Source organism: Cryobacterium algoritolerans, assembly GCF_004402785.1.
In the GTDB taxonomy this organism is placed as follows: Bacteria; Actinomycetota; Actinomycetes; order Actinomycetales; family Microbacteriaceae; genus Cryobacterium; species Cryobacterium algoritolerans.
The window spans coordinates 1-49,736 of sequence record NZ_SOFP01000043.1 but is presented as its reverse complement, the minus strand read 5'-3'; the positions used below and the strand labels follow the sequence as shown (position 1 = coordinate 49,736).

At 68.2% G+C, this 49,736-nt stretch carries 45 protein-coding genes; 40 read left to right on the top strand and 5 right to left on the bottom strand.

Translation table 11 applies throughout. The features are described from left to right. Positions 1–312 precede the first annotated feature (312 nt). The 10 genes from E3O19_RS08030 to dapF all read left to right on the top strand — a co-directional run bounded on the left by E3O19_RS08030 (position 313) and on the right by dapF (position 10,949). The gene (locus tag E3O19_RS08030) at positions 313–3,162 is read left to right on the top strand and encodes an FtsK/SpoIIIE family DNA translocase (RefSeq protein ID WP_134566816.1); all 2,850 of its coding nucleotides are present in this window, start codon (positions 313–315) and stop codon (positions 3,160–3,162) included. Positions 3,163–3,165: 3 nt separating this feature from the next. Further along, a complete protein-coding gene (pgsA, locus tag E3O19_RS08025; RefSeq protein WP_134566815.1) occupies positions 3,166–3,765 on the top strand; it encodes a CDP-diacylglycerol--glycerol-3-phosphate 3-phosphatidyltransferase in 600 nt (199 codons plus the stop codon). Between the two features lie 5 nt (positions 3,766–3,770). Continuing rightward, positions 3,771–4,277, top strand: coding sequence for a CinA family protein (locus tag E3O19_RS08020; RefSeq protein WP_134566814.1), 507 nt, complete (start codon positions 3,771–3,773; stop codon positions 4,275–4,277). Positions 4,278–4,445: 168 nt separating this feature from the next. Continuing rightward, positions 4,446–4,754, top strand: coding sequence for a helix-turn-helix domain-containing protein (locus E3O19_RS08015; RefSeq protein ID WP_134566813.1), 309 nt, complete (start codon positions 4,446–4,448; stop codon positions 4,752–4,754). A 31-nt stretch (positions 4,755–4,785) separates the two neighbouring features. After that, positions 4,786–5,007: a DUF3046 domain-containing protein gene (locus E3O19_RS08010; RefSeq protein WP_134566812.1), complete on the top strand. Its 222-nt coding sequence runs from the start codon at positions 4,786–4,788 to the stop codon at positions 5,005–5,007. 288 nt (positions 5,008–5,295) lie between these two features. Then, positions 5,296–6,426: a recombinase RecA gene (gene recA, locus E3O19_RS08005; protein ID WP_134566811.1), complete on the top strand. Its 1,131-nt coding sequence runs from the start codon at positions 5,296–5,298 to the stop codon at positions 6,424–6,426. Positions 6,427–6,431: 5 nt separating this feature from the next. Then, positions 6,432–7,229 (top strand): regulatory protein RecX, encoded by a 798-nt coding sequence (locus tag E3O19_RS08000; RefSeq protein ID WP_134566810.1) that lies wholly within the window; start codon positions 6,432–6,434, stop codon positions 7,227–7,229. A gap of 227 nt (positions 7,230–7,456) precedes the next feature. Further along, positions 7,457–9,082: a tRNA (N6-isopentenyl adenosine(37)-C2)-methylthiotransferase MiaB gene (gene miaB / locus E3O19_RS07995; RefSeq protein ID WP_134566820.1), complete on the top strand. Its 1,626-nt coding sequence runs from the start codon at positions 7,457–7,459 to the stop codon at positions 9,080–9,082. 4 nt (positions 9,083–9,086) lie between these two features. Continuing rightward, the gene (miaA, locus tag E3O19_RS07990) at positions 9,087–10,058 is read left to right on the top strand and encodes a tRNA (adenosine(37)-N6)-dimethylallyltransferase MiaA (protein ID WP_134566809.1); all 972 of its coding nucleotides are present in this window, start codon (positions 9,087–9,089) and stop codon (positions 10,056–10,058) included. Between the two features lie 9 nt (positions 10,059–10,067). Next, the gene (dapF, locus tag E3O19_RS07985) at positions 10,068–10,949 is read left to right on the top strand and encodes a diaminopimelate epimerase (protein WP_134566808.1); all 882 of its coding nucleotides are present in this window, start codon (positions 10,068–10,070) and stop codon (positions 10,947–10,949) included. Positions 10,950–10,970: 21 nt separating this feature from the next. Here dapF and E3O19_RS07980 read toward each other — a convergent pair whose 3' ends face one another. Beyond that, positions 10,971–11,582, bottom strand: coding sequence for a class I SAM-dependent methyltransferase (locus E3O19_RS07980; RefSeq protein WP_134566807.1), 612 nt, complete (start codon positions 11,580–11,582; stop codon positions 10,971–10,973). Between the two features lie 42 nt (positions 11,583–11,624). Here E3O19_RS07980 and hflX point away from each other — a divergent pair, with 42 nt between their 5' ends. The 3 genes from hflX (at position 11,625) to metE (ending at position 16,752) form a co-directional block, all read left to right on the top strand. Then, positions 11,625–13,163, top strand: coding sequence for a GTPase HflX (gene hflX, locus E3O19_RS07975; protein WP_134566806.1), 1,539 nt, complete (start codon positions 11,625–11,627; stop codon positions 13,161–13,163). Positions 13,164–13,392: 229 nt separating this feature from the next. Then, the gene (locus tag E3O19_RS07970) at positions 13,393–14,358 is read left to right on the top strand and encodes a methylenetetrahydrofolate reductase (RefSeq protein ID WP_134566805.1); all 966 of its coding nucleotides are present in this window, start codon (positions 13,393–13,395) and stop codon (positions 14,356–14,358) included. Between the two features lie 60 nt (positions 14,359–14,418). After that, a complete protein-coding gene (gene metE / locus E3O19_RS07965; protein ID WP_134566804.1) occupies positions 14,419–16,752 on the top strand; it encodes a 5-methyltetrahydropteroyltriglutamate--homocysteine S-methyltransferase in 2,334 nt (777 codons plus the stop codon). A gap of 60 nt (positions 16,753–16,812) precedes the next feature. On the opposite strand, the gene lexA is transcribed toward metE, so the two are convergent. After that, positions 16,813–17,517 (bottom strand): transcriptional repressor LexA, encoded by a 705-nt coding sequence (gene lexA / locus E3O19_RS07960; RefSeq protein WP_134566819.1) that lies wholly within the window; start codon positions 17,515–17,517, stop codon positions 16,813–16,815. Between the two features lie 281 nt (positions 17,518–17,798). Between lexA and E3O19_RS07955 the strand changes: the two genes are divergently transcribed. The 8 genes from E3O19_RS07955 to E3O19_RS07920 are packed head-to-tail and all read left to right on the top strand — an operon-like array spanning position 17,799 to position 27,713. After that, positions 17,799–18,251 carry a LysM peptidoglycan-binding domain-containing protein gene (locus tag E3O19_RS07955; protein ID WP_338145087.1) on the top strand — a complete coding sequence of 151 codons (453 nt, stop codon included), beginning with the start codon at positions 17,799–17,801 and terminating at the stop codon, positions 18,249–18,251. 51 nt (positions 18,252–18,302) lie between these two features. Then, the gene (locus tag E3O19_RS07950) at positions 18,303–19,412 is read left to right on the top strand and encodes a histidinol-phosphate transaminase (RefSeq protein WP_134566803.1); all 1,110 of its coding nucleotides are present in this window, start codon (positions 18,303–18,305) and stop codon (positions 19,410–19,412) included. Further along, complete coding sequence (gene hisB, locus E3O19_RS07945; RefSeq protein ID WP_134566802.1) at positions 19,409–20,032, top strand: imidazoleglycerol-phosphate dehydratase HisB; 624 nt, start codon at positions 19,409–19,411, stop codon at positions 20,030–20,032. Before E3O19_RS07950 ends, hisB begins: the two co-directional genes overlap by 4 nt. After that, complete coding sequence (hisH, locus tag E3O19_RS07940; RefSeq protein ID WP_134566801.1) at positions 20,029–20,661, top strand: imidazole glycerol phosphate synthase subunit HisH; 633 nt, start codon at positions 20,029–20,031, stop codon at positions 20,659–20,661. The genes hisB and hisH overlap by 4 nt, the downstream gene beginning before the upstream one ends. A 57-nt stretch (positions 20,662–20,718) precedes the next feature. Beyond that, entirely contained in the window at positions 20,719–21,465 is a 747-nt protein-coding gene (gene priA, locus E3O19_RS07935; protein WP_134566800.1) for a bifunctional 1-(5-phosphoribosyl)-5-((5-phosphoribosylamino)methylideneamino)imidazole-4-carboxamide isomerase/phosphoribosylanthranilate isomerase PriA, read from the top strand. Continuing rightward, the gene (locus E3O19_RS07930; RefSeq protein ID WP_134566799.1) at positions 21,449–22,243 is read left to right on the top strand and encodes an SseB family protein; all 795 of its coding nucleotides are present in this window, start codon (positions 21,449–21,451) and stop codon (positions 22,241–22,243) included. The genes priA and E3O19_RS07930 overlap by 17 nt, the downstream gene beginning before the upstream one ends. 51 nt (positions 22,244–22,294) lie before the next feature. Beyond that, positions 22,295–26,941: an ATP-dependent helicase gene (locus E3O19_RS07925; RefSeq protein ID WP_134566798.1), complete on the top strand. Its 4,647-nt coding sequence runs from the start codon at positions 22,295–22,297 to the stop codon at positions 26,939–26,941. Then, positions 26,934–27,713, top strand: coding sequence for a DNA-formamidopyrimidine glycosylase family protein (locus E3O19_RS07920; protein ID WP_134566797.1), 780 nt, complete (start codon positions 26,934–26,936; stop codon positions 27,711–27,713). Before E3O19_RS07925 ends, E3O19_RS07920 begins: the two co-directional genes overlap by 8 nt. Before the next feature lie 76 nt (positions 27,714–27,789). Here the strand turns inward: E3O19_RS07920 and E3O19_RS07915 are convergent, their stop codons facing one another. Continuing rightward, entirely contained in the window at positions 27,790–28,137 is a 348-nt protein-coding gene (locus E3O19_RS07915) for a DUF1844 domain-containing protein (RefSeq protein WP_134523172.1), read from the bottom strand. Between the two features lie 289 nt (positions 28,138–28,426). On the opposite strand from E3O19_RS07915, the gene infC reads away from it, so the two are divergent. The 18 genes from infC (at position 28,427) to E3O19_RS07825 (ending at position 46,463) form a co-directional block, all read left to right on the top strand. Then, a complete protein-coding gene (gene infC, locus E3O19_RS07910; RefSeq protein WP_134510514.1) occupies positions 28,427–29,053 on the top strand; it encodes a translation initiation factor IF-3 in 627 nt (208 codons plus the stop codon). After that, positions 29,046–29,240 carry a 50S ribosomal protein L35 gene (rpmI, locus tag E3O19_RS07905; protein WP_134523170.1) on the top strand — a complete coding sequence of 65 codons (195 nt, stop codon included), beginning with the start codon at positions 29,046–29,048 and terminating at the stop codon, positions 29,238–29,240. Before infC ends, rpmI begins: the two co-directional genes overlap by 8 nt. Positions 29,241–29,267: 27 nt before the next feature. After that, positions 29,268–29,654, top strand: a complete 387-nt coding sequence (rplT, locus tag E3O19_RS07900) for a 50S ribosomal protein L20 (protein WP_134566796.1) — start codon at positions 29,268–29,270, stop codon at positions 29,652–29,654. 136 nt (positions 29,655–29,790) lie between these two features. Further along, positions 29,791–30,591, top strand: a complete 801-nt coding sequence (locus E3O19_RS07895) for a TrmH family RNA methyltransferase (RefSeq protein ID WP_134566795.1) — start codon at positions 29,791–29,793, stop codon at positions 30,589–30,591. Positions 30,592–30,660: 69 nt separating this feature from the next. Then, the gene (locus E3O19_RS07890; protein WP_134566794.1) at positions 30,661–31,449 is read left to right on the top strand and encodes an amino acid ABC transporter ATP-binding protein; all 789 of its coding nucleotides are present in this window, start codon (positions 30,661–30,663) and stop codon (positions 31,447–31,449) included. A gap of 55 nt (positions 31,450–31,504) precedes the next feature. Continuing rightward, positions 31,505–32,395 carry a glutamate ABC transporter substrate-binding protein gene (locus E3O19_RS07885; protein ID WP_134566793.1) on the top strand — a complete coding sequence of 297 codons (891 nt, stop codon included), beginning with the start codon at positions 31,505–31,507 and terminating at the stop codon, positions 32,393–32,395. Between the two features lie 105 nt (positions 32,396–32,500). Then, positions 32,501–33,148, top strand: a complete 648-nt coding sequence (locus tag E3O19_RS07880) for an amino acid ABC transporter permease (protein ID WP_134566792.1) — start codon at positions 32,501–32,503, stop codon at positions 33,146–33,148. Continuing rightward, entirely contained in the window at positions 33,145–34,008 is an 864-nt protein-coding gene (locus E3O19_RS07875) for an amino acid ABC transporter permease (RefSeq protein WP_134566791.1), read from the top strand. The genes E3O19_RS07880 and E3O19_RS07875 overlap by 4 nt, the downstream gene beginning before the upstream one ends. A gap of 46 nt (positions 34,009–34,054) precedes the next feature. Further along, a complete protein-coding gene (gene pheS / locus E3O19_RS07870) occupies positions 34,055–35,095 on the top strand; it encodes a phenylalanine--tRNA ligase subunit alpha (RefSeq protein WP_134566790.1) in 1,041 nt (346 codons plus the stop codon). After that, on the top strand, positions 35,095–37,629 hold the full coding sequence (gene pheT, locus E3O19_RS07865) for a phenylalanine--tRNA ligase subunit beta (protein WP_134566788.1): 2,535 nt from the start codon (positions 35,095–35,097) through the stop codon (positions 37,627–37,629). The genes pheS and pheT overlap by 1 nt, the downstream gene beginning before the upstream one ends. A gap of 102 nt (positions 37,630–37,731) precedes the next feature. Beyond that, positions 37,732–38,775, top strand: coding sequence for an N-acetyl-gamma-glutamyl-phosphate reductase (argC, locus tag E3O19_RS07860; protein ID WP_134566786.1), 1,044 nt, complete (start codon positions 37,732–37,734; stop codon positions 38,773–38,775). Next, complete coding sequence (gene argJ, locus E3O19_RS07855; protein ID WP_134566784.1) at positions 38,772–39,944, top strand: bifunctional glutamate N-acetyltransferase/amino-acid acetyltransferase ArgJ; 1,173 nt, start codon at positions 38,772–38,774, stop codon at positions 39,942–39,944. The genes argC and argJ overlap by 4 nt, the downstream gene beginning before the upstream one ends. Beyond that, positions 39,944–40,897 carry an acetylglutamate kinase gene (argB, locus tag E3O19_RS07850; protein WP_134566817.1) on the top strand — a complete coding sequence of 318 codons (954 nt, stop codon included), beginning with the start codon at positions 39,944–39,946 and terminating at the stop codon, positions 40,895–40,897. Before argJ ends, argB begins: the two co-directional genes overlap by 1 nt. 71 nt (positions 40,898–40,968) lie before the next feature. After that, positions 40,969–42,207, top strand: a complete 1,239-nt coding sequence (locus E3O19_RS07845; RefSeq protein ID WP_134566782.1) for an acetylornithine transaminase — start codon at positions 40,969–40,971, stop codon at positions 42,205–42,207. Positions 42,208–42,243: 36 nt separating this feature from the next. After that, on the top strand, positions 42,244–43,176 hold the full coding sequence (gene argF / locus E3O19_RS07840; RefSeq protein WP_134566780.1) for an ornithine carbamoyltransferase: 933 nt from the start codon (positions 42,244–42,246) through the stop codon (positions 43,174–43,176). A gap of 39 nt (positions 43,177–43,215) precedes the next feature. Then, positions 43,216–44,415, top strand: coding sequence for an argininosuccinate synthase (locus tag E3O19_RS07835; RefSeq protein WP_134566778.1), 1,200 nt, complete (start codon positions 43,216–43,218; stop codon positions 44,413–44,415). Between the two features lie 9 nt (positions 44,416–44,424). Next, positions 44,425–45,861: an argininosuccinate lyase gene (gene argH / locus E3O19_RS07830; RefSeq protein ID WP_134566776.1), complete on the top strand. Its 1,437-nt coding sequence runs from the start codon at positions 44,425–44,427 to the stop codon at positions 45,859–45,861. Then, positions 45,858–46,463: a DNA-3-methyladenine glycosylase gene (locus tag E3O19_RS07825; RefSeq protein ID WP_134566774.1), complete on the top strand. Its 606-nt coding sequence runs from the start codon at positions 45,858–45,860 to the stop codon at positions 46,461–46,463. Before argH ends, E3O19_RS07825 begins: the two co-directional genes overlap by 4 nt. A gap of 89 nt (positions 46,464–46,552) precedes the next feature. On the opposite strand, the gene E3O19_RS07820 is transcribed toward E3O19_RS07825, so the two are convergent. Both E3O19_RS07820 and E3O19_RS07815 read right to left on the bottom strand, forming a co-directional pair. Next, complete coding sequence (locus E3O19_RS07820; protein ID WP_134566772.1) at positions 46,553–47,158, bottom strand: hypothetical protein; 606 nt, start codon at positions 47,156–47,158, stop codon at positions 46,553–46,555. Then, the gene (locus E3O19_RS07815) at positions 47,155–47,847 is read right to left on the bottom strand and encodes a sigma factor-like helix-turn-helix DNA-binding protein (protein WP_134566771.1); all 693 of its coding nucleotides are present in this window, start codon (positions 47,845–47,847) and stop codon (positions 47,155–47,157) included. The genes E3O19_RS07820 and E3O19_RS07815 overlap by 4 nt, the downstream gene beginning before the upstream one ends. Before the next feature lie 129 nt (positions 47,848–47,976). Between E3O19_RS07815 and tyrS the strand changes: the two genes are divergently transcribed. Continuing rightward, positions 47,977–49,287 carry a tyrosine--tRNA ligase gene (gene tyrS / locus E3O19_RS07810; protein WP_241981274.1) on the top strand — a complete coding sequence of 437 codons (1,311 nt, stop codon included), beginning with the start codon at positions 47,977–47,979 and terminating at the stop codon, positions 49,285–49,287. The last annotated feature ends 449 nt before the right edge of the window (positions 49,288–49,736 follow it).

Sequence of the window (49,736 nt, the reverse complement as noted above, 5' to 3'; positions counted from 1 at the left end):
GCGCAGCCGGTCCGCGAGCGGGGCGGCGGTGGGCCGGGCCGGGCTCTGGTCGCGGAGGGTGGTGGACATACCGCAATTCTACGGAAACAGGAACACAAATATGAGAGAAAGTCAAAGATGTGGATAACTTAATCGAATCTGAATTCGACAGACTCAATCACCGACGGTGCGTGATTTCGACAGGGTCAAGCACCGACGAGTGCGTGATTTCGACAGCCTCCATCGCCGACCGGTGCGTGATTTCGACGGGCTCGCCCGGCATGTGGGCGTGGGATCACCCCGAATCGCGGGCGCGGCGGTACCGTTGTTTTCATGGCCACGAGCACGAAGTCGACCGGGCGTGCCCGCAGCACGACTGCGCGCGGCACCCCGGCGCGCAAACCAGTCGGGAAGACGGCGAGCCAGAAGACCGTCAAGTTCACAGCCGGCGACCCGGGCCCCGGACTGTTAGCCCGGATCTGGATCGCGCTCGCCCATGTCAGCGGCGGCGCCGCCCGCGCCCTCGGCCCCGAACAACTCTCCAAAGATGAACGCCGCGACGGCCTGCCGTTCTTTCTCGTGCTCCTCGCCATCGCGGGGGCGGTGATCGAGTGGTTCCTGATCAACAGCCCTGTCGCGCAGACCTTCGACGCCTGGACCTTCGGCGGCCTGTTCGGCCGTGTCGCGTTCGCCCTGCCCGTGATCATGCTTCTCTTCGCGGTCTGGCTCTTCCGCAAACCCAGCTCGGTGCACGACAACGGGCGGATCGGCATCGGCCTCTCGCTGCTGCTCGTGTCGGTGTCCGGCCTCTGCCATGTCTTCGGCGGTCAGCCGGCCCCCAGCGACGGCATGGAGGTGCTCGCCCTGTCCGGCGGTGTGATCGGCTGGATGGTCGCCGCCCCGCTGATCTACCTGACCACCACCATCGGCGCCACCATCGTGGTGATCCTGCTGCTGGCCCTGAGCCTCTTCATCATCACAAAGACACCGCCGAACCGGATCGGCGCGCGCAGCCGCGAGCTCTACGCCTGGCTGTTCGGCGCGCAACTCCCCAACGCCGAGGAACGCGCGGCTGCCCGGGAGGCGAAGCTGGAGAAGACCGTGCAGGTAGAACTCGACGGCGTCGACGAAGACACCAACACCCTGCCCTGGTGGCGGCGCAACACCAGCAAGCGTGAGGAAGACCCCGATTTCAGCGGCCCGGTCAGCTCGGATGCGCACCCCGCCGGCGAGGCCGAGCCGCCGGCATCCGACCCGCTGAGCACGCTGCTCGGCGGCGACGGCCGCGGCAGCTTCGACACCGCACTGGAGAGCGCCCAGCCGTCCTCGGGCAGGAACAAGGACCACTACGGCACCGAGGTCCTCGAGGACCTGCTGCGCGCCGAAAACGCCATCAAGCGCTTCACCGGCGAGATCGACGTGCAGCGGGGCTCGGCGACGGGCCTGTACGCGGACGACCCGACCGGACTCACCGAGGTGCTGCCCGGTTTCGACGAGCTCGACTCGGCCGCCCTGGCTCCGCGCCCCGAGGCGGCGGCCCCCGAACCGGCGGCACCGTACCAGCTACCGTCGAACACGACCCTGACCAAGGGCCCGCCGGCGAAGGCACGCTCGGCCGCGAACGACGAGATCGTGAAGTCGATCACCGAGGTGCTCCGCCAGTTCCAGGTCGACGCGAAGGTCACCGGGTTCTCCCGCGGTCCGACCGTGACCCAGTACGAGATCGAACTCGGCCCCGGCGTCAAGGTGGAACGGGTCACCGCGCTGAGCAAGAACCTCTCCTACGCGGTCGCCTCGAATGAGGTGCGCATCCTCTCGCCCATTCCCGGCAAGAGCGCCATCGGCATTGAGATCCCCAACACCGACCGCGAGATCGTCACCCTCGGCGACGTGCTCCGCTCCGGGACCGCGACCAACAGCACCCACCCGATGACCATCGGCGTCGGCAAGGACGTCGGTGGCGGGTTCGTCATCGCCAACCTCGCCAAGATGCCCCACCTCCTCGTCGCCGGTTCCACCGGCTCCGGCAAGTCGAGCTTCGTGAACTCGATGATCACCAGCCTGCTCATGCGCGCCAAGCCCAGCGACGTGCGGATGGTGCTGATCGACCCGAAGCGGGTCGAGCTCGCCGCCTACGCCGGGGTGCCGCACCTGATCACGCCGATCATCACCAGCCCGAAGAAGGCCGCCGAGGCCCTGCAGTGGGTCGTCAAAGAGATGGACATGCGCTACGACGACCTGGCCAGCTTCGGCTTCCGCCACATCGACGACTTCAACAAGGCCGTCGTGAACAACGAGATTGTGCTGCCCGCCGGCAGCGCCCGCACCCTCAAGCCCTACCCCTACCTCCTCGTCGTCGTCGATGAGCTCGCCGACCTGATGATGGTCGCCCCGCGCGACGTCGAGGACTCGATCGTGCGCATCACCCAGCTCGCCCGCGCCTCCGGTATCCACCTCGTCCTGGCCACCCAGCGGCCCAGCGTCGACGTCGTCACCGGGCTGATCAAGGCCAACGTGCCCTCACGGCTCGCCTTCGCCGTGACCAGCGTCACCGACTCCCGGGTCATCCTCGACCAGCCCGGCGCCGACAAGCTGATCGGTCAGGGTGACGCCCTGTTCCTGCCGATGGGGGCGTCCAAGGCGATCCGGGTGCAGGGTGCCTGGGTCAACGAGGCCGAGATCGAACGCGTCGTCAAGCACGTCACTCAACAGGCCCGCCCCGACTACCGGCCGGATGTCTCGATGGTCGCCCCGCGCAAGGAGATCGACTCCGACATCGGCGACGACCTCGAGGTGTTGCTTGCCGCCGCCGAACTCGTGGTGTCGACCCAGTTCGGGTCCACCTCGATGCTGCAGCGGAAGCTGCGGGTCGGCTTCGCGAAGGCCGGACGCCTGATGGACCTGCTCGAGTCCCGCGAGATCGTCGGCCCATCCGAGGGGTCGAAGGCCCGCGACGTGCTCGTCACGGTCGAACAGCTCCCGAGCGTGCTCGCGCTGCTGCGCGGCTCGGACGAGCAGCATCACGCGGCCGCCGCCAACGCGCAGGCCGCCGCCGCACACCAGGCGGACAGCGCCCCCGACTCCCGGTACGCGGGCGACCCGGTCGCGAAGATGTCGGAGGGGTACCCTGAGAAAGAGGCTGCACCCGATGAGGATGCCTGGCAACTGACCGACAGGGAATGACCGATGGCCACACCACTCACGCCTGTCGCGCGCCCCAGCAACTGGAACCTACCCAACCTGATCACGATCGTACGGATCCTGCTTGCCCCGCTGTTCATCTGGCTGCTCCTGGCCGACGCAGGCCGGGATGGCGCCCTCCGCTGGGCCGCCGCCGTGCTGTTCATCATCGCGATCGCCACCGACGGGATCGACGGCGCGATTGCCCGTCGCAACAACCAGGTCACCGACCTCGGCAAGCTGCTCGACCCGATAGCAGACAAGGTGCTCACCGGCGGCGCCCTGGTGTCGCTGTCGATCCTCGGCGAATTATGGTGGTGGGTGAGCATCGTCATCCTCGTTCGCGAGATCGGCATCACGGTCTTCCGCTTCGCCAAGCTGAAGGACAGGGTGATCCCCGCTTCCCGGGGCGGGAAACTCAAGACGGTGCTGCAGTCCGTGGCGATCTCGCTGGCCCTGGTGCCGCTCTGGCTGCTGCTGGGTGACTGGGTTTTCTGGCTGAACTGGACAGTCATGGCCGCCGCTCTGGTCGCGACCGTGGTCACCGGGATCGACTACCTCCTCGCCGCCCGCCGCGAGAACCGCGGCGCCGCAGCCGCGAGTTGACGTCGATGACTGCCTTTCCGGACCGGACGGCCGCCCTGGTCGGGGCGTTGACCGCTGCCGGCCTCACAATCGCCGTTGCCGAGTCGCTCACCGGCGGCCTGCTCGCGGCCGAACTGATCCGGATCCCCGGCGCCTCCTTCTGCGTCAACGGGGGAGTCGTGGCCTACCAGACGGAGCTCAAGCACACCCTGCTCGGCGTGGACACCGAGCTCCTGGCCGAACACGGGCCGGTGCACCCTGAGGTCGCCATCCAGATGGCCTTGGGGGTGCGTACCAGACTGGCGATCGCCGGCCGGGCCGCCGATCTGGGCATCGCGACGACCGGCGTCGCCGGTCCGGACCCGCAGGGCGGGCAGGTCCCCGGCACCGTCTTCCTCGGGCTGTCCCGCGGCGGCGACGGGTGGGCGATTCCGCTCATCCTGGCCGGTGACCGGTCGGCGATCCGGGAACAAACCGTGGCCAGGGCGGTCGAAGCTGTGCACACCCTGATAGCCCGTTCCCGCCCGGAATAGTTCCCACGACACGTCGGTTACACAGAGAAGATTCACAAGAAAAGTCCAGTAGTCGTCGGTAGTCTCAGGGTGTCGGATGAATGTAGTACTGCAGTCCATCCGCCACACCAGACAGCAGACGACCGTAGTTCACAAGCGGTACTTAGAAGGTACAAGAAGGAGGTTCCGATGATTCTCGTAAGACAGGAAATCGGCGATGTGCTTAGGGACTTCCGCCTGCAGAAGGGGCGCACTCTGCGTCAGGTTGCGAGCAAGGCCAGCGTGGCCCTCGGCTACCTGAGCGAGGTCGAGCGAGGTCAGAAGGAAGCGTCCAGTGAAATCCTGGCATCCGTCGCAGACGCGTTGGACACCCCGATCTCGGTCATCATGCGTGAGGTCGGCGATCGTCTCGCGGTCATCGAGGGAATCGATCGTTTTCCGGACACCGTTCCGGACGAACTGGTCGCCAACTTCGACACCGGGTTGATGGTCCGCTGACGAGTACGGCGACGACTCGTGTGGTTTCGGCATGCGCCTGAGTGAATTCCGTCAAGCCCTGAAAGAGGAATTCGGCGAGGGTTACGGTCGGGTACTCACCCGCGACCTCATCCTCACCGCCTTCGGGCGCACCGCCGACCAGGCCCTGGCCGGCGGTGCGTCGGCGCGCGACGTGTGGCTGGCGCTCTGCGCCGAGACGGATGTCCCGAAGAGCCGTTGGTACGGGGCCGGTCTTCCGGCTGCCCGAAAATAGCAACCCCCTGCTTCCGGTCTCCGCAGCCGAGTTTCGACGACACGCCAGCACCGCGAACCAAAATATCGAATGCGTGTTCGTATTTTGATAGGCTCCTCAACAGCGGACGTCGACGACGAATTGTCCCCGTGCGCCACAGTTTCCGACCAGTGTCGGCGGTGCGGCGTACAGTCAGATTTCGTCAGAGACAGACAGCGAATGCCTTGTCGAGAACGGCACCCGGGGTCTTCCCGGACGCCGCGGTCGACAGCCTATAGGCGCCGAAACGCACGACCGAAGGAGTCCACCATGGCATCAGCAGCAGATCGCGAAAAGGCACTCGATACCGCGCTCGCCCAGATCGACCGCCAGTTCGGCAAGGGTTCGGTCATGCGCCTGGGTAGCGACGAGCGGGCCCCGGTCGAGACCATTTCCACCGGCTCCATCGCGCTGGACGTCGCACTGGGCATCGGCGGGCTCCCGCGCGGCCGCATCGTCGAGATCTACGGTCCAGAGTCTTCGGGCAAGACCACGCTGACCCTGCACGCGATCGCCAATGCGCAGAAGGGCGGCGGAATCGCCGCCTTCATCGACGCGGAACACGCACTTGATCCCGAATACGCCAGGAAGCTCGGCGTGGACATCGACGCTCTCCTCGTCTCCCAGCCCGACACCGGCGAGCAGGCGCTCGAGATCGCCGACATGCTCGTGCGAAGCGGGTCGATCGACCTGATCGTCATCGACTCCGTCGCCGCCCTCGTGCCTCGTGCCGAGATCGAGGGCGAGATGGGGGATTCGCACGTCGGGCTCCAAGCCCGCCTGATGTCCCAGGCCCTGCGCAAGCTCACCGGTGGCCTCAGCCAGACCAACACCACCATGATCTTCATCAACCAGCTGCGCGAGAAGATCGGCGTGTTCTTCGGCAGCCCGGAGACTACCGCCGGCGGAAAGGCGCTCAAGTTCTACGCGTCGGTCCGCCTCGACATCCGCCGGATCGAGACCTTGAAGGACGGCACCGAGGCCGTCGGTAACCGCACCAGGGTCAAGGTCGTCAAGAACAAGATGGCGCCGCCGTTCAAGCAGGCCGAATTTGACATCATCTACGGCATCGGGATCTCCCGTGAGGGCAGCCTGATCGACTTCGGCGTGGACCAAGGCATCGTCAAGAAGTCCGGTGCCTGGTACACCTACGACGGCGACCAGCTCGGCCAGGGCAAGGAGAACTCCAGGAACTTCCTGCTCAAGAACCCCGACATGGCCAATGAGATCGAGAAGAAGATCCTCTTCAAGCTCGGTGTGGGCCCCGAGGGTGCCGCAGCGAAGAAGGCCCAGCTCGCGGCCGACGCCGCTGCCGCAGCCGCCGAGGCCGCCGCGGCGAAGGAAGCCGGCGTGGATGCCAAGTCCGGCCCGACGAAGCTCGCCGCCCGTAAGGGGGCCTAGCCGCGATGGTGCACTTCGAACCGGCCGACGAGGTCACCCCGATCAGCGCCGCCCGTGCGAGGAGCAAGGCGCGGGCCGCGGCGAAGGCGCTGTCCGGCGACCCCGTAGTCGAGTCGGGTCCAGTCGCTGCGCCTGACGGGTCACTCGCGCCCGTCACCTACCTCAGGGGGACTGCACCGGCCGGTCCCGGAGGGACCGCGGAGCCAGGGCCGGCAGACGGGTATGGCCCTGTTTCCACGGCAGCCGCAGACGCGGCCGAAGCCGTCGGCGCGGCCGAAGCCGTCGACGCGGTCGAGCGGGAGCATGCGGTCGAGCGGGAGCATGCGGAGCAGCTGCTGCTGCAGCGGCTGCGCGCACGCTCGCTGTCCGCCACGGAGGCCCGCAGCATCCTCGCCGGTACCGAGATCGCCGAACACGAGATCGACGACGTGATCGAACGATTCGCCGAACTCGGCTACATCGACGAGGAAAAGCTGGCCGACCAGATCCTGCACAGCCACCACGAACGCAAAGGTCTCGGCCGGTCCGGGGTCCAGGCCGAGATGCGCCGGCGCGGACTCGACCACGACCTGATCCTCGAAAAGCTCGAGGAGCTCCCCGACGACGAGGCGGAGCGTGCCATCGAACTGGCCTGCAAGCGGGTGCAGCAACTGGGCCGCCTCGACGACCAGACGATCGACCGGAGGCTCACCGGGTTCCTGATGCGCAAGGGATACGCCTCCACCGCGGTGCGCGTGGCTGTGAAGGCCGCCCTGGCATCCCGGTCGGGTTCCGGCGGAGCCTCCCACGTCCGGTTCCGCTAGGTCGGAGTTCCACCCTTCCCGGTCGGGTTGCCTCGAAAAGAGCCGCCAGGCGGGGTGGCCGGGGGGACACCGGTCAGTCTGCCCAGACGGCACCGGTCCGCCCATTCCCGCACTCAGGGTTCGACGCGTAAACTGGGGCCACTATGACGACCCGCAGCACCCCCGCACTCGATTCTTCCAGCGCCATGACGCTGAGTCCACCGTCAGCGAGCACCGAGGACGACCCGATGACCCGGACCCGCATTGTGATCGCTCCGTCCACGGCGGCAAGAGATGCGAACGGCCGGGCCCGAACGTACGAGGTGCGCACCTTCGGCTGCCAGATGAACGTGCACGATTCTGAGCGCCTGAGTGGTTCGCTCGAGGCGGCCGGCTACGTTCTCGCCGACGGCGATGAGGCCGACATCGTCGTACTCAACACCTGTGCGGTGCGCGAGAACGCCGACAACAAGCTCTACGGGAATCTGGGCCAGTTGGCATCGGTCAAGCGCCGCCACGAGGGTATGCAGATCGCCGTCGGTGGTTGCCTCGCCCAGAAGGACAAGGACACGATCCTGGCCAAGGCCCCCTGGGTCGACGTCGTGTTCGGCACCCACAACATGGGATCGCTGCCCGGCCTGCTCGAACGTTCCCGCCACAACGGCGAGGCCCAGCTGGAGATCCTTGAGGCACTGGAAACCTTCCCGTCCAGCCTGCCGACCAAGCGTGACTCCAGCTACAGCGGCTGGGTATCCATTTCGGTCGGCTGCAACAACACCTGTACCTTCTGTATAGTGCCGGCCCTCCGCGGCAAGGAAAAAGACCGTCGACCGGGCGAAATTCTCGCCGAGATCCAGTCGCTCGTCGACGACGGCGCCATCGAGGTCACCCTGCTCGGCCAGAACGTCAACTCCTACGGCGTCGAATTCGGCGACCGCCTCGCGTTCGGCAAGCTGCTGCGCGCCGCCGGCCGAATCGAAGGGCTGGAACGCATCCGGTTCACCAGCCCGCACCCCGCCGCGTTCACCGACGACGTGATCGATGCGATGGCCGAGACCCCGGCGGTGATGCCCCAGCTGCACATGCCCCTGCAGTCCGGCTCTGACCGCATCCTCAAGTCGATGCGTCGCTCCTACCGCTCCGCGAAGTTCCTCGGAATTCTGGACCGGGTGCGGGCACAGATGCCCCATGCGGCCATCAGCACGGACATCATCGTCGGGTTCCCCGGCGAGACCGAGGAGGACTTCCGGGACACCCTCCGCGTGGTCGAACAGGCACGGTTCGCGACCGCGTTCACCTTCCAGTACTCGATCCGGCCGGGCACCCCCGCCGCTACCATGGCCGACCAGGTGCCCAAGGAGGTCGTTCAGGATCGCTACGAACGCCTCGCCGCACTTCAGGAACGCATTTCCTGGGAGGAGAACCAGGCGGTTATCGGCCGAGAGGTGGACCTGCTGGTCGCCAACGGCGAGGGCCGCAAGGATGCCGACACCCATCGACTGAGCGGGCGAGCCCCCGACAGCCGACTGGTTCACTTCGACGTCCCGGCAGGCTCCGAGCTGCCACGGCCCGGCGACATCGTCACCGTGACCGTGACCCAGGCTGCGCCGTTTCACCTGATCGCCGACTCGCTCGACGCCTCCCCGCTACGAATCCGGCGCACCAGGGCCGGCGACGCCTGGGACCGGTTCGAGGCGGAGGCCTGCGGCGTGCCCAGCCATGGCGGCGCGTCCGCTTCGGGTGGCGCGGTCTCCCTCGGGATGCCCACGCTCGGGATGCCGCAGGCCGGACCGCGATCGACCGGGTCAGCCGGCGCGGCGCGCGGCGAGGTCTCGACGAGCCCGATCTACGACGTCACAGACGGGGAGCGCTAACCGGGTGCACGACGTCGACACGGGGACGGGGGCAGGCGCGGGACTTGTGGTGGTGGTCGGGCCGACCGGAACCGGCAAGTCCGAACTCTCCCTCGACCTCGCCGAAGGCCTGGCCGCGCGCGGCCGGTCTGCGGAGATTGTCAACGCGGATGCCATGCAGCTGTACCGCGGCATGGATATCGGCACCGCGAAGCTCTCGATGGCCGAGCGCCGCGGTGTCCCACATCACCTCCTCGACGTGCTGGCGGTGACCGATGAGGCCACTGTCGCCCGCTACCAGGTGGAGGCCAGGGTGGCCATCACCGAGATCATCGGGCGGGGCGCCGTGCCCATCCTCGTTGGCGGCTCCGGCCTCTACGTGTCGGCGGTGATCTTCGACTTCCAGTTCCCCGGCACCGACCCCGTGCTCCGGGCGCGGCTGGAGGCCGACCTGGCAGAGTTCGGCCCCGGCGCCCTCTTCATCCGGTTGAAGGCCGTCGACCCAGCCGCCGCGGCCCGGATCGGCGCGAGCAACGGCCGTCGGCTCGTGCGCGCCCTCGAGGTCGTCGAGTTGACCGGTGCCCCGCACGCCGCGCCCCTGCCCGGCGAACCGGTCTACTGGCGGCCAAGCGTCACGCTCGGGCTGCGCTCGCCCAGGGAGGAGCTCACGCCCCGCCTCGACGCGCGCGTCACCGCGATGTGGGCCGCGGGGTTGCCCGACGAGGTGGAAGCGTTGATCCCAGCGGGCATCGAGACGGGGGCGACCGCCAGTCGGGCCATCGGTTATGCGCAGGCGCTCGGCCAACTGCGCGGCACCCTCACTCAAGCCGAGGCGATCGAACAGACCCAGCAATTCACGCGGCGCTACGCCCGGCGACAGGTCAGCTGGTTCAAACGGTCCGCGGACACGCACTGGATCGAGTCTGCCGCCAACGACCGGGTGCAGCAGGCTCTCGAGCGGATCGACGGTGGAGTGCCGGCGGTGCTGCCCTCCTAAACTGGACCCATGGGACTGGATCTGAATTTCACCAAGGGCCACGGCACGGGCAACGATTTCGTCGTGTTCGCCGACCCCGACGGACTGATCGACCTCACCCCCGATCAGATCCGCGCCGTCTGCGATCGACGCTTCGGCATCGGCGGCGACGGCATCATTCGCGCGGTGCGTTCGCGCAGCCTCGACGCGGGCGCGGCCGCGCTGGCTGAGGACGACCAGGCCGAATGGTTCATGGACTACTGGAACGCGGACGGCACGGTCTCGGAGATGTGCGGCAACGGCATCCGGGTGTACACCCGGTTCCTGGTGGAGCAGGGGCTGGCGATGCTCGCCGGCGGGGAGACCCTCAACATCGGAACCCGCGGGGGTGTGCGGGATGTGCAACGCGGCGGAGCCGGCTACCAGGTCGACCTCGGCCGGTGGAGGCTTGACGGCGGCGAACCACTCGTGCGGGCGAAGAACCTGGCCGTCGCCCGCCCGGGCCTCGGTATCACCGTGGGTAACCCACACGTTGTCGTGGCCCTGGCGGACGATGCCGAACTGGAGAACGCCGACCTCACCTTTGTTCCGCAGCTGGAACCGGAGCCGCCGGCGGGAGCGAACATCGAATTCGTGGTGCCGAACGACCCGCTCGTCGTCGACGGCGTCGGCCGCATCCGGATGCGCGTGCATGAGCGCGGAAGCGGCGAGACCCTGTCCTGCGGCACGGGAGCGGCGGCGGCCGCCCTCGCCACCCGGCACTGGGCCGGAGCAGGGGCACCCAACCAGTGGCGGGTGGAAGTCAGAGGTGGCGTGCTCGGCGTGCGTATGTTCCCGACCGAGGACGGCGAGCACGTGTCACTGTCCGGCCCAGCCGAGCTGGTCTTCGACGGGGTCTTCCGTCTGGGCTAGCAACGCCGGCCGGGCCGCCGGTCAGCCGTGGCGCTTGACGCGCAGTACCCGGAAGCCCTTGCTGATGGCGTGGCGGCTGGTCGCGAACTCGACGGGGAGGTCGCCGTCGAGCCAGCGCTGCAGAGAGTCGGAGCCGAGGTTGCGCTGCACGACGAGCCAGGCATCCGAGTCGGGCTCGAGGCGCGGCAGCCAGGTGTGCAGGAGGTTGTGCAGCTCGCTCTTGCCGACCCGGATCGGCGGGTTCGACCAGATTGTGCGGAAGCTCAGATGCGCCGGCACCTGGTCCGGCAGTACGGCCGTGACATTTGTCAGGCCCAGCTTCTCCGAATTCAACCGCACGAGATCGAGCGCACGCTCGTTCACGTCGACCGCCCAGATGGTGGCGCGGGGCGAGGCGAGGGCCAGATGCAGGCTGATCGGGCCCCAGCCGCAGCCGAGGTCGAGGAAATCGCCTCCCGGCGGCGGAGTCGGAGCGTTGCCGATCAGAACCTGGGTGCCGGTGTCGATGTGGTCGGGGCTGAAGACCGAATTGGCGGTCGTCAGATGCCGATCCTCGCCTCCCAGCGAAACAGTGATCTGCCGAAGTTTCAGGGCGCTGTCGGGTGCCGGGGTGAAGTAGTGGTCTGAGGCCATAGTAGGGAACCTATCGTGCTTCGAGGAACTAAGGTTAACGCAATGATTGAGCCAACCGAGCACGACAACGACGACGATGTGGTAGCACGCGTCCTGGCCAGCGCCGAGAGCAAAGCCGCTGGCTATTCGCTATTCCGGAGCGGCTCCGCCCAGGCGTTGCAGGCCGACTCCTCCACGTCGGAGTCCGACGAAGGCCACGACGGTGCGCAGCAGGACCGTGAGGACCGCAACGCGCTCCGCCGTGTGCCGAGCCTCTCCACTGAGCTCGAGGACGTCACCGAGGTCGAATACCGGCAGCTTCGACTGGAGAACGTCGTACTGATCGGCCTGTACACCCAGGGCACCGTGTCCGACGCGGAGAACTCCATGCGCGAGCTCGCCGCCCTCGCCGAAACGGCGGGCGCGACAGTGCTCGATGGACTGATGCAGCGCCGGGCCAAGCCCGACGCCAGCACGTACCTCGGCAAGGGCAAGGCCGAGGAACTCGCCGGGATCGTCAAGGCGATGGGCGCCGACACCGTGATCGCCGACACCGAACTCGCCCCCAGCCAGCGTCGCTCGCTCGAAGACGTCGTCAAGGTCAAGGTCATCGACCGCACGGCCGTCATCCTCGACATTTTCAGCCAGCACGCCAAGAGCCGGGAGGGCAAGGCGCAGGTCGAACTCGCCCAGCTCGAGTACCTGCTGCCGCGCCTGCGCGGCTGGGGTGACTCGATGTCCCGCCAGGCCGGTGGCCAGGTCGGCGGCGCCGGCGCGGGCATGGGCTCCCGCGGACCCGGTGAGACGAAGATCGAACTGGACCGTCGCCGCATCCACACCCGGATGTCCCGGCTCCGCAAACAGATCCTCGAGATGAAGCCGGCACGTGAGGCCAAGCGGGCCAACCGCAAGCGCAACTCCGTTCCATCCGTCGCCATCGTCGGTTACACCAACGCCGGCAAGTCGAGCCTGCTCAACCGGATCACCCGGGCCGGCGTGCTCGTCGAGAACTCCCTCTTCGCCACCCTCGACGCCACCGTGCGCAAATCGACAACGGTCGACGGACGCCAGTACACCTTCACCGACACGGTCGGCTTCGTGCGCAATCTGCCTCACCAGCTGGTCGAAGCCTTCCGTTCCACCCTCGAAGAGGTGGCCGACGCCGACGTCATCGTGCACGTCGTCGACGGCTCCCACCCCGACCCGGCGAGCCAGTTGTCCACGGTGCGCGAGGTGATCGGCGAGGTCGGTGCCCGGGACATCCCCGAGATCGTCGTCTTCAATAAGAGCGACCTCGTCGGCGAGGACGACCGGCTCGTTCTGCGGGGGCTGTGGCCAACGGGCATCTTCGTGTCCGCCCGCACCGGCGAGGGCCTCGACGAACTCCTCGCGGCCATCTCCGAACTCCTGCCGCGGCCCACAATCGAGCTCAGGCTGCTCATCCCGTACGAACGCGGCGACCTCATCGCGGTGCTGCACGACCAGGGACAGGTCCTCTCGACGGAATACGCCGAAGCCGGAACCGAGGTGAGCGCGCTGGTCACCCCCGACATCCAGGCCCAGTTCGGCCCGTTCATCGTTCGGCCCGCCGTCAGCGCCTGACCTGGATCTCGACCGGGTCACCGGGCCTGCGCGAAACAAAAAGTCACAGTCTGGCGACCCCGGAGCGGGGTTGCTAGAGTCTCATTCAATCGTTGCCGCCGAGGTCCACCTCGGGGGCATGGAGCGACAGCCGAGCCCGGCATCCGCCCGCGAACAACCGCCAGGCCTGCCTGGAGGTCCGCGGCCGCCCGGCCCCCGCCGGTGTGGGCAACTGTCGAATGAGGTGCACATGCAGAAGACATCGGACCCGGCCTGTTCCGGTCGAATCCCATTCTCCTTCGAGCTCTATCCGCCCAAAACGGATGCCGACGCATCCGCTCTCTCGACGACGATCGAACACCTCGCGGCCGTCGGGCCCGACTTCCTCTCGGTCACCTACGGCGCCAACGGTTCATCGCGCCGCTCCTCGCTCGACGTGCTCAGCCGTATCCTCCGCACCACGAACGTCGAGGCCATGGCCCACCTCACCTGCGTCGGCTCCACCCATGACGAGGCAAACCGGCTGATCCGCGAGTTCCTCGACGCGGGAGTGCACAGCTTCCTCGCCCTGCGCGGCGACCCACCTGCGGGAACGAAGGAGGGCGAGGCATTCCTCGGTGACTTCGGTAGCGCGGCCGAACTCGTGCAGCTCATCCACCGGGTGCAGGCCGAGAAGTCACCGTATCGGGAGTCGATCATCCCGGGCATCCCAGCCGCGCGCGCGGTGACGCCCGGGCGAGAGAAGGTGCGCATCGCCGTAGCGGCGTTCCCGAATGGCCACCCACGCTCCCGCTCGTCGGCGCAGGACATCGACACCCTGCTCGCCAAGCAGGCCGCGGGCGCGAACCTCGGCATCACGCAGCTGTTCTTCCACGCCGACCACTACCTCAGCTTTGCCCAGAGGGCCCGGGAGGCCGGCGTACTCTTCCCGATCCTGCCCGGCATCATGCCGGTGACGAGCCCGGCGCGACTGCGCCGCATCATCGAGCTCTCCGGCGAACAGCTTCCCTCCGACCTGTCCATCCGGCTCGAAGTCGAACCGACGAAGGAAGGCCAGCGTGAGATCGGCATCCAGCACGCCGTCGACCTCGCCGGCCGGGTGATCGCCGGCGGGGCGCCCGGCCTGCACCTCTACGCCTTCAACGAGCACGAGACCGTGCTCGAGGTGCTGGCCGCCTGCGGCCTGCTCACCTCTCCGGTCGCGGCGCCCGCATAGGTCTTCCCGGCCTGAGGCCCGCACCATCCGCTGCCCGATCCCACCCGCAAAGGACACCCCATGACCACCACCTCCCCATTCCCCGCCGGCACCATCCTCGGCTACCCGCGAATCGGCCCCCGCCGCCAGCTCAAGAAGGCCGTCGAGTCGTTCTGGGCAGGCACGACCAGCGCCGCAGAGCTCGAGGACACCGCGGCGACTCTGCGCCAGGCCACCAGGGCGCGCCTGGTGGCGCTGGGGCTCGGCGCCGACGACTCCTCCATCCCCGGCTCATTCTCCTTCTACGACCAGGTGCTCGACGCCCTCTGCACGGTCGGAGCCGTCCCCGCCCGGTATGCGTCGTTGGTGGGCGCCGACGGACGCATCGACCTGGCCGGGTACTTCACCCTCGCCCGCGGTGAGGGCGACAACCTGCCCCTGGAGATGACGAAGTGGTTCGACTCCAACTACCACTACCTGGTGCCGGAGATCGGCCCCGAGACGGTCTTCAGCCTCTCCAGTGACCGCATCGTGCGGGAGTTCGTCGAGGCGAAGACGGCCGGTTACCTCACCCGCCCGGTCATCGTCGGTCCGGTCACCTTCCTCCTGCTGAGCAAGGCCAGCGACGAGGCTCCCGCCGGCTTCTCCCCGCTGGACCGCCTCGACGACCTGCTCCCGGTCTACGCCGCACTCCTCCAGCGACTCGACGAGGCCGGCGCCCAGTGGGTTCAGCTCGACGAGCCGGCCCTGGTCAGCGAAAGCATCGATACCGCCCGAACCGAGTCCCTCGCCGCGCTCGGCCGAGCCTATGCCACCCTCGGCCGTCTCGCCGGCCGGCCGGCCATCTTCGTCGCGGCTCCCTATGGCAGCCTCGATGACGCCCTTCCCGTGCTCGCGGGCACACCTGTCGACGCCATTGGGCTCGACCTCGTCCGCGGCGCCCTCCCTCTCGACACCGCCGGCCTGGCCGCCAAGACTCTCGTCGCCGGGGTGATCGACGGCCACAACATCTGGCGCGGCGACCTTGCCCTAGCGCTCGAGAAAGCCGAACGCCTCGCCGGGTTCTCCCCGCGAATAAGCGTGTCCACGTCCACCTCCCTGCTGCACGTCCCGCACGACGTCGACGATGAGGCGGGGCTCGGTGACGACCTCCCCGGCTGGTTGGCCTTCGCCGACCAGAAGGTCGGCCAGGTCGCCACCCTGGCCCGCGGCCTGTCAGAGGGCCGGGCAGCCATCGCGGGCGACCTGGCGGCCGCCTCCGCCGCGCTCGAGTCCCGACGCAACGCCCGTGGTGTTCGAGACGGCAGAGTGCGCGCCCGCGCCGCCGCCCTCACCGAGGCCGACTTCAGCCGTGGCGACTACCCGGCGAGGCTCGCCGCGCAGGATGCCGCCCTTGGCTTGCCCCCGCTGCCCACCACGACCATCGGGTCGTTCCCGCAGACCGGGGACATCCGTCGCGCCAGGGCCAGGCGCCACGCCGGTGAGCTGTCGCACGACGACTACCGCGCGCTGATGAAGGCGGAGATCGCCCGGGTGGTCGCGCTGCAGGAGGAGATCGGACTGGACGTGCTCGTGCACGGCGAACCCGAGCGCAACGACATGGTGCAATACTTCGCCGAGCAGCTCGACGGGTTCCAGGTGACCGAGAACGGCTGGGTGCAATCCTACGGCAGCCGGTGCACGCGGCCGTCGATCCTCTGGGGCGACGTGTCCCGTCCCCGGCCGATCACCGTCGACTGGTCGACCTACACCCAGGGGCTCACCGCGAAACCGGTCAAGGGCATGCTCACCGGACCGGTCACGATCCTTGCCTGGTCGTTCGTGCGCGACGACCAGCCGTTGGCGGAGACCGCGACGCAGGTGGCACTGGCCCTGCGGGACGAGATCCACGACCTCGAAGCGGCCGGCATCGGGCTCGTCCAGGTGGACGAACCCGCGCTGCGCGAACTCCTCCCACTGAAGAAGAAGGACCACGCCGACTACCTCGACTGGTCGGTCGGCTCCTTCCGTCTGGCAACTGCCGGGGTGGCTGACGCCACCCAGATCCACACCCACCTCTGCTATTCGGAGTTCGGCGTGGTGATCGACGCCATCCGTAACCTCGACGCCGACGTCACAAGTATCGAGGCCGCGCGCTCCCGGATGGAGGTCGTCGCCGACATCAAGGCCGGCGGGTTCGACCACGGCATCGGCCCGGGTGTGTACGACATCCACTCGCCAAGGGTGCCGAGCGTCGCCGAGATCACAGCGCTGCTTGACCGGGCGCTCGAATCCATCCCGGAACGACAGGTCTGGGTCAACCCGGATTGCGGCCTGAAGACCCGCGGCTACAAGGAGACCGTCGAATCGCTGCACAACATGGTGGCGGCCACCCGAGCGGTCCGTGCGCGCATCCGTGTGAACATTCCCGGGTAGGTACCGAGACGCGGAACGGCCCTGCCGGAACACCGACAGGGCCGTTCGGGCATCGGGAGATCAGACCGAGCGCAGCACCGCGACGATTTTGCCGAGGATCTCGGCGTGGTCTCCGACAATGGGTTCGAAGTTGGTGTTGCGCGGCAGCAGCCAGATGTGCCCGTCTCGCTGGCGGAAGACCTTCACCGTTGCCTCGCCATCGAGCATGGCCGCAACGATCTCGCCGTTCTCGGCTGTCTTCTGCTGGCGGACGACCACCCAGTCCCCGTCGCAGATGGCGGCGTCGATCATAGACTCGCCGACGACTTTGAGCATGAACAGTTCGCCCTTTCCGACCAGCTGGCGGGGGAGCGGGAAGATCTCGTCGATCATCTGGTCGGCCATGATCGGCACGCCGGCCGCGATCCGGCCGACCAGCGGCACCATGGCCGCATCGCCGACCTGCACGCCCGACTGGTAGCTTTCCGCGCTGCCCGCGGGCACGTCCTCGGGCGGCTGCGGAATTTCGATCAGGACCTCCAGAGCCCGTGGGCGATTCGGGTCGCGCCGGAGGTATCCGCTCAGCTCGAGCTGGTTGAGCTGATGGGTGACGCTCGAGAGCGACGACAGGCCCACCGCGTCACCGATCTCACGCATGCTCGGCGGATAGCCGCGCTGGCTCACCGAGCGCTGGATCACAGCCAGGATGGCGAGCTGTTTCTCGCTGAGGCTCTTGCGCCGCCTGGTGCCGCCCTTGTCGCGGGGACCGCTGCTGTCCTGCGTCACGATGTCGCTCCTCGTCTCGGTGTACCCGGTCTTCTCGGCGGTGGAAGCCGCCACTGTACTGGAATGTCGGTGGTGTCTGGTTGAGTCAATCCAGACAGTCGAAACTGTATCCACATCGAGCCTGATAGACAAACATTCATTCGAGTGTGTCGCGGTATTTTTCGAGAAACAACGGAAATTTCTCTTGATTGTTCGAAGAATCGAATATATATTCGGAACATAGGTTCGCATCCGGCTCTCCCGGCCGAGAGCCGGATGCGTTTTTACACAGGAGGTTCAACATGAGCACCGCTATCGGAATGACTACCGGCGCACGCAACGGGGCACTCGACCTGGGCGTCGCCGTCGGCCAGGTGCGCACGCAGATGCGCACCCAGATGCGAACCGGCCACACCCGGCTGCACCTCACACGGCGCGGTCGAGTCGTGTTCACGACGCTCGCGGCGATTCCCCTCGCCGCCGTCGCCCTCGCCCTGGCCCTCAACGGTGGGATCGCGGCGGCCGAGGGCGCCAACAACGTTGCGACCAACAGCGGTGCTGTCACGGTCGCCGACGTTGCCACCGTCTTCGACTACGTCACGATCCAGTCCGGCCAGTCCCTCTGGCAACTGGCCGAGACCATCGCCCCGACCTCCGACCCGCGAGACGTGATCGCCGAAATCGTGAGCCTGAACCAGCTGCCCTCCGAGAACGTGCAGCCTGGTCAGCGCCTGGCCCTGCCGGTCAGGTTCTGATTTAGTTGCACATCCGGGGAGCACCCGGGTGTCCCCGGTAGCATTGGGGAAGTGACCAGTCTCAACGACCTGCCCCTCCGCGACAATCTGCGCGGACTCACCCCCTACGGTGCTCCCCAGCTGCACGTGCCCGTGGCCCTAAACGTGAATGAGAACACGCATGGGATCCCCGACCCCGTTGCCAGCGACATTGTCGCGGCGATGGCCGAGGCCATCCGCACCATCAACCGCTACCCCGACCGCGAGTTCACCGAGCTGCGGGAGTCGCTCGCCCGCTACCTCGGCCATGGTCTGACCCGGGAGAATATCTGGGCGGCCAACGGCTCGAACGAGGTGTTGCAGCAGGTGCTGCAGGCCTTCGGCGGCCCGGGCCGGTCGGTCCTCGGCTTCGCACCGACGTATTCGATGTATCCCCTGCTCGCCTCCGGCACCGGAACCCGCTGGATTGCCGGCACCCGTGACGCCGATTTCGAGCTCACGCCGGCGACCGCAACAGGCTGGGTCGACAAGGTGGCGCCCGACCTCGTCTTCCTCTGCTCACCGAACAACCCCACTGGCACTCCGCTGTCGCTCGACACGATCGCGGCGGTGTACGACGCGACCGACGGAATCGTCGTCGTCGATGAGGCCTACGCCGAGTTCGGCCCGTCCGACGCTCCGAGCGCGCTCACCCTGCTGCCCGGACGGGAAAGGCTCTTCGTCTCCCGCACCATGAGCAAGGCGTTCGCATTCGCCGGCGCGCGGGTCGGTTACCTTGCCGCCGACCCTGCGGTGACGGATGCCCTCCGCCTGGTGCGTCTGCCGTACCACTTGTCCGCCCTCACCCAGGCCGCCGCGATCGCTGCCCTGGCCCACAGCGCCGAGATGCTCGCCATGGTCGACGATATCCGCGGTCAGCGTGACAGGCTCATCATCGAATTGGCCGCCCTCGGCTACCGCCCCCTGCGCAGCGCAAGCAATTTTGTCTTGTTCGGCGGGGTGGACGACCCCAGGGGCACCTTCGAGGCCCTGTTGGCGGAGGGGATATTGGTGCGCGACGTCGGAATTCGGGGGCACCTGCGCGTCACGGCGGGCACCGAGGCGGAGACGAGCGTCTTCCTCGAGGCGCTGGCCGGGCTCGCGCAGCACTCCGCCGCCGTGCCCAATAAACTGTTGGAATGAGCCTGACTCCCACGACCTCCTCGCCCCGCGTCGCCCACCTTCAGCGGGAGACCAGCGAGTCGAGCATCGACCTGACGCTCAACCTGGACGGCACGGGAGTCTCGGACATCCAGACCTCCGTTCCCTTCTACGACCACCTGCTGACCGCGTTCGCGAAACACTCGCTGACCGACCTCACCGTGCGTGCCCGCGGCGACATCGAGATTGATGTTCACCATACGGTGGAAGACATCGGCATCGTGCTCGGCCAGGCGATCCGCCAGGCGCTCGGCGACAAGTCGGGCATCTCCCGTTACGGCGACGCCCTCGTGCCGCTCGACGAGGCCCTCGTGCAGGCCGTCGTCGACATCTCCGGCCGCCCGTACCTGGTGCACCTCGGCGAGCCGGCCGGCTTCGAATTCCACCTGATCGGCGGCCACTTCACCGGCTCGATGGTGCGCCATGTCTTCGAGGCGATCTCGTTCAACGCCGGCCTGACCGTGCACATCACCGTGCAGGGCGGCCGCGACCCGCACCACATCGCCGAAGCCGAATTCAAAGCGTTCGCGCGAGCGTTCCGCCAGGCGAAGGCTCTGGACCCGCTCGTCTCCGGCATCCCGTCGACGAAGGGTGCGCTGTGAGCCGTGTCGTCGTATTCGACTACGGAACGGGCAACGTGCACTCGGCCGTCAAGGCGCTCGAACTGGCCGGGGCGGAGGTCACGCTGACCGGGGACCGGAAGCTTGCCCTCGAAGCCGACGGACTCGTCGTTCCGGGAGTCGGGGCGTTCAGCGCGGTCATGACCGCCCTCAAGGCCGTGCGTGGCGACGAGATCGTCGACCGCCGGATCGCCGGCGGCCGTCCCGTCCTCGGCATCTGCGTGGGCATGCAGGTGCTCTTCGAACATGGCGTCGAACGCGGCCTGGACACCGAGGGGCTGGGCGAATGGCCCGGTACCGTCACCCGCCTGGAAGCGCCCATCCTCCCGCACATGGGCTGGAACACGGTCAGGCCCGATGAGGACTCGGTGCTGTTTCGGGGCATCGAAGACGAGCGGTTCTACTTCGTGCACTCCTATGCGGCGCAGGAATGGACCCTCGAGGTCATGCCGCCGTTCCCGAGGCCCAGGCTGACCTGGGCCGAACACGGCGTCCCGTTCCTGGCCGCGGTCGAGAACGGTCCGTTGTCAGCCACCCAATTCCACCCGGAGAAGTCCGGGGAGGCAGGCATCCGCCTGCTCTCCAACTGGCTCGGTTCGCTCCGCGACTAGCCGGTGGCGTTGCCTGACCCTGGGTGCCGCGCGCCCCACCCCGATTTGAGGACTCCCATGACTGATCACATCCCCACCCCGCGTCTCGTACTCCTGCCTGCCGTCGACGTGGCGGGGGGCAGGGCCGTGCGCCTGACCCAGGGCGAGGCGGGCACCGAGACCAACTACGGCGACCCGGTCGACGCGGCCCTGGACTGGGCGCGGCAGGGCGCCGAGTGGATCCACCTGGTCGACCTCGACGCGGCGTTCGGCCGTGGCAACAACACCGAGGTGATCCGGAACGTGATCCGTGAGGTCACCGGCGTGAGGATCGAGCTCTCCGGCGGCATCCGCGACGACGCGTCCCTCGAGGCCGCGTTGGGCGCCGGCGTCAGCCGGATCAACCTCGGCACCGCGGCGCTCGAAGACCCCGACTGGGCAGCGCGGGTAATCAACGAACACGGCGACGCCGTCGCGGTCGGCCTGGACGTGCGCGGAACGACCCTTGCGGCACGAGGCTGGACCAAGGACGGCGGCGACCTCTGGCAGGTCCTCGCCCGTCTGGAAGACGTCGGCTGCGCCCGGTACGTCGTCACCGACGTCACCAAGGACGGTACCCTGCAGGGCCCCAATATCGACCTGCTCTGCCAGGTGATGGAACGAACCGACCGCCCGGTCGTGGCGTCAGGCGGAATCTCCAGCCTCGCCGACATCGCCGCGCTGCGTGAGCTCGTCCCGCTCGGCCTCGAAGGAACTATCGTGGGCAAGGCCCTCTACGCAGGGGCCTTCACCCTGGGCGAGGCGCTGGATGTCGCCGGCGCGTAACCTCGGCTCCATCGGCGAACCGGCCGGTCCTGCCGATTCCGCCGGGCAGCCGTGGGCAGGCCGGGAATTCGAGGCGAACACCCACGCCGACGACGACGGGGCGGCCCCTGAGTCGTTGCTCGCCGCCCTCTCGCGCTTCCGGGCCCGCGAGGCAGGGGAGGAGAGCGTCGTCGACGTCCTTCGCACGGCCCGGCTGCTCATCCCGCTCGTGACGGCACTCGGCGACGCCGGCGTCGGCCCGACCGGGCTCGTGATCGACAAGACCCAGGAACTTTCGATCATCACCGTGGCCGGCCCCGACGGCCGCAGCGTGCTGCCCGTCTTCTCTTCAACGGCCGCGATGCGGTCGTGGAACCCGGAGGCCCGTCCCGTGCCGTCCGACGGGGTGCGGGTGGCGCTGGCGGCGGCCCAGGAGGACACCGACCTCGTGGTCCTGGATCCGACCATCGACACCGAATTCGTCATCCGGCGCCCTGCCCTTTGGGCGATCGCCCAGTCGAAACCGTGGACGCCGAGCTATGCCAGCAGGCAGGTGGCGGATGCCTTCGCCGCGTCGATAGCCACCGAGCTCTCGGTGCTCGGCATCAACCTCAGCGCGGGGGACCCGGAGGCCAGGCTGGACGGCCCCGAACTGACGGTCCGGCTGGAACTGGTCGACGGACTCACGCAGGCCGAACTGGACGCCACCCTCGCCCGGCTCGCCGCTCGTTGGTCGGTCAGCGACGTCATCGCCACCCAGGTCGATTCTCTCCGAGTGCAGCTCAGCGGGTCCGCCTAGGCTGCCGGCGGAAAACGGCGCCCTGTCAGTCGTTTCGGGGAGGATGGTGGTATGACCGAGGTGCTTCAACGATTCTCACCGTCCACCCGCGCGTGGTTCGGTGAGGCATTCACGGCGCCCACCCCGGCACAGCAGGGCGCCTGGGACGCCATCTCCCGTGGCTCGCACGCGCTCGTCGTGGCTCCGACCGGCTCGGGCAAGACGCTCGCGGCCTTCCTCTGGGCGATCGACCGGCTGGCTTCCCGGGCGGCCAGGCCCGCCGATCCCGACGTGGCATCCACCACAACCGTGCTCTACATCTCCCCGCTCAAGGCCCTCGGCGTCGACGTCGAACGCAACCTGCGAGCCCCGCTCGTCGGCATCACCCAGGCCGCGCTGCGCCTCGGGCTGGAGCCCCCCCTGGTGAGCGTGGGCGTGCGCTCAGGCGACACCCCGGCCGCCGAGCGCCGCCGTCTCGTCAAGGCGCCCCCCGACATCCTGATCACCACGCCGGAGTCGCTGTTCCTGATGCTGACCTCGGCGGCGCGCGAGTCGCTGCGGGGCATTGACACGGTCATCATCGACGAGGTGCACGCCGTTGCCGCCAGCAAACGCGGGGCACACCTCGCCGTCTCCCTCGAGCGGCTCGACGACCTGCTTGCCCGTCCGGCCCAGCGGATCGGACTGTCCGCCACCGTGCGCCCGGCCTCCGAGGTCGCCCGGTTCCTCGGCGGTGCCGCGGCCGTGGAGATCGTCTCCCCCACTGCGGGGAAGCGGTTCGACCTGCGCGTGGTGGTTCCCGTCGACGACATGAGCCAGGTCGGCCCGGTCGAACCGAGGGAGGGCCAGGCCGCGGCCGCCACGCCACAGACCGGGTCGATCTGGCCGCACGTGGAAGAGGCGATCGTCGATGAGGTGCTGGCGCACTCGTCCTCGATCGTGTTCGCGAACTCCCGGCGTCTGGCCGAACGTCTCACCGCGCGCTTCAACGAGATCTACACCGGACGGTGCCAGGACGCCGAGGCAGGAGATGACGCTGCAGATCAGGCGGGCAATAACCGCACGGCGTCACCGGATGCTCGCCCAGCCGACCGCGGGACGCCTCGCCAGCCGGCGGAGCTGAACGGCGCCAGCGGCCGGAGCGAGGGCGCGGAACCCGTGCTCGCCCGCGCCCACCACGGCTCGGTCAGCCGCGAACAGCGGGCCATGATCGAGGACGACCTCAAGAGCGGACGGCTCCGCTGCGTGGTGGCCACGTCCAGCCTGGAGCTCGGCATCGACATGGGCGCCGTCGACCTGGTCGTTCAGGTCGAATCGCCGCCGTCGGTTGCGAGCGGACTGCAACGGATCGGCCGGGCCGGTCACCAGGTCGGTGAGATCTCCCGCGGCGTGATCTACCCCAAACACCGCGCCGACCTCATCCACTCCGCGGTCGCCGCGGAACGGATGGTCGCCGGCCTGATCGAGTCCCTGTCCGTGCCTGCCAACCCCCTCGATATCCTTGCCCAGCAGACCGTCGCGGTCACGGCGCTCGAGCCGGTGCAGGTGGAGGACTGGTTCGAAACCGTGCGCCGGAGCGCCCCGTTCCACACCCTGCCGCGTTCCGCGTTCGAGGCGACCCTCGACCTGCTCGCCGGGCGCTACCCCTCCGACCAGTTCGCCGAGCTCCGGCCGCGGATCGTCTGGGACCGGGAGGCCGGAACCCTCACCGGACGGCCCGGCGCCCAACGGCTTGCCGTGACCAGCGGGGGCACGATCCCCGACCGCGGCCTCTTCGGCGTGTTCATGGTCGGCGGCGAACAGAGCGCCGGCCGACGGGTAGGCGAACTCGATGAGGAGATGGTCTACGAGTCCCGGGTCGGTGACGTGTTCGCGCTCGGCGCGACAAGCTGGCGCATCCAGGAGATCACCCACGACCGCGTGCTCGTCGTTCCCGCCTTCGGCGAACCCGGCCGGTTGCCGTTCTGGAAGGGCGACGGCCTCGGTCGGCCCGCCGAACTCGGCGAAGCAATCGGAGCCTTCATCCGGGAGGTCTCCGCGCTGCCGGCGGCGGAGGCCAGAACCCGCTGTGCCGCCGGCGGCCTCGACGACCGGGCGATCACCAACCTGCTGTCCTTCCTGGACGACCAGCGCACTGCGACCAGCCATCTGCCGACGGACCGCACCCTCGTCGTCGAACGGTTTCGAGACGAGCTCGGCGACTGGCGCGTCGTGATGCATTCCCCATTCGGCATGAAGGTGCATGCTCCCTGGGCGCTCGCGGTCGCGGCAAGGGTGAGGGAGCGTTACGGGCAGGAAGGCGGCTGCGTGGCCAGCGACGACGGCATCGTGGCACGCATCCCCGACACCGACTCCGAACCTCCGGGCGCCTCCCTCTTCGTTTTCGACCCCGACGAGCTGGAACAACTCGTCACCGACGAGGTGGGCGGTTCCGCCCTGTTCGCCTCCCGGTTCCGGGAGTGCGCCGCCCGGGCGCTCCTCCTCCCGCGCTACAACCCGGGGACCCGATCCCCGCTCTGGCAGCAGCGCCAGAAGGCGTCGCAGCTGCTCGAGGTGGCCCGCGCCTTCCCGACCTTCCCGATCATCCTCGAAACCATCCGGGAGTGCCTGCAGGACGTCTACGACCTCCCGGCGCTGGTCGGCCTGGCCAGGCGGATCAGCGACCGCACGCTGCGCCTGGTGGAGGTGCAGACGGAGACCGCCAGCCCCTTCGCGGGCACGCTCCTGTTCGGTTACGTGGCGGCCTTCATGTACGAGGGGGACTCCCCGCTGGCCGAACGGCGGGCCACCGCCCTCTCGATCGACTCCGGACTGCTCGCCGAGCTGCTCGGCCGGGTCGAACTGCGCGAGCTGCTCGACCCGGCGGTGATCGAGGCGACCGACGAGGAACTGCAACGACTCACCGACGACCGTAAGGCCAGGGGCATCGAGGGAATCGCCGACCTGCTCCGCGGCCTCGGCCCGCTGACCGTCGACGAGGTGGCCGCCCGGCTCGCGCACAGCCAGGAGCCCGCCACCGGGCAGGGACCAGGCGCCGGCACGGGGCTGCTCGAGCTTGCCGCCGCCAGGCGGGTGCTCCAGGTGAGCTACGCCGGGCGGGACTGGTGGGCCGGGATCGAAGACGCCAGCCGGCTGCGGGACGCCCTCGGAGTGCCGGTGCCGCCCGGGGTGCCGGCCGCGTTCACCGAGCCGGTGCCCGACCCACTCGGCGACCTCGTCAGCCGGTATGCCCGCACCCACGGACCGTTCACCACCGCCGACCTGGCCGACCGCTTCGGGTTGGGTCAGGCCGTCGTTCTCGTGTCCCTGCGCCGCCTTGCCGGGGCGCGCCGGGTGGTCGAGGGCGAGTTTCGCCCGCACGGCAACGGACCCGAATGGTGCGACGCCGAGGTGCTCCGGCGGCTGCGCCGGCGCTCGCTCGCCGCGCTCCGGCATGAGGTCGAGCCCGTCGACCAGGTCACGGTCGGGCGGTTCCTTCCGGTCTGGCAACACGTCGGCGGTCGGCTGCGCGGGATCGACGGCGTCGCATCCGTGATCGAAAAGCTCGAGGGGGCGCGGATCCCCGCCTCGGCCTGGGAATCCCTCGTGCTGCCGGCCCGGGTCTCCGATTACCGGCCGGCCATGCTCGACGACCTCACCAACTCGGGTGAGGTGCTCTGGGCGGGGGCAGGTACCCTCGCCGGCAACGACGGCTGGATCAGCCTGCACCTGGCCGAGACCGCACCGCTCACCCTGCCCGCGCCATTCCCGTTCGAGACGAGCCCGCTCCAGCAGGAGATCCTCGCGACGCTCGGCAGCGGGGGAGGGTTCTTCTTCCGCCAGCTCGCGGATGCCGTGGGCAGCCAGGACGACGCGGGACTCATCGCCGCGCTCTGGGACCTGGTCTGGGCCGGCCTCGTCGGCAACGACACCTTCACCCCGGTGCGGGCGCTCATCGCCGGCGGGCACACCGCCCACAGCACCCGACGGCCGGCTCCACGCGCCCGGTTGCACGGTGGGCGCATCCTGGCCAGGCCGAGCCTGCCGCAGCGGGGTGGACCGCCGACCGTGTCCGGCCGTTGGTCGATCGTGCCCGTCGCGGACGACTCGCCGACCCGGCGTGCGCACGCGCTCGGCGAGACCCTGCTCGAACGGTACGGCGTGGTGACCCGCGGTGCCGTGGCCGGTGAGGGGGTGACCGGCGGGTTCGCGCTCGTCTATCGCACCCTGCGCGGCTTCGAGGAGGTCGGCCGGTGCCGGCGCGGCTATTTCATCGAGGGGCTCGGCGCGGCCCAGTTCGCCACGGTCGGCACAATCGATCGGCTGCGTTCGTTCGTCGAACTCGGTCGGGGCGTCGGAGCGCCCGCCGAGCCGGTGGCGGTCACCCTGGCCGCCACCGACCCCGCGAACCCGTATGGCGCCGTTCTGCCCTGGCCGGCCCTGCCGGAGGGCACCGGCCATCGCCCGGGGCGGAAGGCAGGTGCCCTGGTGGTGATCGTCGACGGCGCCCTCGCACTCTACGTCGAGCGCGGCGGCAAATCCGTGCTCGCCTTCTCCGCGAGCGACCCGGTCCTCACCGCTGCCGCGACATCCCTGGCCCGCACGGTCGCCGCCGGCCGTGTCATCAAACTCGGCGTCGAATCCGTCAACGGGGTCTTCGTGATCGGCACCCCGGCCGGGCAGGCTCTGCAGGCCGCGGGGTTCGACGTCACCCCGAGGGGGCTGAAGCTGCGTGCCTGAGGGTGACACCGTCTTCCGTGCCGCCCGCACCCTCGACGTGGCGCTTGCCGGGGCCAGGCTCACCGGGTGCGACCTCCGCGTGCCCCGGTTCGCCACCGTGGACCTCACCGGCGAAACCGTGCACGACGTGGGCAGCCGCGGCAAGCACCTGCTGATGCGGGTGGGGGAGGCCAGCATCCACTCGCACCTGAAGATGGAGGGGACCTGGCAGCTCTACCGGCCGGGGTCCGCCTGGCGCCGACCCGCGTTCCGGGCCCGCGCCGTGCTGGAGACGGCGGACTGGGTGGCCGTGGGCTTTGACCTCGGACTGCTCGAGGTGCTCCCGCTCGCCCAGGAAGCGGCGAGGCTCGACTATCTCGGCCCCGACCTGCTCGGGCCGGACTGGGACGCGGCCGAGGCGGTGTCCCGCATCCGTTCCCGGCCGGAGCGTGCGGTCGCCGTTGCGCTCGCCGACCAGTCCAACCTCGCCGGGCTCGGCAACGAGTACGTCAACGAACTGTGTTTCTTGCGCGGCCTGGTGCCGACCCGGCCGGTCGGTGAGGTGGCGGATGTCCCGGCGCTGGTGGCCCTGGCCCGTCGCCTGATCCTTTTCAACCGCGACCGCACCGAACGGGTCACCACCGGCGACACCCGCCGCGGCGCCCGGAGCTGGGTCTTCTCCCGAGAAGGCCGACCCTGCCGGCGCTGCGGCGGCACGATTCACCGGGGCCGGCTCGGCCGCTCTGACCTCGAACTGCGCGACACGTTCTGGTGCCCGACCTGCCAGACCTAGCCGCCATCTCGCCGCCCTGATCACCGAGAAGGCCGCCGAACCCACGGTTCGGCGGCCTTCCCGGTCTGGCGCGGCGCTAGTTGACCGGGCCGGTGAACTTCTCGCCCGGGCCCTGGCCGATCGGGTCGGGGATCGCCGAGGCCTCTCGGAAGGCGAGCTGCAGCGACCGCAGGCCGTCGCGCAGGCTCCGCGCGTGCATGTCGGAGATGTCCGGAGCGGCGGCGGTGATCAGGCCGGCGAGGGCCGTGATGAGTTTGCGCGCCTCGTCGAGGTCGGTCTGCGTCTCCGGGTCGTCGGCGAGGCCGACCTTGACCGCGGCCGCGCTCATCAGGTGCACGGAGGCGGTCGTGATGATTTCTACCGCGGCCACATCGGCGATATCCCGGGTGGCTTGAAGTGCTTCCTGCTCGTTGCTACTCGTCACTGAATTCCTCTGTTAGACTCGTCCGGGCTCCGAGATGCGAATCTCGGTACGAAAGTGGATAATCTCCCACCCGCGCATACCGCTTCATTCAGGTTACCGGGTTGTTTACACTCCGCCGCCGCGGCACTGGATCCAACACTGGATTCCAGTTCGCGAAGGTAGACAGGGTGTCGTATGTGGCGTTCGAACGAGTGTTGTTCGGGTTCCGGATGCGCGATTTTCCCCTCTTCGTCTGCGGGCGACATCCGTCGTCAGTTGCAGCCACGATGCATGAGAAGAGGAGAGACGCATCAGCGATCCCCGTACAAATGACCGTATTCGCGTCCCCGAAGTCCGTCTCGTTGGTCCCAACGGCGAACAGGTCGGGGTCGTGGCAATCGATGTTGCGCTGCGTCTGGCACAGGAAGCAGATCTCGACCTCGTCGAGGTCGCGCCGACCTCCAAGCCGCCCGTTGCCAAGATCATGGACTACGGCAAGTTCAAGTACGAGGCTGCGCAGAAGGCCAAGGAGGCCAGGCGCAACCAGGCGAACACCATCCTCAAAGAGGTTCGGTTCCGTCTCAAGATTGATAAGCACGACTACGAAACCAAGCGCAAGCGCGCCGAAGGCTTCCTGAAGGCAGGCGACAAGGTCAAGGCCATGATTCTGTTCCGTGGCCGTGAGCAGTCCCGTCCGGACCAGGGTGTACGTCTGCTTCAAAGATTTGCCGAGGATGTCGCAGAGTTCGGTTCCGTGGAATCGACTCCGATGATCGACGGTCGAAACATGGTCATGGTCATTGGACCTCTGAAGAACAAGTCAGAGGCCAAGGCGGAGGCTAACGCACACAAGGCTGCCGACAAGGCAGAAAAAGTTGCCGATAAGGCTGACAAGGTTGCCGACAAGGCAGCGAAACTGGAGGAAAAAGATGCCTAAGATGAAGACCCACTCCGGGACGAAGAAGCGCTTCAAGGTGACCGGTTCCGGCAAGATCATGAAGCAGCAGGCCGGCCTGCGACACAACCTCGAGGTCAAGAGCACCCAGCGCAAGTCTCGCCTCAACCACGACCAGGTGTTGGCCAAGGCCGATATCAAGGTCATCAAGAAGCTTCTCGGTCGCTAGACCCCGTACCCTTAAGGAACTAGAACAATGGCAAGAGTAAAAAGAGCGGTAAACGCTCACAAGAGCCGTCGCGTCATCCTCGAGCGCGCCAAGGGCTACCGCGGCCAGCGCTCGCGTTTGGTCACCAAGGCCAAGGAGCAGCTGACTCACTCCTTCACCTACAGCTACCGTGACCGCCGTGCACGCAAGGGTGACTTCCGTCGCCTGTGGATCCAGCGGATCAACGCTGCGTCCCGCGAAAACGGCCTCACCTACAACCGCCTGATCCAGGGCCTCGCCCTGGCCGGTATCGAGGTCGATCGTCGCATCCTGGCCGAGCTGGCCGTCAACGAGCCCGCCACCTTCGCGGCCATCGTCGAGAGCGCCAAGGCAGCACTGCCCGCCGACACGTCGGCACCGAAGGTCGCCGCGTAGCCTGCACCCCCGGTAACACGCACTCCTCACGGGAGCGGGCCGAGCGCCCGCTCCCGTTTTGCGTGCGGGCGAGCCGAAACCACCGCGGCCCCGCGCGGCTGATGCCGCCGAGCAGTGCGGCCGGTAAGCTGGTCACATGTTAGATAATCCCCGTTCTCCGCGAGTGCGGGCTGTCGCGAAACTGGCGAATCGAGCCGCGCGCTCCGAGACCGGACTGTTCCTGCTTGAGGGTCCGCAGGCCGTCGCCGAGGCCCTGAGCTACCGCCCCGAACTCGTCGTGGAGCTGTATGCCACCCCGACCGCCCTCGAGCGGTACACCGACATCGCCGACACGGCCGTCGAAGCCGGCGTCGACGTGGAATTCGTTACCGAACAGGTGCTCGAGACCATGGCCGACACGGTCACCCCGCAGGGTTTCGTGGCCGTCTGCCACCAGTTCCCCACCTCGGTCAAGGACATTTTCGCCAATGAGCCGCGCCTGATCGCCATTCTCGAGGAGGTGCGTGACCCCGGAAACGCCGGCACCATCATCCGTGCCGCGGATGCAGCGGGCGCCGACGCGGTCATCCTCACCGGCCGCAGCGTCGACCTGTACAACCCCAAGGTCGTGCGCTCGTCGACCGGGTCGATCTTCCATCTCCCGGTCGCCGTGGGGGTCACCCTCGAAGACGTGCGCGACCGTGCGAAAGAGGCCGGCCTGCAATTATTCGCCGCTGATATCAAGGGAACCGACCTTCTGAAGGCGCGCAACGAGGGGCTGCTCCTTGCCCCGACCGCCTGGCTGTTCGGCAACGAGGCGCGCGGGCTCAGTGAGGAAGATCTCGCCAAGGCAGACCGGTCCATTTCGGTGCCGATCTACGGTCACGCCGAATCGATGAACCTCGCCACGGCGGCCTCCGTCTGCCTCTACGAGAGCGCGTTCGCCCAGCGCAGCTGAGCCTCGATCAGCACGGCCTAGCACAGACTTCGTGGTAGGGCCGTCTTTTTTTTACCCTAGGTTGGGGGTATGGAGCCTACAGATTCAGCGCCGGCTACGTCCAACATCACCGTGCGCCGAGGTGAACCGCTGGTCGTCGTGAAAGACGTCAACAAGAATTTCGGTGACCTGCACGTCCTCAAGAACATCAACACGGTCGTCACCCGTGGCGAGGTCGTCGTCGTCATCGGACCCAGCGGGTCGGGCAAGTCCACCCTGTGCCGGGCAATCAACCGGCTCGAGACCATCGATTCGGGCAGCATCACCATCGACGGCCAGGCGCTCCCCGCAGAGGGAAAGGCGCTCGCGCGCCTCCGCGCCGACGTGGGCATGGTCTTCCAGTCGTTCAACCTCTTCGCGCACAAGACGGTGCTCGACAATGTCACCCTCGGACCCATCAAGGTGCGCGGTCTCTCTCGGGCCGCGGCCGAGGAGAAGGCGATGGCCCTGCTCGAGCGCGTCGGTGTGGCGAACCAGGCGCACAAGATGCCCGCGCAGTTGTCCGGTGGCCAGCAGCAGCGGGTTGCCATTGCCCGGGCCCTGGCGATGGACCCCAAGGTCATCCTGCTCGACGAGCCCACGAGCGCCCTCGACCCCGAGATGATCAACGAGGTGCTCGAGGTGATGATCCAACTTGCCAACGACGGCATGACCATGATCGTCGTAACGCACGAGATGGGGTTCGCCCGAAAGGCGGCCAATCGGGTGATCTTCATGGCCGACGGCGAAATCATCGAAGAGACCACCCCGGAACATTTCTTCACCGACCCCCAGACCGACCGGGCAAAAGATTTCCTGTCCAAACTCATCACGCATTGACCTGAACGACAACTTCTGCGGCGGCGAGTTGCCCCGCACCACGAAAGGAATTCACATGCGCAAGAGAATGACTCTCCTCGCCGTGATCGCAGCATCCGCCCTCGCGCTCACGGGCTGTGCGGGCCCCAACCCGGCAGGCGACGGCGCCTCCGATTCCGCAAGCAAATCACCGTTCACGGTGGCCACCGACGTGTCCCTCACCGGCAGCCCCACCTTCGACGCGATGACGAAGCGGGGCACGGTGAAGGTCGGCGTGAAGGAAGACCAGCCCGGCCTCGGCTACTTGGATGCCGCAACCGGCGAACGCAGCGGCTTCGACATCGAAATCGCGAAGTGGATCGCCGCGTCCCTGGGATTCTCGGCGGACAAGATCACCTTCGAGGCAATCCCGAGCGCCAACCGCGAGTCCGCGATCGTCAACGGTGACATCGATTTCTACGTCGGAACCTACTCGATCAACGACAAGCGCAAGGAACAGGTCGGCTTCGCCGGGCCATACTTCGTCACCGGACAGGGCCTGCTGGTCGCCGCCGGCGACAAGAAGATCACGAGCGAGAAGGACCTCGCGGGAACGACGGTGTGCTCTGCGACAGGCTCGACGCCGATCCAGAACATCAAGGCGAACTTCCCCGACACGAAGACCACCGAATTCGACACCTACTCGCAGTGTGTCGAAGCGCTCAAAGACGGTTCGGTCAACGCGGTCACGACGGATGCCGCGATCCTGATCGGCTATGCCGCGCAGGATCCCGACAACCTCAAGGTCGTCGGAAAGCCCTTCACCGTCGAGAAGTACGGCGTAGGCATGCCCAAGAGTGACGACGCACTGCGGACATTCACCAACGACATGTTCACCAAAGGCGGAGACACCTGGACGGCGATCTACAACGAAACGCTCGGGAAGTCAGGCACGAAGGTCGAGCAGCCCAAGGTCGAAGCGTACTAGCAACCAGCAAAGTGGCGTTGCCCGATCCGGGCAGCGGCACTCGAATGCCCGGGGTCACCCTGGGCGAACATCAAACGCACTCGCAGGAGAAGGGAAGATCAGGTCATGGAAACTCTGTTCAACAATCTTGACCTCTTCGCGCTCGGATTCCAGAACACCCTTCTCCTGTTCGCGGTCTCGGCGGTGTTCGCCCTCGGCATCGGCATCGTCGTCGGGGCCATGAGGGTGTCGCCGGTGCCGGTCATGCGCGCGTTCGGAACGCTGTACGTCAACCTGGTCCGGAACACACCGCTGACGCTGCTGATGTTCTTCTTCGCGTTCGGCTATCCGAAACTGCACCTCCTCAAACTGCCGTACACGACTCTCGCCATCATCGCGCTGAGTATCTATACCGCCACGTACGTGGCCGAGGTGCTGCGCTCCGGATTCAACACGGTGCCGACCGGCCAGGCCGAGGCGGCACGGGCAATCGGTCTGCCGTTCGTGCAGACGATGACACTGGTGATCATGCCACAGGCCTTCAGGGCCGTGATCCCGCCGATGATGAGTGTCTTCATTGCGTTGCTGAAGAACACCACGGTCGCCGCGGGGTTCTCGGTCGCGGAGGCGGGCGCGATCCGGGCGAATCTTTCCGAACGAGGCGAGCCCGCCATTCTCGTCCTCCTCTGGGTGGCGCTCTTCTTCGTGATCCTGGTGGGAGTCCTGTCCGTGCTGCAGCGTTACCTTGAGCGCCGATGGAGGGTTCTTCGATGACGAGTGTGCTGTACGACGTCCCGGGTCCCCGCGCGATCCTCCGAAACCGCATCCTCGGCGCGATCACGATCGCGGTGGTCGCAGCCGGCATCACCTTTGTCATCTATCGTCTGGCCGACACCGGGCAGTTCTCCGCCGCGAAGTGGAGAGTCTTCACCTTCCCGCTCGTGCAACAGAACATCGGCCTGGCGACGCTCGCCACGCTGAGCGCGTTCGCTGTGGCCGCAGTGGCCAGCCTGCTCCTGGGGCTGGTGCTCTCGATCGGCCGGCTCTCCGACCACGCCTGGCTCCGAGTGCCGTCCACGATCTTCATCGAACTCTTCCGTGCGGTGCCCGTGCTCATCCTGATGATGATCATGTACTACGGACTGCCCCCGCTCGGAGTGAGCTTCGTCACCCCGTTCGTGGCGGTTGTTACCGGCTTGACGCTCTACAACGGGTCTGTGCTCGCGGAGGTGTTCAGGGCGGGAATCGAATCCCTTCCCGCCGGCCAGAAGGAGGCCGCCTACGCGATCGGCCTGCGAAAGAGCGCCGTCATGTCGCTGATCCTCTTTCCCCAGGCGATCCGGGCGATGATGCCCGTGATCATCTCCCAGCTGGTCGTCGTGCTCAAGGACACCGCACTCGGTTTCATCGTCACTTTCCACGAACTGCTGTACCTTGCGAAGTTCTACGGCGCACAGTTCACCTACGGGTCGCCGATCATCCCGGCAACAATCGTGTTCGGCACCATCTATGTGATCCTCTGCCTCGCCCTCTCAGGCCTGGCGAAGTGGGTCGAAGTGCGCAGCCGACGCAGTCGCAGTGGGGTACGGCCCGTGAATGCGGCGAAGGCCGAGTTGGCGGCGAGCGAGATCTAGCCGACGGGGAAGGCCGGACAGGCACCACGCACTAAACTTGTGCCTTGTGTCTGATCCCACCGAAATCTCCGAAGAGGCCGTGACCGCGGCGCTCACCGCCGCGCTCACCGCCATCTCCACCGCCGCCGACTCCGCCGCACTGCGGGTGGTGCGCACAGAGCACGCCGGCGACGCCTCCCCGTTGGCTCGCCTCAACGCGCTCATGCGCACCGTGCCCAACGATCGGAAGGCCGCCGCCGGCAAGCTGGTCGGCCAGGCCAAGAGCCGAGTCAGTCAGGCCCTCGCCGCCCGTGAGGCCGAGATCGGTGAGGCTGAGGCGCAGGCCCGGCTCGCCGCCGAAACGGTGGACGTGACCGCGGCGGCATCCACCTGGCGGCCGGGGGCACGGCATCCGCTCTCCCTGCTGCAGGAGCGTGTCGCCGACGTGTTCGTGGGCATGGGTTGGGAGGTCGCCGAAGGTCCGGAGCTCGAAAGCGAGTGGTTCAACTTCGATGCCCTCAACTTCGACGAGGACCACCCTGCCCGAGCCATGCAGGACACCTTCTTCGTCGGTCCGCCCGAGGCGCACCTCGTGCTCCGCACCCACACCTCCCCGGTGCAGATGCGCGCCCTCCTCGCCCGCGAACTGCCCGTCTACGTCGTCGCGCCCGGCCGCGTCTTCCGCACCGACGAGCTCGACGCGACCCACACTCCCGTGTTCCACCAGATCGAGGGCATCGCCGTGGACAAGGGTCTCACCATGGCGCACCTGCGCGGCACCCTCGACCACTTCGTCAAGGCCATGTTCGGGCCAGAGGCCAAGGTGCGCCTGCGCCCCAACTACTTCCCGTTCACCGAGCCGAGCGCCGAACTCGACCTCTGGCACCCGACCTTCAAGGACGGTGCGCGCTGGATCGAGTGGGGCGGCTGCGGCATGGTCAACGCCAATGTGCTCCGCTCGGCGGGGATCGACCCCGAGGTGTACTCCGGTTTCGCGTTCGGCGTCGGCGTCGAACGAGCCCTGATGTTCCGAAATGATGTGAAGGATATGCACGACATGGTCGAAGGCGACGTCCGGTTCAGCCAGCAGTACGGGATGACCGTCTGATGCGTGTACCACTGAGCTGGCTCGGCGAATTCGTCGACCTCGAACCCGGCACCACCCCCGAAGACGTGCACGCCGCGCTGGTGCGCGTCGGCCTCGAGGAAGAAGAGATCCACCGCTTCGACCTGACCGGCCCGATCGTCGTCGGTGAGGTGCTCTCGATCGAACCGGAGGCCCAGACCAACGGCAAAACCATCAACTGGTGCCAGGTGCGTGTCTCGACAAGCTCGACAACCGATAAATCGAAGGTCGAGGATATTCGGGGGATCGTCTGCGGCGCCCACAACTTCGTCGTCGGGGACAAGGTCGTCGTGACCCTGCCCGGCGCGGTGCTGCCCGGACCGTTCCCGATCGCGCCGCGTAAGACCTACGGCCACGTCTCCGACGGCATGATCGCCTCGGCCCGCGAGCTTGGCCTCGGCGACGAGCACGACGGCATCCTGCGCCTGGCCGCCCTCGGCCTCGATGCCCCCGTCGGCACGGATGCGATCGCCCTCCTCGGCCTCGACGACACCGCCGTGGAGATCAACGTCACCCCTGACCGCGGCTACGCGTTCTCGATCCGCGGCGTCGCCCGCGAATACGCGCACGCCACCGGGGTGAGCTTCCGCGACCCCGCCCTCGCCGTGGTCCCTGCCCCGTCCTCGGTCGAGTTCGTCGTGACCATCGACGACCAGGCCCCGATCCGCGACCGGATCGGCGCCAGCGTCTTCGTCACCCGTGCCGTGCGCGGCGTCGACCCGACCCGGCCGTCTCCGGCCTGGCTGATCGCCCGGCTGAAACTGGCCGGCATCCGTTCGATCTCGCTGATCGTCGACGTGACCAACTACGTGATGATCGAGCTCGGCCAGCCGATCCACGCGTACGACCTCGACGCGCTGACCGGCGGCATCACCGTGCGCCGTGCGGGCACGGGTGAGAAACTCACCACCCTGGACGAGGTCACCCGCACACTCAATTCGGAAGACCTCCTGATCGCCGACGAATCCGGGCCGATAGGCCTGGCCGGGGTGATGGGTGGGCAGACCACCGAGATCGGGTCGACCACCACCAACGTGCTGGTTGAGGCCGCGAACTTCGACCCGGTGTCGATCGCGCGCACCGCGCGTCGGCACAAACTCCCCAGCGAGGCCTCCCGCAGGTTCGAACGCGGCGTCGACCCTGCCGTCGCCGCCGTCGCCGCGGCCAGGGTCGTGCAGCTGCTGGTCGAACTCGCCGGGGGAGTGGCCGACGACCTCGGCTCCCTGCACGACGCGACCCCGGCCGCCGAGCCGATCTTTCTCCCGACCGGGTTCATCTCCGGCCTGATCGGACTCGCCTACACCCTCGAGGAGGTGCGCACCTCGCTGGCCGAGGTCGGCGCGTCGCTCGAGGAGACCGAGGGCGGACTGAGCGTCAGCGCGCCGAGCTGGCGTCCAGACCTGACCGACAAGTGGACCCTGGCCGAGGAGGTCGCCCGCATCGTCGGCTACGACCGCATCCCCTCGGTGCTGCCCGTCGCGCCGCCCGGGCGCGGCCTCACCCGGACCCAGGCGCTTCGACGCCAGGTCGCGCAGACCCTCGCAGCCGCCGGCCACACCGAGGTGCTCGCCTACCCGTTCGTCGCGGAGAAGGCCAACAACCTGTTCGGCGCCGCGGTCGGCCCGGTCGCGCCGCAGATGCGGGTCGCGAACCCGCTCGACGGCGAGGCGCCGTTCCTGCGCACGTCGATCCTGCCCGGGCTGCTCCAGATCGCACACCGCAACCGATCCCGCGGCCTGACGGACCTGGCCATCTTCGAGCAGGGCCAGGTCTTCCGGCCCGGTGCCGGCGTCGTCTATGGCCGCACCGTCGTGCCGCCCGGCGCCGTGCGTCCCAGCGCCCGCCTCGAGGCCGAACTGAATATGGGTATCCCGCCGCAGCCGTTCTCCGTCGGTGTCGTGCTCACCGGCAACGCCCGCCGGCAGCAGCCGGGCCGCCCGGCCGTGGCTGCCGGCTGGCAGGACGCCCTCGTCGCTGTGCAGCAGGTTGCCCTGGCCACCGGGGTGGCCATCCAGGTCCGGCAGGGCTCTCACCAGGCGATGCACCCCGGGCGCACGGCCGAACTGTTCGTGACGACGGATGCCGGCGTCGTGTCCGTCGGCTTCGCCGGCGAGCTGCTCCCGGCCATCGCCCGCGGTTTCGACCTTCCCGCGGTCGTCGCGGTCGCCGAAATCGACCTCAGCGTGGTCTTCGACCACGCCGACGCCGAACTCCAGGCCACCCCGATCCGCACCATGCCGGCCGCCACGCAGGACCTGTCCCTCGTGGTCGACACCGTCGTCCCCGCGGGGGAGGTGCTCCAGGCCGTGATCGAAGGCTCCGGATCGCTTCTCGACCACGCGGAGCTCGTCGACGACTACCGCGGCGCGGGCATCCCGTCCGGCCGCAAGTCGCTGACCTTCGCCCTGCGGTTCCGGGCCGCCGATCGCACCCTGACTGCGGCAGAGGCCAGCGACGCCAAGCTCGCCGGGGTGGCTGTCGCGGCCGCCCGCTTCGGCGCGACCCTCCGCGAGTAGCCCGGCAACCACCCCGCCGCACCCCGAATCTCCCCTGTCACGCAAGAAAGCTGCGTCGACGCCGATTCTCGGCGGCACGGGGCGGCGCGCTAAGTTTGACGCATGGCTTTTTCGGTGGCGGTTGCGGGCGCGAGCGGCTACGCGGGCGGGGAATTGCTCCGGCTCCTGGCCGCGCATCCCGAATTCGAGGTGCGCACGGTCACCGCGCACAGCAACGCCGGGCAGCGGCTGATTGACGCACAGCCGCACCTGCGTTCCCTCGCCGGGCTCACCCTCGTCGACACGACGGCCGAGACCCTGGCCGGACACGACGTGGTCTTCCTCGCCCTGCCGCACGGGGCATCCGGCGCCCTGACGGCCGGGCTGCCGCCCGAGACGCTCGTCGTCGACTGCGGCGCCGACCACCGGCTGGAGAGCGAGGCCGCCTGGGCTGCGTTCTACGGCGGCGACTACTACGGGGCCTGGGCCTACGGGGTGCCCGAGCTTCCGGTTCCCGGCGGGCAGCAGCGCACCCGGCTCGTCGGTGCGCGCCGGATCGCCGCGCCGGGCTGCAACGCCAGCACGGTCGCCCTGGCGCTGGCGCCGGGGATCCGCTCCGGTGTGATCGAACCGGAAGACCTCGTCGCCGTGCTCGCCGTCGGCCCGTCCGGCGCCGGCAAGAGCCTCAGGCTGCCCAACCTCGCCGCCGAGATCCTCGGTTCGGCCAACCCCTACGCGGTCGGCGGGCTGCACCGGCACATCCCGGAGATCCAGCAGAGCCTGGCCTGGGCCGGGGCCGCGAACCCCACCATCTCGTTCACCCCGGTGATCGTGCCGATGTCCCGCGGCATCCTCTGCACCGCGACGGCCCGGATCGTGCCGGGCACGTCCGACGCTGACGTGCGCGCCGCGTGGCAGAGTGCCTACGCCGACGAACCGTTCGTGCACCTGCTGCCGGAGGGCCGGTTTCCGCGCACCAACGACGTCCTCGGTGCCAACACGGCGCTGATCGGCCTTGCCATCGACCACGCCGTCGGCCGGGTGATCACCGTCACCGCCGTCGACAACCTCGCCAAGGGAACCGCCGGCGCCGCCATCCAGTCCGCCAACATCGCCCTGGGTCTCCCGGAGACCCTCGGGCTGAGCACGAATGGAGTTGCCCCGTGAGCGTCACCGCCCCCGCCGGATTCACCGCAGCCGGAGTCACCGCAGGCCTGAAGAAATCCGGCGGTCTCGACCTCGCCGTGGTGCGGAACCTCGGCCCGCTCACCAGTGCCGCCACCGTCTTCACCACCAACCGCTGCAAGGCGAACCCGGTCATCTGGAGCGAGCAGGTGATGCGCGGCGGAGTGGTCCGTGCGATCGTGCTGAACTCCGGCGGCGCCAACTGCTACACCGGCAGCACCGGCTTCCAGACCACCCACGCCACGGCGGAGGCCGTCGCCGACCGCCTCGAGATCTCCGCCGGCGAGGTGCTCGTCTGCTCCACCGGCCTGATCGGCGAGCAGCTCGACCTGGGCAAGCTCACCGCCGGGATTTGGGATGCCTCCCTCGCCTTGCACGCCGACACCGCGACATCCGCCAACGCCGGACTCGCCGCCGCACAGGCCATCATGACCACCGACACGACGCCCAAGCAGTCCGCGCAGACCGCGCCTGCCGGCTGGACCATCGGCGGCATGGCCAAGGGCGCAGGCATGCTCGCGCCCGGCCTGGCCACCATGCTCGTCGTGCTCACCACCGACGCTGTCCTCGACTCCCTCCAGCTCGACGCGGCCCTCCGCCAGGCCACCCGGGTCACTTTCGACCGGCTCGACTCCGACGGATGCATGTCGACCAACGACACCGTCACCCTCCTCGGCTCCGGGGCGAGCGGGGTGGCCGCCGACCCGGCCGAATTCGCGGCCGCGCTCACCGCCATCTGCCAGGACCTCACCCTGCAGCTGCAGGCCGACGCCGAGGGCTCGGCCCACGACGTCGCGATCGTGGTGCAGGGCGCCAACTCGGAGGCCGACGCCGTCGCCGTTGCCCGGGCCGTGTCCCGCAGCAACCTGTTCAAGACAGCCATCTTCGGCAACGACCCGAACTGGGGCCGGGTGCTCGCCGCGGTCGGCACCACCCAGGCGGTCTTCGACCCCTACGGGATCGACGTCTCGATCAACGGTGTGCAGGTCTGCACGGCGGGGGAGCCCGACCAGCCGCGCGAGCTGGTCGACCTCACCGCGCGGGCGGTCACCGTGCTCATCGACCTGCACGCGGGCGCCGCGACGGCCACGATCTGGACCAACGACCTCACTCACGCCTACGTCGAAGAGAACAGCGCGTACTCGAGTTGATCCCGTCGACCTCCTTCGCCGACGACGGCCCCGCATCCCGCGAAGCCGGCGACGCCCCGGACCGCGAGTCCAACAGCCGGGCCGAGGCGGCCGTCAAGGCAGCGACCCTGATCGAATCCTTGCCCTGGCTCAAGCGGTTCCACGACCAGATCATCGTGGTCAAATTCGGCGGCAACGCCATGGTCAGCGAGGAACTCCAGCGGGCCTTCGCGGAGGACATGGTCTACCTGCGCTATGCCGGCATCCGCCCCGTCGTCGTGCACGGCGGCGGCCCGCAGATCTCCGCCATGCTCGACCGCCTCGGCATCGAGAGTGAGTTCCGCGGCGGCTACCGGGTGACCACACCCGAAGCCATGGACGTCGTGCGGATGGTGCTCACCGGGCAGATCAACCGCGAGCTGGTCAGTCGCATCAACGAACACGGCCCCCTGTCGGCGGGGCTGTCCGGAGAGGACGCCGGGCTCTTCCAGGGGCGTCGCCGCGGCACGGTCATCGATGGTGAAGAGGTCGACCTCGGTCTCGTCGGCGACGTGATCGGCGTCGACCCCGCGGCCGTCCTCGCCCAGCTCACGGCCGGCCGAATCCCGGTGGTGTCCTCGATCGCACCGGACTCGGATGTTCCCGGCCAATCTCTGAACATCAACGCCGACGCCGCCGCGGCGGCCCTGGCCATCGCCCTGAACGCCGCGAAGCTCGTGATCCTCACCGATGTCGCCGGACTCTACAGCGATTGGCCCAACCGGGACTCGCTGGTGTCCGTGATCGACGCCGACACCCTGCGCCGACTGCTGCCAGACCTCGAATCGGGCATGATCCCGAAGATGACCGCCTGCCTCGATGCGGTCGACGGCGGGGTCGCGAAGGCCGCGATCATCGACGGGCGGGTGCCGCACTCGATCCTGCTCGAGGTCTTCACCGGCAGCGGAATCGGAACCGAAGTGGTCCCCGTATGACCGGCCAGGGCAGTCCGAACCCAGGCGCCACCCACCCAGGCCCCACCGACCCAGGGACACCGATTCCAGGCATGACCGCCGCCGACCCGCACCCTCAGACCCAGCAGACCCCGGCCGAGCAGACCCCGGGAACCGAGCACTGGCAGGAACGCTTCGGCGCGGCCATGATGCGCACCCTTGCCACCCCGCTGGCGATGCTCGTCCGCGGGGAGGGCTGCTACGTCTGGGATGAGAAGGGGAAGAAATACCTCGACTTCCTCGCCGGCATCGCCGTGAACTCTCTCGGCCACGCCCATCCCGACCTCATCGCGGCGGTCACCCAGCAGGTCGGCCGCGTCGCCCACGTCTCCAACTACTTCACCTCGCCGCCGCAGCTCGAACTGGCCGAGCGGCTCAAACGCATCACCGGGGCCGGCGAGGCCGGTCGGGTCTATTTCTGCAATTCCGGCGCCGAAGCCAACGAGGCCGCGTTCAAGCTGGCCAGGCTCAACACGGCCGGCGGGAAGCGCAGCCGGATCCTCTCCCTGCACGAATCGTTCCACGGCCGCACCATGGGCGCGCTCGCGCTCTCGGGCAAACCAGCCATGCGAGAGGCGTTCCTGCCAGTGCCCGGCGGGGTCGAACACATCCACAGCACCATCGGAGCACTCGAGGCGGCCATCGACACCACCGTCGCCGCCCTGTTCCTCGAACCGGTCAAGGGCGAGGCCGGCGTGATCGACCTGCCGACCGGTTTCCTCCGCCGCGCCAGGGAACTCTGCACCCGGCACGGCGTGCTCCTCATCATCGACGAGGTTCAGACCGGCGCGGGCCGCACCGGCGCCTGGTTCGCGTTCCAGCACGACGGCATCACACCGGATGCCATCACCATCGCCAAGGGAATCGGCGGTGGCCTGCCGATCGGCGCTCTGGTCACCTACGGTGCAGCCTCTGAGCTCTTCAGCCGCGGCCAGCACGGCTCGACCTACGGCGGCAACCCGCTCGTCACCGCCACCTCAAACGCCGTGCTCGGCGTGATCGAACGTGATGGTCTCGTCGCCAACGCCGCACGGCGCGGCGAGCAGTTGAGGGAGATCCTCGCCCGGTTCGCATCGCCGCACATCACCGAGGTGCGCGGCCGCGGCCTTCTGATCGGGATCGGGCTGGCTGAACCGGTCGCGCTCCCTCTTGCGGCCGCGGCCCTGGCCGAGGGCCTGATCGTGAACGCGGCCAACGAGTCGACCATCCGGCTGGCCCCGCCGCTCATCGTCGGCGACGGCGAACTGGACGATTTCGAGCACCGTTTCGGCCTCGCCCTGGCCAGCCTCTAGAGTTGTTCAATTCCTCAATCCACCGAAAGTGACCCCGTGACCCGCCATTTCCTGCGCGACGACGACCTCTCACCGGCCGAACAGGCCGAGATCCTCGACCTGGCACGGGTGCTCAAGCGAGACCGATTCGCGGTCAAGCCGCTTGCCGGTCCGCAGACCGTCGCCGTGATCTTCGACAAGTCCTCGACCCGCACCAGGGTGTCCTTCGCGGTCGGCATCGCCGACCTCGGCGGCAGTCCGCTCATCATCACCACCGCCAGCAGTCAACTCGGCGGTAAGGAGACCGCCTCCGACACGGCCAGGGTGCTCGAGCGCCAGGTCGCCGCGATCGTCTGGCGCACCTACGGCCAGGCCGGCCTCGAGGAGATGGCCCTCGGCACCACGGTCCCCGTCGTCAACGCGCTCTCCGACGATTTCCACCCCTGCCAGTTGCTCGCCGACCTGCTCACCATCCGCGAACACCGCGGCGACCTTGCAGGTCAGACCCTGGCCTTCCTCGGAGACGGCGCCTGCAACATGGCCCAGTCCTACCTCCTCGCCGGCGCCACCGCCGGCATGCACGTGCGCATCGCCTCGCCGGCCGGCTACACGCCCGACGCGCAGGTGGTACAGGATGCCGCGGCCATCGCCGCGCGCACCGGAGGCTCCGTCACGCTCTTCACCGATCCGGCCGAAGCCGTGGCCGGCGTTGACGTGGTCGTCACCGACACCTGGGTGTCGATGGGCAAGGAAGAGGAGAAGGCAGACCGCCTCGCCACCCTCGGCGCCTACCGCGTCGGCTCCGACCTGCTCGCGCTCGCCCGACCGGACGCCCACTTCCTGCACTGCCTGCCCGCCGACCGCGGCTTCGAAGTGACCGCCGACGTCATCGACGGCCCGCAGAGCATCATCTGGGACGAGGCGGAGAACCGCCTCCACGCCCAGAAGGCCCTTCTCGTCTGGCTCCTCCGCCAGAACGACGCGCACTGACACCGTTAAACTTGAACTGAACAATCTTTAGGGAGAACCATGGCTGAACGTGTTGTGCTCGCATACTCCGGTGGACTTGACACCTCGGTTGGCATCGGCTGGTTGAAGGACGCGACCGGCAAGGAGGTCGTGGCCCTCGCCATCGACGTCGGACAGAGCGGCGAGGACATGGACCTCATCCGCCAGCGCGCCCTGGACTGCGGCGCCGTCGAGGCCATCGTCGTCGACGCGAAGGAAGAGTTCGCCAGCGACTACGTCGTCCCGGCTCTCAAGGCCAACGCCCTCTACCAGAAGCGTTACCCTCTCGTCTCCGCGCTCAGTCGCCCGCTGATCGCCAAGTACCTCGCGTCCACGGCCAAGGAACTCGGCGCGGACAGCGTGGCGCACGGCTGCACCGGCAAGGGCAACGACCAGGTCCGCTTCGAAGCGGCCGTCGCCGCCCTCGCACCGGAGCTCACCTCGCTCGCCCCCGTTCGCGACTTCGCGCTGACCCGCGACAAGGCCATCGAGTACGCGGCGCTGCACAACCTGCCGATCGCGCAGTCGAAGAAGAGCCCGTACTCGATCGACCAGAACGTCTACGGTCGCGCCGTGGAAACCGGCTTCCTCGAAGACCCGTGGAACGCACCGATCGAAGACCTCTACACCTACACGCAGGACCCGTCGATTCCGCGCGAGCCCACCGAGGTCGTCGTCTCCTTCGACCAGGGTGTCCCCGTCGCCATCGACGGCGTCGCCGTCACGCCGCTGCAGGCCATCGAAATGATGAACCTGCTCGCCGGCAACCAGGGCGTCGGCCGCATCGACATCGTCGAGGACCGCCTCGTCGGCATCAAGAGCCGCGAGGTCTACGAGGCCCCCGCCGGCATCGCCCTGATCGCCGCGCACGAAGAGCTCGAGAACATGACCGTCGAGCGCGACCTGGCCCGCTACAAGCGCGGCGTCGAGTCCAAGTGGGCCGAGCTCGTCTACGACGGCCTGTGGTTCTCCGGCCTCAAACGCGCCCTCGATGTCTTCATCGACGAGACGCAGAAGCACGTCACCGGCGACATCCGCCTGAAGCTGCACGCCGGCACCGCCGTCGTCACCGGGCGCAAGTCCGGCGAGAGCCTCTACGACTTCAACCTCGCCACCTACGACACCGGCGACACCTTCGACCAGTCGATGGCCAAGGGCTTCATCGAGCTGTGGTCGCTGCCGAGCAAGATCTCCGCCCGCCGCGACCTCGCCGGCAAGTAGGGGCAACGCGTGGCTGCCGACGAGAACCCGAACCGCGCGGGCAAGGCGGGCGCCCTCTGGGGCGGCCGTTTCGCCGGCGGCCCGTCGCCCGAACTGGCGAAGTTGAGCAAGTCGACCCAGTTCGACTGGCCGCTTGCCCCGTACGACATCCGCGGCTCCAGGGCGCACGCTCGCGCCCTCGCTGCGGCCGGCTACCTCACCGGCGAGGAGCTCACGGCCATGGTCGCCGGCCTCGACGAACTGGCGGATGCCGTCGCCTCCGGCCGGTTCCAGCCTGCCGAGACCGACGAAGACGTTCACTCCTCGCTGGAGCGCGGCCTGATCGACATCGTCGGCGTCGAACTCGGCGGCAAGCTGCGCGCCGGGCGCAGCCGCAACGACCAGGTGGCGACCCTCGTGCGGATGCTGCTGCGGGACAAGGCGGTCACCATCTCCACCCACGTGATCGACCTGATCGACGCGCTCGCGTCGCAGGCCGAGGCGAACGAGCACGCGATCATGCCCGGCCGCACCCATCTGCAGCACGCCCAGCCGGTGCTCCTCGCGCACCACCTGTTCGCGCACTGCTGGCCGCTTGTGCGCGACCTCGAACGCTTCACCGACTGGAACAAGCGGGCCGATTTCTCGCCCTACGGTTCCGGCGCCCTGGCCGGCAACACCCTGGGCCTCGACGCCCGGCTCGTGGCCGCCGCCCTCGGCTTCAGCGCCGTGGTGGAGAACTCGATCGACGGCACCGCGAGCCGCGACCTCGTCGCCGAATTCGCGTTCATCACCGCGCAGATCGGCATCGACCTGTCCCGCCTGGCCGAGGAGATCATCCTCTGGAACACGCGCGAATTCGGTTTCGTCACCCTCGACGACGGCTATTCGACCGGTTCGTCGATCATGCCGCAGAAGAAGAATCCCGACATCGCCGAACTCGCGCGCGGAAAGTCCGGGCGGCTGATCGGCAACCTGACCGGCCTGCTCACCACGCTCAAGGGGCTCCCGCTGGCCTACAACCGGGACCTGCAGGAAGACAAGGAGCCCGTCTTCGACTCGATCGAAACGCTCGAGGTGCTCCTGCCGGCGTTCAGCGGCATGATCGCCACGCTGACCTTCCACACCGACCGGATGGCCGAGCTGGCCCCGGCCGGGTTCTCCCTGGCAACGGATGTCGCCGAGTGGCTGGTCAAGCGGCACGTCAGTTTCCGGGACGCACACGAGATCACCGGTTCGCTGGTCAAGTTCGCCGAGCAGCACGACCTCGACCTGCACGAGGTCGACGACGCGTCCCTGCAGACGATCTCCGCGCACCTCACGCCCGATGTGCGCGAGGTGCTGAGCATCCAGGGCTCGGTCGACCGTCGCGACGGGCAGGCCGGCACCGCGCCCGTGCGGGTCGCCGAGCAGCGCGCCGTGCTGGTGGCGCGGGTGCGCGCGCTCGCCCTCGCCCTCCGGATGTGACCTTCGACCGTCGCCTGCTGGAGCGGCCCGCCGTCGAAGTCGCGCCGCTCCTGCTCGGCGCCGTGATCAGCCGGGCCGGGGTGTCGCTCCGCGTCACCGAGGTGGAGGCCTACCTCGGCGACGGCACCGATCCCGGCTCTCACGCGTTCCGTGGCCGCACTCCGCGCAACGCGGCGATGTTCGGTCCGGCCGGGCACCTGTACGCCTACTTCAGCTACGGCATGCACGTCTGCGCGAACGTCGTCTGCTCGCCGGAGGGCGAGGCCTCCGCGGTGCTCCTGCGGGGCGGGGAGATCGTCGCGGGCGCGGCCGAGGCCCGGCTGCGCCGCAGCACCGCGAAGTCGGACCGGGATCTCGCCCGCGGACCGGCGAGGCTCACGCTCGCGCTCGGCATCAGCCTGGCCGAGAACGGCGCCGACCTCGCCGAGGACCCGTTCGACCTCACCCTGCCGGCCCGCCCGGCCGTGTTCCTGGCCGGGCCGCGCACCGGGGTCAGCGGCGCCGGCGGGGGAGCCGAGTACCCGTGGCGGTTCTGGCTCCCGGACGATGCGTCGGTGTCGCCCTACCGGCGGCATCCGAAACTCGCTCCCGCGACGGGCTGATCGCTCACCTCGCGGCGCACGTTTGCGAACCCGGCGCACGATCTGCCGTGCGCCCGGTTCCGCAACCTGTGCCGCGACGAAGGAATCGCCTACGCGGTGGCGAGCCTGACCAGGGCGGCGCACGCGCACGCCCAGATCAGGCTGGCGAAGGTTCCGATGATGAACCGCTCCCTGGCCTCGGCCGCGGCCAGTTCGGTGAAGCGCCCGACGCCCTTGATCGCCACGACCACGGCGATCGCCTCGGGGAAACCGGCCAGGATGGCGCCGGTGACGGCGAGCCGCTCGAGGATTCCGATCATCAGGCCTCCTCTCAGCACCTCGTGCACGGTGCCGTCGGCATCCGCCTGGCCCGAGGCTGCGCCTTCGTCGTCACCGACAAGGATGCCGCCGTGCGCGCCGGGCGGGACCGAGTTGTTCGTGGCCAGCCGGAGCGCGAGCACAGCCATCGGGCCGCCGCCCACGACGGAGAGGGCCAGGGCCACCATTGCCAGGACGATGCCGAACGAGCCCGAACCAGCCGGGGCCGGCACCGCGGCGATCACCAGGGCCGCGGCGAGGCCGCCGGCTGACGCGATGGCGTAGTGCTGCTTCTGCTGTCTGAACGCGAGCACGGCGAGGGCGAGCGACCCGGTCGTGACGAGCAGGAGCAGGAGCCAATACAAATAGGCCAGAATCTGGAAAGCCTGGAAATTCATGTGGAAGGTCCTGTTCCTGTCGTCGCGTTGTCGAGGTCCTCCAGCAGCCTAACGAGTGCCGGGCGCGCCGCCTGGTCGACCTTCCAGAGCGCGCTCCGAAGTCTCTGGCTGACCGCCGCGGTCGAAATGCCCAATCGGGCGGCGATCTCCACCTGGGTCAGCCCGGTCTCACGCAGGTCGACCGCGGCCCATCCCTCGGTCGTGCGGCGCTGGCGCAGGAGCAGGAACGTCGCGACGAGGGCTTCGACCTGCCCGCTGTCGAGCACCGGCCGGTGTTCGACCGGCTCGCTGCCTGGCACCGGCCGATGTTCGGGCGCGCCGGTCCGGCCTGACGGTTCGGCGGACTCTGCCGTGAGCCCGAACCGGGTGTCCGTCTTCTTGGCCCGGGTGACCGCGTCACGGGCGCCGACGAACGCCTCCCCGGATGCCTGGCGGGCGGAGTCGGGCAGGGGAGTGCGAACAGTGCCGATGCCGAGACCGATGCTCCAATGTCCGGACCGGTGGAGGGCCAGCACCAGGTCGAGGGTGGGGCAGGCATCCGCCAACAGCATCTGGATCTCATCGCCGGCCGTCTGGTCGGGCGGCAGGATGAAGACATCGTCGAACTCCGCCACGAGCCCGGCGATCATCTCACCGGCGCGGTCGCGGTCATTGCGGCTGTCGATTTGGTCGGCGGTAATCACAAACACGAATGCACCTCCCGAATGGGTCAAAAAGTAAGTTTGGAAGATGAATGTAGCACAATTCGGCTCCTAGACTTAATATCAATCGATCAAGGTTGGAGCGTCGCTTCCGGGCCGTACCGGCACGCTGGTAATCTGGGCAGCGTGTCAGACCCAGCAATCCTCACCCAACAGGCCAACGACCTCACCTTCGACGATGTCTGGGAGGAGATCTCCTGGCGAGGCCTGGTGCAAGTCTCCACCGATCCGACCGAACTCCGCGAGTTGCTGGCCGGTGAGCCGATCACCTTCTATTGCGGTTTCGATCCCACGGCGCCCAGCCTGCACCTCGGCAACCTTGTACAGCTCCTGCTCATGCGGCGCCTCCAGCTCGCCGGGCACCACCCGCTCGGACTGGTCGGCGGGTCGACCGGCCTGATCGGCGACCCCAGGCCGACAGCGGAGCGCACCCTCAATACCAAGGATGTCGTCGCCCAGTGGGTGGGCTACCTCCAGGCCCAGGTCTCCCGGTTCCTCAGCGGGGAGGGCGTGAACGCCGTCACCCTGGTGAACAACCTCGACTGGACCTCGCCGATGAGTGCCATCGACTTCCTGCGCGAGATCGGCAAGCACTTCCGGGTCGGCACCATGCTCAAAAAGGATGCCGTGAGCGCCCGGCTCAATTCCGATGCCGGCATCAGCTACACCGAATTCAGCTACCAGGTGCTCCAGGGCATGGACTTCCTCGAGTTGTACCGCAGCTACGGCTGCGTGCTCCAGACGGGAGGAAGCGACCAGTGGGGCAATCTCACCAGCGGCACCGACCTCATCCGGAAGGCGGAGGGGGAAGGCGTGCACGCCATCGGCACGCCGCTCATCACCAACAGTGACGGCACGAAGTTCGGCAAGAGCGAGGGCAACGCGGTCTGGCTCGACCCCACCCTCACCAGCCCGTATGCCTTTTACCAGTTCTGGCTCAATACCGACGACGCCGATGTGATCTCGCGCCTGAAGGTATTCACGTTCCTCAGCAGGACGGAGATCGAGGAGCTTGAGTCGGCGGTGGCGACCGAGCCGTTCAAGCGGCTCGCCCAGCGAACCCTCGCCGTCGCGGTGACCGGCCTCGTGCACGGTCGGGAGGCGACGGAAGCCGCGATCCAGGCCGCGCACGCCCTGTTCGGGCAGGGCGACCTGGCCGATCTCGACGAGGCAACCCTCGAGGCGGCGCTGCGTGAGCTCCCGAACACGACGACGGCTCCACACGCCACCGTGGTGCAGCTCCTCGTCGACACCGGACTGACGGCAAGCCTGAGCGAAGCCCGGCGCGCCATCAGCCAGGGTGGCGTCTACCTTAACAACGTGAAGGTCTCCGATGAGGCCGAGACGATCGAGAACGCAGTTCTGCCCGGTGGAGTAGCGGTTCTCCGTCGAGGCAAGAAGACCCTGGCCGGCGTCTTCGTCCAGTAGCGCCCGCCCGCTTCGTCCCTGTAGGTGCGCGCCCGTTTCGTCCCTGTAGGTGCGAGCCCGCATCCGCTTTTCCTGAGTGGTTGCGGGCGTGTTCTGGTTCCGCTGTTTGTCCGTCGGCGTGTGTGTGTGATTCGCGAGGGTGCAGTTTTGGCCCTTTGCGTGGGGTTGTGGGGGCGGATTGTGCACTTTCGGGGGTGCGGGGTGCGGGGTGCGGGGTGCGGGGTGGGGTGACACGCCCGGGCGGGGCGGGGTTTTGACGGGTTGGGGTGGGGGCCGTAGTGTCTTCACGTACCCCAAAGGTGCGGAAAGTCGCAGTGCTTCCCGGCCTCAGGTGGGACCATGGTTTTATGGTTTTTCGGTGTGCTGCTCCGGTTGGAGTTTGGTGTGCTGGAGGCCTAGGCTAGTTATTCTCTCCGGTTGGTTTCGTTCGGTTGAGGTTGTGGGTTGTT

Excerpts from the sequence above, each read along its gene's own strand:
- hflX (WP_134566806.1), top strand. The coding sequence starts at position 11,625 with ATGATTGAGCCAACCGAGCACGACAACGACGACGATGTGGTAGCACGC.
- E3O19_RS07955 (WP_338145087.1), top strand. The coding sequence starts at position 17,799 with ATGAGCACCGCTATCGGAATGACTACCGGCGCACGCAACGGGGCACTC.
- pgsA (WP_134566815.1), top strand. The coding sequence starts at position 3,166 with ATGGCCACACCACTCACGCCTGTCGCGCGCCCCAGCAACTGGAACCTA.
- E3O19_RS07925 (WP_134566798.1), top strand. The coding sequence starts at position 22,295 with ATGACCGAGGTGCTTCAACGATTCTCACCGTCCACCCGCGCGTGGTTC.
- E3O19_RS08000 (WP_134566810.1), top strand. The coding sequence starts at position 6,432 with ATGGTGCACTTCGAACCGGCCGACGAGGTCACCCCGATCAGCGCCGCC.
- E3O19_RS08015 (WP_134566813.1), top strand. The coding sequence starts at position 4,446 with ATGATTCTCGTAAGACAGGAAATCGGCGATGTGCTTAGGGACTTCCGC.
- hisB (WP_134566802.1), top strand. The coding sequence starts at position 19,409 with ATGAGCCTGACTCCCACGACCTCCTCGCCCCGCGTCGCCCACCTTCAG.
- E3O19_RS07880 (WP_134566792.1), top strand. The coding sequence starts at position 32,501 with ATGGAAACTCTGTTCAACAATCTTGACCTCTTCGCGCTCGGATTCCAG.
- recA (WP_134566811.1), top strand. The coding sequence starts at position 5,296 with ATGGCATCAGCAGCAGATCGCGAAAAGGCACTCGATACCGCGCTCGCC.
- E3O19_RS07875 (WP_134566791.1), top strand. The coding sequence starts at position 33,145 with ATGACGAGTGTGCTGTACGACGTCCCGGGTCCCCGCGCGATCCTCCGA.
- E3O19_RS08030 (WP_134566816.1), top strand. The coding sequence starts at position 313 with ATGGCCACGAGCACGAAGTCGACCGGGCGTGCCCGCAGCACGACTGCG.
- E3O19_RS07890 (WP_134566794.1), top strand. The coding sequence starts at position 30,661 with ATGGAGCCTACAGATTCAGCGCCGGCTACGTCCAACATCACCGTGCGC.
- E3O19_RS07885 (WP_134566793.1), top strand. The coding sequence starts at position 31,505 with ATGCGCAAGAGAATGACTCTCCTCGCCGTGATCGCAGCATCCGCCCTC.
- pheT (WP_134566788.1), top strand. The coding sequence starts at position 35,095 with ATGCGTGTACCACTGAGCTGGCTCGGCGAATTCGTCGACCTCGAACCC.
- E3O19_RS07970 (WP_134566805.1), top strand. The coding sequence starts at position 13,393 with ATGCAGAAGACATCGGACCCGGCCTGTTCCGGTCGAATCCCATTCTCC.
- rpmI (WP_134523170.1), top strand. The coding sequence starts at position 29,046 with ATGCCTAAGATGAAGACCCACTCCGGGACGAAGAAGCGCTTCAAGGTG.
- E3O19_RS07930 (WP_134566799.1), top strand. The coding sequence starts at position 21,449 with ATGTCGCCGGCGCGTAACCTCGGCTCCATCGGCGAACCGGCCGGTCCT.
- miaB (WP_134566820.1), top strand. The coding sequence starts at position 7,457 with ATGACCCGGACCCGCATTGTGATCGCTCCGTCCACGGCGGCAAGAGAT.
- metE (WP_134566804.1), top strand. The coding sequence starts at position 14,419 with ATGACCACCACCTCCCCATTCCCCGCCGGCACCATCCTCGGCTACCCG.
- dapF (WP_134566808.1), top strand. The coding sequence starts at position 10,068 with ATGGGACTGGATCTGAATTTCACCAAGGGCCACGGCACGGGCAACGAT.
- E3O19_RS07845 (WP_134566782.1), top strand. The coding sequence starts at position 40,969 with ATGACCGCCGCCGACCCGCACCCTCAGACCCAGCAGACCCCGGCCGAG.
- rplT (WP_134566796.1), top strand. The coding sequence starts at position 29,268 with ATGGCAAGAGTAAAAAGAGCGGTAAACGCTCACAAGAGCCGTCGCGTC.
- E3O19_RS07835 (WP_134566778.1), top strand. The coding sequence starts at position 43,216 with ATGGCTGAACGTGTTGTGCTCGCATACTCCGGTGGACTTGACACCTCG.
- E3O19_RS07980 (WP_134566807.1), bottom strand. The coding sequence starts at position 11,582 with ATGGCCTCAGACCACTACTTCACCCCGGCACCCGACAGCGCCCTGAAA.
- E3O19_RS07895 (WP_134566795.1), top strand. The coding sequence starts at position 29,791 with ATGTTAGATAATCCCCGTTCTCCGCGAGTGCGGGCTGTCGCGAAACTG.
- E3O19_RS08020 (WP_134566814.1), top strand. The coding sequence starts at position 3,771 with ATGACTGCCTTTCCGGACCGGACGGCCGCCCTGGTCGGGGCGTTGACC.
- E3O19_RS07820 (WP_134566772.1), bottom strand. The coding sequence starts at position 47,158 with ATGAATTTCCAGGCTTTCCAGATTCTGGCCTATTTGTATTGGCTCCTG.
- argC (WP_134566786.1), top strand. The coding sequence starts at position 37,732 with ATGGCTTTTTCGGTGGCGGTTGCGGGCGCGAGCGGCTACGCGGGCGGG.
- priA (WP_134566800.1), top strand. The coding sequence starts at position 20,719 with ATGACTGATCACATCCCCACCCCGCGTCTCGTACTCCTGCCTGCCGTC.
- E3O19_RS08010 (WP_134566812.1), top strand. The coding sequence starts at position 4,786 with ATGCGCCTGAGTGAATTCCGTCAAGCCCTGAAAGAGGAATTCGGCGAG.